Raw genomic sequence first — 55209 nt, 5'->3', positions numbered from 1 at the left:
GATCCGGGAATACGGCGCTAGCCTTGGCAGAGTCCGTCGGCGGATCACGCGATGCGCGGTCCATTGGCACATCCGAACGACGTGAGGAGAACCCATGCGGGGGAAGTTGGGACTCGTGATCGGCCTCGGTGCGGGCTACGTGCTCGGCACGCGCGCCGGCCGTCAGCGGTACGAGCAGATCAAGACCCAGGCGCTCAAGGTCTGGAACCTCGAGCCCGTGCAGGAGCAGGTCGGCAAGGCCAAGAAGCTCGCCACGTCCAGCGCCATGGCGCTGCCTCGCGCCGCGTGGAGCGGCGTGGTGGGCGTCGCCAAGGCCGCCGCCAAGCAGGGCACGCCCGGCACCAAGCTCGACGCCGCCCTCGACGCGACCAAGGACGCGGCCGAGGACGTGAAGAAGGCGGCTGACGACCGATGACCATGCGCTCGCCGCTGCGCGACCGGGCGGACGACGGGCTCTTCACGCTGATCGGCGACGTGCCGCAGCTGGTGAAGAACCTGGTCGTCGCCGAGTTCAACGCCGTCAAGGGCTGGGCCGTCAAGACCGCGACCGACGCGGGCATCGGCACGGGCTTCATGATCGTGGCGCTGTTCTTCATCGCCTGGGTCGTGCCGATGTTCCTGGTCTTCCTGACGGCGCTGCTCTCGCTGTGGCTGCCCGTGTGGGCGTCCGCGCTGATCGTGATGGGCATCGGGGTGGTGCTCGCGCTGGTGGCCGGCATCGTGGGACTCGTCTTCTACCGTCGCATCGGCCGCCGCGAGAGCCCCATCCAGGCCGCAAAGACCGACGTGCTGATCGTGAAGGACGCCGCCGATGAGTATTGACACGCTCCGCCACACCTCACTGACGCCCCGCACCGTGGTGCCGAGCGGGATCACCGACCCGGTCGAGCGCGCCCGCGCCGAGCTGAAGGCCGCGCTCGCCGCGATCGAGCACAAGGCGAACCTCCCGGCGCGCGCCGCCGAGAAGATCGAGGCCGGCGCGGTGAAGGCCCGCGCCTTCGCACGCCGGCAGCCCGCCGCCGCGGCGGCAGGCGCCGTGGGCGTCGCCCTGGCGCTCGGCGCCGCGATCTGGGGCCTCGCCCGCCTGATCTCCCGCTGAGCCGAGGGCGGGCTTCATCCGTTTCGACTCCGCTCGCTGGCGCTCGCTCCGCTCAACGACCGGGTAGGGGAGCCCGGGCGGGGGATCCGATAGCCAGTCGTGATCCTCTCGGTTTGTCCCCCTCACCACGCGAGGGGGAGGATGGGTCCATGGCTGAGCAGCACCCCGTGAACCCGGCCGGCGACACCCTCGAGGTCGTCGGCGACAACTACAGCCTCTGGGCCGTCTGGCGCCGCGATCCCGCCCGCGCCGTGCCCGAGGCGCACGACACCGAGCTCGAGGACATCGTCTCGTTCCTCGCCGACGGCGGCGTGACGGTCCGCGGCTTCTACGACGTGAGCGGCCTGCGCGCCGACGCCGACCTGATGGTGTGGATGCACGGTCCGGTGGCCGAGGACCTGCAGAAGGCGGTGCGCCGCCTGCGCCGCACCGAGCTCATCCGCACGCTGCTCCCCACCTGGAACGCCATGGCGGTGCACCGCGACGCCGAGTTCAACAAGAGCCACGTGCCCGGCTACCTGCGCGGCATCCCGCCCAAGCAGTGGCTGACGGTCTACCCGTTCGTGCGCAGCTACGAGTGGTACCTGCTGCCCGACGAGGAGCGCCGCCAGATGCTCGCCGACCACGGCCGCAAGGGCGCCGCGTTCCGCGGGGTCACCGCCAACACGATGGCGTCGTTCGCCCTCGGCGACTACGAGTGGATGCTGCCCATGGAGGCGGATCAGCTCACCGACCTCGTGGACATGATGCGCGAGCTGCGCTACACCGAGGCCCGCCGCCACGTGCGCGAGGAGGTGCCGTTCTTCACGGGCCGCCGGATCGAGATCCCCGAGATCGCCGAGATCCTGCAGTGACCGACGCCGTGGCGGTCCCGGACGCGCCGCCCATCCGCCTGGGCACGCGCCGCAGCGCGCTGGCGATGACCCAGTCGGGTCACGTCGCCCGGGCGCTGGAGGAGGTCTCGGGCCGTCGCGTCGAGCTCGTGCAGATCGTCTCCGAGGGCGACACGAACCGCGGCTCGCTGTCGCAGCTCGGCGGCACGGGCGTGTTCGCCACCGCGCTGCGCGAGGCCCTGCTGGCGGGGGAGTGCGACCTGCTCGTGCACTCGCTCAAGGACCTCCCGACCGCGCAGCCCGACGGCCTCGTGATCGCCGCGAACCCGTCGCGCGCCGACGCGCGTGACGTGATCCTGACGCGCGATGGCGTGCCGCTTGAGGAGCTGCCGGCCGGCTCGCTGATCGGCACCGGATCGCCGCGCCGCATCGCGCAGGTGCTGCGCGCGAACCCCGCGCTCGAGGTCCACGACCTGCGCGGCAACGTCGACTCCCGCATGCAGCGCGTGGTGGACGGCGAGCTCGCCGCGATCGTGCTCGCCGCCGCCGGCCTCGACCGCCTCGGCCCGGAGACCGACCTGCGCTTCGAGCAGCGCGATCTGGGCGCCTGGCCGACCGCGGCCGGCCAGGGCGCGTTGGCGGTCGAGACCCGCGCCGACGCGGACCCCGAGCTGCTCGAGGCCATCCGGCGCCTGGACGACCCGCGCACGCGACTCGCCGTCACGGTCGAGCGCGCCGTGCTGGCGGGCATCGAGGCCGGATGCCACGCACCGGTGGGCGTGCACGCGCGCTTCGAGGGCGACGATCTGCACGTCCGTGCGGCGGTGTACGGGCTGCGCGGCGAGCATGTGATCGAGGTCGAGACGGTGGAGGCCGTGTCCATCCCCGCACCGGTACAGGGGTATATTCGGGGTCAAGGCAGTGGCAACGGTGCGGATGCTGCCGATGGCGTGGATCAGATCGACCACGCGCGCGCTATCGGATCCGATATCGCACGTCGGCTGCTCGAACGTGGGGCGGCCGACCTCGTACCGCGAGAGTCCCCCTCATGAACACAGACCCGACACATCCGGACCGGCGTCCGGGCAAGCCCATGACCGGCTGGCGCGTCCTCGTGCCGCGCGGCGGCCCGTGGGGCGACAGCGTCGCGGCGACGCTGCGCTCGCAGGGCGCGGTGCCCGTGATCGCGCCGCTGATCAACTTCGCCCCGACGGACGACTCGGCCACGCTCGAGCGCGCGCTCGCCGACCTCGCCGCCGGCGAGTTCGACTGGGTGACCGTCACGAGCGCCACCACGGTCGACGTGCTCTACGCGTACGACGCGAAGATCCCCGAGGGGACCAAGGTCGCCGCCGTCGGCGAGACCACGGCCGCCGCCCTCACCGCGGTGGGCTATCGCGTCGACCTCGTCCCCGACAGCGACAACTCCGCGGCCGGTATGGCGCGGCAGATGAACGAGCTGGAGCCCCAGCCCCGCCGCATCCTGACGCTGCGCAGCGAGATCGCCAAGCCCGTGCTCACCAACATGCTGATGGAGGCGGGGCACGACGTCCGGAGCGTCGTCGCCTACCGCACGGTCGGCGTGCCGGCCAAGGACAACGTCGTGCGCGACGTCCTGTCGGGCCGCATCAACGCGATCCTCGTCACGAGCGGCTCCGTCGCCGAGCAGGTGCGCGAGCAGTTCCCCGACATCCCCGACGCCACGATCATCGCGGCGATCGGCCCCCGCACCGCGCACGACGCCGACCTCCTGGGCCTGCCGATCCACGTGATCGCCCCCGAGCAGACGATCGACTCGCTGATCCGCGCGCTGGCGGACATCCCGGTCCCGCCGCTGTCGCCCGAGGCCGCGGCGATCCCCGAGACGGGCCCCGTGGCGACCGGCGCGATCCGGATCGACCGCACGCCGACCGGGGTGATCCACACGGTCTCCGAGGACCGGGGGCGCAGCCGATGAGCTTCCCGACCCACCGCCCGCGTCGCCTGCGGCAGTCGCCCGCCGTGCGCCGGCTCGTGCGCGAGACGCACCTCGTGCCGTCGCAGCTCGTGCTGCCGATGTTCGTGCGCGAGGGGATCGACGCACCCGTCGAGATCTCGTCCATGCCGGGCGTGCGCCAGCACACGCTGGACTCGCTGCGCCGGACCGCGGTCGAGGCCGCCGAGGCGGGCGTCGGCGGCGTCATGCTGTTCGGCGTGCCCGCGACGCGCGACGCGGTCGGATCGGGCGCCGACGACCCGGCCGGCATCCTGAACGTCGCGACCGAGGCCCTCGCGGCCGAGGTGGGCGACGCGCTGGTCGTGCAGACCGACCTGTGCCTCGACGAGTTCACCGACCACGGCCACTGCGGCGTGCTGGCCGCCGACGGCTCGGTCGACAACGACGCCACGCTCGAGCGCTACGCCGCCATGGGCGTCGCGCAGGCGCGCGCCGGATCCGCGCTGCTCGGCCTGTCGGGCATGATGGACGGCCAGGTCGCCGCGGTGCGTCAGGCGCTCGACGCCGAGGGCTTCGCCGACACCCTGATCCTGGCCTACTCGGCGAAGTATGCCGGCGCCTTCTACGGCCCGTTCCGGGAGGCCGTCGACTCGCAGCTCAAGGGCGACCGACGCACGTACCAGATGGACCCCGGCAACGGCCGCGAGGGCGTCAAGGAGGCGCTGCTCGACGTCGAGGAGGGCGCCGACGTCGTCATGGTCAAGCCCGCGCTGCCGTACCTGGACGTACTCGCCGACGTGCGCGCCTCCGTGGACGTGCCGGTGTGGGCCTACCAGGTGTCGGGCGAGTTCTCGATGATCGAGGCCGCCGCCGCGAACGGATGGATCGACCGCCGCGGCGCCATCCTGGAGTCGCTCCTCGGCATCCGCCGCGCGGGCGCCGACGCGATCCTCACCTACTGGGCGGCCGAGGCCGCCGGCTGGCTGCGCGAGGAGCTGTGAGCCCCGCGGCTTTCCTCGCCGCGCTCGCGGAGCAGATCCCGCTGCCGGAGGAGGGGCGCAACCTCATCGTCGGCATCGACGGGGTCGATGGAGCAGGCAAGACCCGCCTCGCTGATGACCTCGCGTCTGTTCTCGGCGCGACTCGCGATGTCGTCCGCGTGAGCATCGACGGATTCCATCACCCGCGTGAGCGCCGGCATCGGCGGGGGCGCCAGTCGCCGGAGGGGTTCTGGCTCGATTCCTACGACTACGCGGCGTTCCGTCAGGAGGTCATCGAGCCCTTCCGATCCGGCTTGGGGGCGTATCTCCCCGCCGCGCACGACCTCGAGACCGACCGGATGCTGGATGGCCCTCGGTTCAGCACGCCGACGGGAGCGACGCTCCTGGTCGACGGCATCTTCCTCCACCGGGAGGAGCTCGCCGACTGCTGGGATCTGACCGTCTTCCTCGACGTCCCCTTCGGTGTCTCCGTGCCGCGGATTGCCGAACGCGACGGGCTGCCTGCCGACCCGGGGGCCGCGCAGAACTCCCGGTACGTCGGCGGCCAGCGCCTCTACCTGGAGCAGTGCCGTCCGGCGGAGCGCGCGGACATCCTGGTCGACTACGCGGATCTGGCTCGGCCGATCATCCTGCGCGGCGCGAGCTGATCCTGGATCACTGTCCCCGACCTGCCGCTTCGATGCGGCACTTTGGGGACACACTCGGGTCACTGTCCCCAAGTGTCGCTTCATTCCGCCAGGTCGGGGGCAGAACGCCGACGGATCCGTCCAGCCGCGACGCGAGACAATGGACCCATGAGCGATCGCAACGACGACCTGTTCGCCCACGCCCGCGAGGTCATCCCCGGCGGCGTGAACTCCCCGGTCCGGGCGTACGGGTCCGTCGGCGGGACGCCGCGGTTCGTGCAGTCCGCGCGCGGGCCGTACATCACCGACGCCGCCGGCCGCGAGTATGTGGACCTGGTCGCGTCGTGGGGCCCGGCCCTGCTGGGGCACGCGCACCCGGAGGTCGTCGAGGCGGTCCGCGAGGCGGCGACCCGCGGCCTGTCGTTCGGAGCCCCGACCGAGGGCGAGGTCGAGCTCGCGGACCTGGTCGCGCGCCGCGTCTCGGCGGGTGGGCTCAACCCGGTCGAGCAGGTGCGCCTGGTCTCGACGGGCACCGAGGCGACCATGACCGCCATCCGGCTGGCGCGCGGCGTCACCGGCCGCGACCTGCTCGTCAAGTTCGACGGCAACTACCACGGCCACTCCGACGGTCTGCTCGCGGCGGCCGGCTCCGGCCTCGCGACGCTCGCGCTGCCGGGCACGGCGGGCGTCCCGGCGCCGATCGCCGCGCAGACGCTCGTGGCGCCGTACGACGACCTCGACGCCGTGCGGGCGATCTTCGCCGAGCACGGCGACCGGATCGCGGCCATCATCGTCGAGGCCGCCCCCGCGAACATGGGCGTGGTCCGCCCGGCCGACGGCTACAACGCCGGGCTCGCGACCATCGCGCACGACCACGGCGCGCTGCTCATCCTGGACGAGGTGCTCACGGGCTTCCGGGTCGGTCCCGCGGGCTACTGGGGCCTGCAGGTCGAGGCGGGCGAGGCGTACGAGCCCGACATCATCACCTTCGGCAAGGTCATCGGCGGCGGCATGCCCCTCGCCGCGCTCGGCGGCAAGGCCTCGGTGATGGAGCAGCTCGCCCCGGTCGGCCCGGTGTACCAGGCCGGCACCCTGTCGGGGAACCCGCTGTCGGTCGCGGCGGGCATCAAGACGCTGCAGCTCGCGACCCCCGAGGTCTACGCGGCGGTCGACGCGGCGGCCGACCGCGTCGCGGCCGAGGTGTCGGCGGCGCTGTCGGCGGAGGGCGTCGAGCACGCGATCTCGCGCGCCGGCAGCCTGTTCAACCCGGTGTTCGCGGCCGAGGCGCCGCGCGACTATCCGGCCGCCAAGGCGCAGCAGGCGCACCGCTACGGCCCCTTCTTCCACGCCATGCTCGACGCGGGCGTCTCGCTGCCGCCGAGCGTGTTCGAGGCCTGGTTCCTCACGGCCGCTCACGACGAGGAGGCCCTCGGCCGCATCGTCGACGCGCTGCCCACGGCCGCCCGAGCGGCCGCCCGTTCTCTGTAGAAGCGTCTCGCACGGGGTCGGTCGCGCGGGGTCGAGCCGGCGGCGCGGCTTCGTGCGTTTCGACTCCGGCTCGTTCCTCGCCTCCCCTCAACGACCGGGGGATCGCTCGCACGGGGTCGATCCCTTGCGGGGCCGGGTTGCCAGAGCGCGTGGATAGACTGGCGGGACACCTTCCCGCCTGCCTGAGCCGCTGCTTACGCCCGACGAGCCCGAGGAGACGTCATGCTGCTTCTCCTCGTCGCGTTCGCCGCAGGGTCCCTGCTCCTGGCGGGGCTCGCGCGTCCGCTCGGCGCCCGGGTGTTCTACGTCGCGGCGGTCTTCCCGCTCGCGGCGTTCGTGCACGCCTGCCTGGCGTCCGCACGCGTGCTCCACGGGGACATCCCGTTCGCGGCATACGCCTGGATTCGGCCGCTCGGCATCGAGATCTCGATGCGGATGGACACGCTCGGCTGGGTGATGGCGCTGGTCGTCAGCGGTGTCGGCGCGCTCGTGATGATCTACTGCCGCTGGTACTTCCGCGGCCGCAGCGAGGGGCTCGGCCGGTTCTCCAGCGTGCTCCTGGCCTTCGCCGGAGCGATGTACGGCCTCGTGCTGACCGACGACATCGTCATGCTCGTGATGTTCTGGGAGATGACGAGCATCCTGTCGTACCTGCTGATCGGGCACTACCACCTGCGCGCGACCAGCCGCCGTGCCGCCCTGCAGGCGCTGCTGGTCACCACGCTCGGCGGGCTCGTGATGCTGATCGGCGTGGTGCTGCTCGCCGTCGAGGCCGACACGACGAGCCTCAGCACGATCCTCGCGGAGGCGCCCACCGGGCCGGTCGTGAACGTCGCGCTGGTGCTGCTGCTGGTCGGGGCGCTCAGCAAGTCGGCGATCTTCCCGTTCCACTTCTGGCTCCCTGGCGCGATGGCGGCGCCCACTCCCGTCAGCGCCTACCTGCACGCCGCGGCCATGGTGAAGGCCGGCATCTACCTGCTCGCGCGCCTCGCGCCCACGTTCGGCGACGCCGACCCGTGGCGGCCCGTGATCGTCACGCTCGGCGTGTTCACGATGCTGCTCGGCGCGTTCCAGGCGCTGCGCGAGAGCGACCTCAAGCGCATCCTCGCGTTCGGCACCGTGAGCCAGCTCGGCTTCATCTCCGTGGTGATCGGCTTCGGGACGCGCGACGCCGCCCTGGCCGGCCTCGCGCTCCTGCTCGGGCACGCGCTGTTCAAGTCCGCGCTGTTCCTCGTGGTCGGCGTGATCGACCGCCAGCTGTCGACGCGCGACATCGACGAGCTCTCGGGCGTGGGCCGCCAGGCCCCGGTGATGGCGGTGATCTCCTTCGTGGCCGTCGCGTCCATGGCGGGGCTGCCGCCCACGCTGGGGTTCGTCGCCAAGGAGGGCGCGCTCGTCGCGATGCTCGACGCCGCGGGACAGGGCGACGGATGGGGCGTGGTCGCACTGATCGGCATGGTCGCCGGCTCCATGCTCACGGTGGCATACGGCGGGCGCTTCCTGTGGGGAGCGTTCTGGACCAAGCACCGTCGCGACGGATCAACCCGGCCGGAGACCGCGTGGCCCGACCCCCCGATCGGCTTCCTCGGCGTGCCGCTCGTGCTCGCGACCCTCGGGCTCGCGGGCGGCCTGGTGGCGCCGCTGCTCGACGATGCGCTCGCGCCGTACGCCGACACCGCCGCGGCGATCGAGCCCGTCGCCGCGCATCCCGCTCACCTCGCGCTGTGGCACGGGCTCGGGCCGGCCCTCCTCCTGTCCGCGGTCACGCTGCTCGGCGGCGCGATCATCCTGTGGCTCGTCCGCGCCACGGGCTTCGACATCACGGGCCGCATCCTGCAGTTCACCGCGGCCGACGTGTACTACGCGATCACGCGCTCGGTCGACCGCGCCTCGGTCGCGGTCACGAGCCTCACCCAGCGCGGCTCGCTGCCGATCTACGTCGGCACGATCTTCCTCGTGCTGGTGGTCGGCGAGGCCGTCGCGCTGTTCGCCGCGCCGGAGTGGCGGATCGCGCTGGACGCGTGGCAGGACCCCGTGCAGCTCGCGGCCGCCCCGCTCATGATCGCCGCGGGCGTGATCGCCGTGCGCGCGCGCAAGCGCTACACCGGCGTCGTCCTGGTCGCGGTGACCGGGCTGGGCATGGTCTTGCTGTTCGCCACCCACGGGGCGCCGGACCTCGCCCTCACCCAGGTGCTCGTCGAGGCGGTCACGCTGGTCGCGTTCGCCCTCGTCCTTCGCCGCCTCCCCTCGCGGATGGGCGCGCACAACGGAACGTCCATGCCGGTGCTGCGCGCGATGCTGGCGGCGTCGGTCGGGCTCACGATGGCCGCGCTGGTCGTGATCGCGACGAGCGCGCGCATCCACGACCCCGTGTCGGTCGGCTGGGCGGACCTCGCCTACGAGATCGGTCACGGCAAGAACGTGGTCAACGTCGCGCTGGTCGACCTGCGCGGCTGGGACACCATGGGCGAGCTGTCGGTCCTGATCCTCGCCGCGACGGGCGTCGCGTCGCTGGTGTTCGTCACCGACCGCGCCGACTCGCTGCAGCGGCTCACGCGCCGGCTCCCACGCGCCACGCGCGGCGCGGCCCGGCGCCGTCCGCTGGTCGAGACGACCCAGGGCATCCAGGTGCAGAGCGCGGGCACGCGCGACCGGCCGCGGGCCTGGCTGATCGGCGGGCAGCGGATGAGCGCGGAGTCGCGCTCGATCGTGCTCGAGGTCGTCGTGCGCATCCTGTTCCACACGATCATCGTCGTGTCGATCTACCTGCTGTTCGCGGGGCACAACCTGCCGGGCGGCGGCTTCGCGGGCGGCCTGGTCGCGGGAATGGCGCTCGTGATGCGCTACGTCGCGGGCGGCCGCTACGAGCTCGGTGTCGCGGCGCCCACCGACGCGGGCCATCTGCTCGGCGCGGGCATGATCCTCGCCGTGGGCACGGCGGTCGCGCCGCTCGTCTTCGACCTCGACCCCCTCACCCGCGCCGTCTGGGAGGCCGAGCTCCCCGTGATCGGCCACCTCGAGTTCGTGACGTCCACGATCTTCGACGTCGGGGTGTACCTCGTCGTGATCGGCCTGGTGCTGGACGTGCTGCGCAGCCTCGGCGCCGAGGTCGACCGGCAGATGAAGGGCGCGGGTGTCGACGGGCGCCCGCACGAGCCGTCCCGCGCGGCCGCCCCCGAGGGAGGCGCGCGATGAACGTGTCCCTCACCCTCGTCGTCGTGATGGCCGTGCTCTACGCGGCGGGGGTGTACGCCATGCTCGAGCGGAGCCTCACGCGCGTGCTGATCGGGTTCCTGCTGCTCGGCAACGCCACCAACCTGCTGCTGATGATCGTGATGGGCTTCCCCGGCATCGCGCCGTTCGCGGGCGACGAGGGCCGGCAGAGCGATCCGCTCCCGCAGGCGCTCATGCTGACGGCGATCGTCATCACGTTCGCGGTGAGCGCGTTCCTGCTCGCCCTCATCTACCGCTCGTGGCAGCTCGGTCAGGCAGACACGGTCGAGGACGACGCCGAGGACATCGCGCTGCGCATGCGCGCCGCCGAGGCCGAGCAGGTGCTCGGGGCCGAGGGCGCGGGCGACGAGGCCACCACGGACTTCGTCGACGTCGTCGCGTCGCCGCTGCGGGCCATCGACGGCGCAGACGCGCTGGGCCTGCTTCCCGACGCGCCGGTGGACATTCCGACGTCGGCATACGGTGCATCCGGCGCCCAGAGCCCGGACGGCGCGGATGACGGCGACCGCCCGGAGACGGACGAGGAGGGCCGCTCGTGAGCCTCAGCCTCCTCGTCCCGCTGCTCGTCGCCCTGCCGCTCCTCGGCGCCGCGGTGACGCTCATCGGCGGGCGCCGCCGGCGCCTCCAGGTCGTGGTCTCGATCGCGACGCTGAGCATCACATTCGGGCTCGCGGTGTTCCTCTTCGCGGTGGTCGACGGCGGCAGCCCGCTCGCGGTGTCGGTGGGAGGCTGGCCGCTGCCGTTCGGCATCGTGCTCTATGTCGACCGTCTCGCAGCCCTGCTGGTGGCGGTCTCGAGCGTCGTGCTCCTCGCGGTCCTGCTCTTCTCGGTCGGACAGGGCGCCGCGGACGGCGACGACGACACCCCGGTGTCGATCTTCCACCCGTCGTACCTGATCCTGGCCGCCGGGATCTTCGACGCGTTCATCGCGGGCGACCTGTTCAACCTCTACGTCGGCTTCGAGATGCTGCTCGTCGCGTCGTACGTGCTCATCACGCTCGGCAGCACCGAGTCGCGCATCCGCACGGGCGTGGTGTACATCGTGGTGTCGCTCGTGTCGTCCGTGCTGTTCCTGTCCGCGATCGCGGTCATCTACGGCGCGCTCGGAACCGTGAACATGGCGCAGATCGCCGAGCGGATGGCCGAGCTGCCGGACGGAGTGCAGCTCGTGCTGCACCTGCTGCTGCTCGTCGCGTTCAGCGTCAAGGCGGCCGTCTTCCCGCTGTCGTTCTGGCTGCCGGACTCGTACCCGACCGCGCCCGCGCCGGTCACGGCGGTGTTCGCGGGCCTGCTGACCAAGGTCGGCGTCTACGCGCTGATCCGGACCGAGACCCAGCTGTTCCCCGACAGCGACGTCAACACGCTGCTGCTGATCGTGGCGCTCGCGACCATGATCGTCGGCGTGCTGGGCGCCGTCGCGCAGGCCGAGCTCAAGCGCATCCTGTCGTTCACGCTCGTGAGCCACGTCGGGTACATGGTCTTCGGATTGGCCATGGCGACGCCGGCCGCCATCGGCGCGACGATCTACTACATGGTCCACCACATCGTCGTGCAGACCACGCTGTTCCTCGCCGTGGGGCTGATCGAGCGCCGCGCGGGCAGCACGTCGATCCTGAAGGTCAAGGGGCTGCTGGCCGCGGCGCCCGTGATCGCCGCGGTGTACCTGATCCCGGCCCTCAATCTGGGCGGCCTGCCGCCGTTCTCGGGCTTCATCGGCAAGTTCGCGCTGCTCGACGCCGCCGCGCAGGTCGGCACGCCGCTCATGTACACGCTGATCGTGGCCGGCATCGTCACGTCGCTGCTCACGCTCTACGCGCTGATGCGCGCCTGGAACCTGTCGTTCTGGCGCGAGGAGGACGACTCGGCCGAGACCGAGGCGCGCATCCAGCACCTCGGCACCGCGCCGGCGGCCGAGGAGGTCAGCAAGCGCCGCGTGATCCCGCGGATCATGACGTCGGCGACCGTGGGCATGGTCGCGGTCTCGGTGGGGCTGACGGTGTTCGCCGGACCGCTCTACGACATCTGCGAGCGCATCGGATCGGCCCTGCTCGAGCCGATCTCGCTCGTCGACCTGGGAGAGGTGGAGGAGGAGTCATGAGCCCGGATGCGCGCTCGCGCGCCCGCCACTTCTGGCACCAGCTGCCGTTCTTCGCCTGGCTCGTGCTGCTCTGGATGATGCTGTGGGCCCAGTTCACGGTGCTGTCCGCCGTGACGGGCGTGATCGTCGCCGTCTTCGTCACGACCGTGTTCCGGCTGCCGACCGCCGAGCTCTCGGGGCGCGTGAACCTGTGGCACGGCGTGGTCTTCATCGTCGCGTTCCTCGGCGCCGTGGTGCGCGGCGCGGTCACGGTCGCGTGGCAGACGCTGCGTCCCGGCGAGACCACCGCCGCGATCATCGCGGTGCCGCTGCGGACCGACTCCGACCTGATGATGACCCACACGGCGGTCGCGACCTCGCTCATCCCGGGTTCACTCATCGTCGAGGCCGACCGCGAGGCGCGCGTGCTGTACCTGCACGTGCTCGGCATCCGCGATCGGGCCGGCGTCGAGGCGCAGAGGCGCAGCGTGCTGCGGTGGGAGGCGCGCATCGTGCGCGCGGTGGGCTCGAAGACCGACCTCGCCGCGCTGCGGGGCGTGCACGTGGACGTCACGAGGGGAGCCGGGCGATGAGCGTCGACGCGATCCAGACCGCGCTCATCGTGGCGGCGCACGTGCTGTTCGCGGTCGCGGCCGCCCTCACGATCGTGCGCATCGTGCGCGGTCCGTCCATCCTGGACCGCGCCGTGGCGAGCGACGTGCTGCTCACCGAGGTGCTCTGCCTGCTCGGCGCCGAGATGGTCATCCATCAGCACACCCGCACCCTGCCGGTCATGCTGATCGTCGCGGCCGTGGGCGTGTTCGGGTCGATCGCCGTCGCACGATTCGTCGCGAGGAGGGATCAGTGATGGACGCCGCGCTCGACATCGCCGCGCTCGTGCTCGTGCTGCTGGGTGCGTTCCTGTGCCTGACGGCCGCGATCGGCCTGCTGCGCTTCCGCGACGTGCCGTCGCGCCTGCACGCGGCGACCAAGCCGCAGGTTCTGGGTGTCATGCTGATCGCCGCGGCGATCGCGCTGTCGATGCGCTCCTGGACCGTCGTCGTCGCGCTCATCCCCGTCGTCCTGATCCAGCTGGCGACCGCGCCCCTGAACGCCCACATGGTCGGCCGGCAGGCCTACCGCAACGGCACGGTCGACGAGGCCACGCTCGTCGTCGACGAGCTCGCCGACCGCAGCTGAGCCCGCGGCCGGGGCCTGGCCGGCCCCGGATTCTCCTGCGTCGTGTCGTTCAGCCGGCCTCAGTGAGCGAGCGCGTAGCCGCGGAACGCCTCGGCGACGCCCTGGTTCACGATCTTTCCGCCGCGCACGTTGAGGCCCTTGGCGAGGGCCGGGTCGGCGGCGGCCGCGTCGTCCCAGCCGCGGTCGGCGATCGCGGCGATGTACGGCAGCGTCACGTTCGTGAGCGCGCGGGTCGAGGTCTCGGGGACCGCGCCCGGCATGTTCGCGACGCAGTAATACAGCGACCGGTGCACGGCGAAGGTGGGGTCGTCGTGCGTGGTGGGGTGCGAGCCCTCGAAGCATCCGCCCTGGTCGATCGCGATGTCGACGAGCACGGAGCCGGGCTTCATGTCGGCGACCATGTCGCGCGTCACGAGCTTGGGAGCCGCGGCGCCGGGGATGAGCACCGAGCCGATCACGAGGTCGGCGTCGGCGACCGCCTCCGCGATCGCGAACCGCGTGGACGCGCGCGTCTGCAGCGCGCCGCCGTAGCGGCGCTCGAGCTCGCGCAGGCGGGGGAGCGAGACGTCCAAGACCACGACCTCCGCGCCCAGCCCGAGCGCGTTCGCCGCCGCGTGCTCGCCCGCCACGCCGCCGCCGATCACGACGACCTTCGCGCGGGGGGTGCCGGCCACGCCGCCCATCAGGATGCCGCGCCCGCCCTGCGCCCGCATGAGCGAGTAGGCGCCGACCGTGATGGACAGGCGCCCGGCGACCTCGCTCATGGGCACGAGCAGCGGCAGCGACCGGTCGGGCAGCTGCACGGTCTCGTAGGCGACCGCGGTGGTGCCGGCGTCGACGAGGGCCTGCGTGAGCGGCGCATCGGCGGCCAGGTGCAGGTAGGCGAAGAGGGTGAGGTCGGGGCGCAGGTGCCCGTACTCCTCGGCGATCGGCTCCTTGACCTTCACCAGCAGCTCGGCGTCGCCCCACACGTCCGCGGCGTCGGGCACGATCCGCGCGCCCGCGGCGGCGAAGTCGGAGTCCGCGATGCGCGAGCCCGCTCCCGCCCCCGCCTGCACCAGGACGTCGTGGCCGCGGTGCACGAGGGCGTCCACGCCGGCCGGGGTGATGGCGACGCGGTTCTCGTTGTTCTTGATCTCGGTCGGGATGCCGATCCGCATGGCTCTCTCCTTCGAAGCGCGGTCGGGGGTCTTCCCCCAGGATGGCAATTCTTTCGTCGCTTCCCCATATCGTGCGAAGATCATTCGTGAAATTACCGCGACAGAGGGAGGATCCCGCATCATGAGCCCCGCACGGACCCCCGAGTCGAAGAATCTGCGACCTGCCGAGCTGGACGAGCTCGACGAGCGGATGATCGAGATCCTCGAGCGGGACGGCCGGATCACGAACGCCGACCTCGCGGCGGCGCTCGACATCGCGCCGTCCACCGCGCACGCCCGGATGCGCTCGCTGATCGACCGGGGCGTGATCCGGGGCTTCCACGCGAGCGTCGACCACAACCGCCTCGGCCGGGGACTGCAGGCGATCATCGGCGTGACGCTGCGGCCGGGCTCGCGGCACGACGCGATCGTGCAGTTCGCCGACGAGGTGCGCCGCCTGCCCGAGGTGCTGCAGCTGTTCTTCGTCGGCGGCGTCGACGACTTCCTCGTCCACATCGCGGTCGAGGGATCGAGCGACGTGCGGCGCTTCGTGGTCGATCACCTGTCGGCCCAGCAGTCCGTCGCGTCGACGCGCACCAGCATCATCTTCGAGTACCACCGCAACGCCGTGGCGGCGCCGTTCCGCTGATGCGGCCGCATCCGGCGATGGGACCCGCTCCGGAGGTCGGACACGAGGACTGAGCGGATTGCACCATCCCGCTGAGCAGATCGCGGCTCTGTTTCGTCATATTTCGTGAGATCTGACATCACGTGTGCGGCGACGTACCGTGGGTGAGCCCCCGTGATCCGGGGTGAACATCCACTGAAGGAGCAACATGTCCCACGATCGCCGTGCCCTCGCCCGCCCCGTTCGCGCGCTCGCACCCCTGGCGGCCCTGGGCATGATGGCCCTCGCGGGCTGCGCCGCGGGAGGCGCCGACGAGGCCGCCCTCGGCACCGAGGAGAACCCGGTCCAGCTCGGCGTGGTCGGTGCCAGCGAGCCCTACTGGTCGGTGTACGAGGAGGCCGTCGAGGCCGAGGGCATCGCCCTCGAGATCGTCGACTTCACCGAGTACACGCAGCCGAACCCGGCGCTCAGCGAGGGCGAGCTGGACATCAACCAGTTCCAGCACATCCAGTACCTCGCCGAGTACAACGAGTCCTCGGGCGACGACCTGCAGCCGATCGGCGCCACCGCGATCTACCCGCTGGGCCTGTACTCCGACAAGTACGACTCGGTCGAGGAGATCCCGGACGGCGAGACCGTGGTCGTGCCGAACGACACCACCAACCAGGCGCGCGGCCTGCTCGTGCTGCAGTCGGCCGGCCTGATCGCGCTCGAGGACGGCGGCAGCTCGCTGTCGACGGTCGACGACATCATCGAGGACGAGTCCCGCGTGCAGGTGGACGCGGTCGACGCGGCCATCACCGTGACGTCGCTGCCGGATGTCGCCGCCGCGATCGTCAACAACGACTTCCTCGGCAACGCGGGCCTGACGGCCGAGGACGCGATCGCGTCCGACGACCCGTCCGACCCGACCGCCCTGCCGTACGTCAACATCTTCGCCGTGCGCGCGGACGACATCGACGACGAGGTCCTGAATCAGCTCGTCGAGATCTACCAGTCGACGCAGGAGGTGCTCGACGGCGTGCAGGAGTCGGCCGGCGGCACCGCGGTCTTCGCGACCACGCCGAAGGATGAGCTGCAGGCCGCCCTCGCAGACGTGCAGGAGACCATCGCGGCGCAGTGACCGATGCGGGCGCGTGCGGGATCATGATCCTGCACGCGCCCCGTCGTGTCCGGCCGGATTCGCGAGGAACCATGCCCCACATCCGCATCACCGACGTCACCAAGACCTACCCCGCGCAGCGCCGCGGGGACCGCGCCGTGACGGCCGTCGACAGCGTCAGCCTGGACATCGAGCGCGGCGACGTGTTCGGCGTGATCGGCTACTCCGGCGCCGGCAAGTCGACGCTCGTCCGCCTCATCAACGGGCTCGAACCCGTGACCTCCGGCTCGATCGAGGTCGACGGCGTCGACGTGACGAAGCTGCCCGAGCGCCGGCTGCGCGAGGTGCGGCAGGGGATCGGCATGATCTTCCAGCGCTTCAACCTGCTGCGTTCGCGCACCATCCGCGACAACGTCGCGTACCCGCTCGAGGTGGCCGGATGGCCCCGCGCGAAGCGCGCCGCGCGCGTGGCCGAGCTGCTCGACTTCGTCGGCCTCTCGGACAAGGCGGGCGCCTACCCGGAGCAGCTGTCGGGCGGACAGCAGCAGCGCGTGGGCATCGCCCGAGCGCTCGCGGCGGAGCCGGGCATCCTGCTCGCCGACGAGGCGACCAGCGCGCTCGACCCCGAGACGACCGACGAGGTGCTCGACCTGCTCGCGCGAGTCAACCGCGAGCTCGGCGTCACGATCGTGGTGATCACGCACGAGATGGATGTGATCGCCCGCATCGCGAACAAGGTCGCCGTCATGGAGGGCGGCCGGGTCGTCGAGTCCGGGCCGACGTATGACGTCTTCACGGCGCCGACGTCCGACACCGCGCGCCGCTTCGTGCGCACGGTCGTCCGCGCCCTGCCCGACGGGGACGCGCTCGCCGCGCTGCGCGCGCAGCACGAGGGGCGCTTCTTCACGATCTCGTTCACCGACCAGGGCGCGTCCGACGCGCGGGTGTTCGGGGCGCTGGCCCGGGCCGGCATCGACTTCCAGCTCGTCCACGGCGGCGTCGACGACATCCAGGGCCGCGTCTACGGCCTGCTCACGATCGCGGTCCGCGGCGACGACGCGGCCCTGCGCGAGGCGCTGGCCGGCATCGGCCCCGGCGTGACGATCACCGAGGTGCCGGATGCCGGGCCCGCGGGGAACGGGGTGGCGGCGTGAACGATCTCCTCGACCGCCTGTCACAGGTCGGGCCCGACCTGTTCGAGCAGACCGGCATCACCCTCTGGCTCGTCGCGGCGGCGCTCGTGCTCGGCGGCCTGGGCGGTCTCGTGATCGGCACGGCCATCACGGTGACGCGGCGCGGCGCGATCCTCGAGCAGCCTGTCGTGTACTGGATCCTGAACGCGCTCGTGAACACGTTCCGGCCGATCCCGTTCATCATCTTCCTCGTCGCGCTGCAGCCGCTGGCCCGGATCGTGGTGGGCAAGGGCATCGGCAACGAGGCGATCATCTTCACCCTGTCGCTCGCGGCGACCTTCGGGATCGCCCGCATCGTCGAGCAGAACCTCGTGACGGTCGACCCCGGCGTGATCGAGGCGGCGCGCTCGGCCGGCGCGAGCCCGTGGCGGATCATCCGCACGGTCATCCTGCCCGAGGGGCTCGGCCCGATCGTGCTCGGCTACACCTTCGCGACCGTCGCGCTCATCGACATGTCCGCCGTCGCGGGCGTCGCGGGCGGCGAGGGCCTCGGCAACTACGCGCTCGCATACGGCTACCGACAGTTCGACGAGGTCGTGACGATCGCCGCGCTGGTGATCATCGTGATCATCACCCAGGTCGTCCAGGGCTTCGGCAACTGGCTGGCCCGCCGCATCCTGCGCCGCTGACGCGCGCCGGATGCGGCGGGAGCCGCCTCAGGCGGCGGGCTGCTGGCCGCTCGAGGCGTTGAGCATCCAGAACACCTCGAAGCGGTCCGTGAGCATGCCGAAGTGGTCGCCCCACGGCGCCTGCGCGTAGGGCTCGACCACGTTGCCGCCTTCGGCGAGCTTCTCGAACAGGCCCGCGAGCTCGTCGGGGTCGTCGCCGAACAGCGTCACGGTGACCCGCTGGCCGCCGTCGTACTCCATGCTCGACGGGGTGTCCGAGGCCATCAGCACGAAGCCGCTCTCGAGGTCGAGCTGGCCGTGCATGACCTTGGCGTGGTCCTCCTCGGCCAGGCCGGGGTGGGGCATGTCGCCCATCTTCATGATGTTCAGCGAGCCGCCGAGCACCGACTGGTATAACTCCAGCGCCGCCGCCGCGTTGTCGCGGAACGAGATATACGGAGCGACCTTGAAGCCCATCGGGGATCCTCTCTTCGCCGGGCCGGATGCCCGGATCCAGAACCGAGGATCCCACCCGCCGCCGACATCCGGCACCCCGGACGATCGGAGGTCGCGGCACCAGGAGAAAGCCGCGAGGCGAGGAGATCCGGATCCGGATCGTCCTCGCCTCGCGGAGAAGTCCTTGCGTCGCGACGCGGCCGAGCGGCTCAGTCGGTGCCGGAGTCGAACGCCGCGGACTCGCTGGACGCCTCGACGGCCTCCGCGAACTCCTCCTCGCCGAGGCCCGCGGGCGCGGCGGCCTGCGTGATCTCGCCGGCGGCGCCCGACTCGAGCGCGCCGACCAGCTCGGCGGTCGGTCCGCCGATCAGGCCCATGCCCGCGTACTGCTCGAGGCGCGTGCGCGAGTCGGCGATGTCGAGGTTGCGCATCGTGAGCTGACCGATCCGGTCCGTCGGGCCGAACGCGGCGTCGCCGACGCGCTCCATCGACAGCTTCTCGGGCGAGTACGACAGCGCCGGGCCGCTCGTGTCGAGGATCGTGTAGTCCTCGCCGCGGCGCAGGCGCAGCGTGACCGAGCCGGTGATGGCCGATCCGACCCACTTCTGGATCGACTCGCGCAGCATGAACGACTGCGGCTCGAGCCAGCGACCCTCGTACATCAGGCGGCCGAGGCGGCGTCCCTGCTCGTGGTAGGTCGCGAGCGTGTCCTCGTTCAGGATGCCGTTGACCAGGCGCTCGTAGGCGATGAACAGCAGCGCCATGCCAGGGGCCTCGTAGATGCCGCGCGACTTGGCCTCGATGATGCGGTTCTCGATCTGGTCGCTCATGCCCAGGCCGTGGCGGCCGCCGATCGCGTTGGCCTCCTTGACGAGCGCGACGGCATCCGCGAACTCGGTGCCGTTGATCGCGACCGGGCGGCCGGCCTCGAACGTGATCGTGACGTCCTCGGCGGCGATCTCGACCGACGGATCCCAGAACCGCACGCCCATGATCGGCTCGACGGTCTCGAGCGAGACGTTCAGCTCCTCGAGTGTCTTCGCCTCGTGCGTCGCGCCCCAGATGTTGGCGTCGGTCGAGTAGGCCTTCTCGGCGCTGTCGCGGTACGGGAAGCCGTGCGCGACGAGCCACTCGCTCATCTCCTTGCGGCCGCCGAGCTCGGTCACGAAGGTCGCGTCGAGCCACGGCTTGTAGATGCGCAGGCGCGGGTTCGCGAGCAGGCCGTAGCGGTAGAACCGCTCGATGTCGTTGCCCTTGTAGGTCGAACCGTCGCCCCAGATCTCGACGCCGTCCTCGCGCATCGCGCGCACCAGCAGCGTGCCGGTCACGGCTCGGCCGAGCGGCGTCGTGTTGAAGTACGTGCGGCCGCCCGAGCGGATGTGGAACGCGCCGCACGCGAGCGCGCCCAGACCCTCCTCGACCAGCATGGGCTTGCAGTCGATCAGACGCGAGGCCTCGGCGCCGTAGTTCAGCGCGCGGCCGGGGATCGACTCGATGTCGTCCTCGTCGTACTGGCCGAGGTCGCCCGTGTAGGTGAACGGGATCGCGCCCTTGTCGCGCATCCACGCGACGGCCACGGAGGTGTCGAGACCCCCGGAGAAGGCGATGCCGACGCGCTCGCCGACGGGCAGGGACTCGAGGACCTTCGACATGGCCTCAATCCTATGGCTTCGCCGGGATCTCCCCGCCGAGTCGGCCGTCGCGGGCGTTGTACGGCAAGCTGTGAGCATGGAGTTCGCGCTCGAGTTCACCCCGGATCTCGCCATCGTCTTCGTCACCCTGTTCGTCCTCGAGGTGGTGCTCGGCGTCGACAACGTGATCTTCATCTCGATCCTCGCGTCCAAGCTTCCGCCCGAGCAGCAGGCCAAGGCGCGCAACCTCGGCCTCACCCTCGCGATGCTCATGCGGGTGCTCCTGGTGCTGTTCGCCGGATGGATCATCACGCTCGAGGAGAACCTATTCCACATCGGCGAGATGGGCTTCTCGGGCCGCGAGCTCATCCTCCTCGCGGGTGGCCTCTTCCTCCTGTACAAGGCGGTCAAGGAGATCCACCACCGCCTCGAGGGCGACGACGACCACGGCTCGGCGGTCGGCGGCAGGGCCACCTTCGGCGCCGTGCTGGCCCAGATCCTCGCTCTCGACCTGGTGTTCTCGCTCGACTCGGTGATCACCGCGGTCGGAATGACCTCGAACATGCTCGTCATCATCACGGTCGTGGTGCTGTCGTTCGGCCTCATGCTGTTCGCCGCGAAGCACATCTTCACGTTCGTGAACAAGCACCCCACCGTGAAGATGCTCGCCCTGGCGTTCCTGATGCTGATCGGCGTCTTCCTCGTCGCCGAGGGCTTCGGCGTCCACATCGACAAGGCCCTGATCTACGGCCCGATGGCGTTCGCCATCCTGGTGGAGGGCCTCAACCTCATCGCGGCGGCCCGCAAGCGCAAGCGCACCGGTCAGGCCGCCGAGCCGGTGCACCTCCACTCGGGCTACACCCCCGATGAGGAGGCGCAGGCGACCTCCGACGCCAAGGGCTGAGCGGAGCCCGCCCCTCAGCGCCGGGCGCGCATCACCAGATGATGCCGCCGCCGGCCGAGATGCCGGCCCACGTGAGCGCCACGAAGATGCCGGCGAACACGACGGGCGCGATGCCCTTGCCCTGACGGCTGAGACCCTTCAGCAGGGCGATCACGGCGAGCACGGCGGCGACCAGGGAGAGCCCGCCGCCGAGGATCAGCCCGATGAACAGCGGGATGGGCATGAGCACCAGTCCCGCGAGGCCCACCCAGAAGGCGGCCCAGGCGGTGCGGTTCGAGGACGACGTGTTCACGGAGCACATGTGTCCATCATGCGGCTTGGCGCGCGCCGATGGGCGCGATCGCCGCGCGGCGGCGGCCGATCGCGACGACCGCCCAGGCCACCAGGGCGATCGCGGCGGCGATGCCGACCACGTACAGCGCGCCGCCGGCGGTGGGCGAGTGCGGGTCGAGGAACGGGTACGGGTACCACCACGCGTTGCCGGTCGCGGGCGCCACGACCGTGTTCGCCCGCAGCATCGTGTATCCGACCCAGGCGAGCGGGAAGACCAGGATGGTCGCGATCGCGCCCCAGCCGAGCGCGCGCCGGCGCGGGGCGATCAGCAGGTCGGCCAGCAGCGCGACGGGGCCGATCACGTGCAGGATCTCGTTCGACCACGGCACCGTCGCGCCCTGGGGCCGCTGCACGCCGCGCAGCAGCAGGTTGTAGACGATGCCCGTGACGATCATGTACGTCGTCACGCTCGCCAGCAGCATCGCCAGCCACTGCGGATCGCGGTCGGCGGTCGCGGCGCGCCAGGTCCAGACCGCCGCGACCAGCAGCACGACCGCCGAGGCCACGTTGGACTCGATCGTGAAGAAGCTGAAGAAGTTCGCCGCCACGGTCGGCAGATGGGAGCCGTGCGGCGTCTCCATCGCGGCGGCGTTGGCGAGCGTGCGCTGCAGCTGCGCGATCACCGCGACCAGGATCAGCGCCGCCACCGCGACGCGTGCGGCGGCCCACGCGCGATCGATCGGGGAGCGGGCGGGTTCGGCGACCGCGGGGGCGACGGCCTGCTGGGTCATGGCCACACCGTATCGCCCGCCGCGTCGGACGTCAGCCGCCGGGCAGCAGCTCGTACTCGGACATGCGGCGCTCGAACTCGTCCTCGTCGGCCTCGCTCAGGAGCCGCTCGGCGTAGAACATGATCTGCAGGCCCTCGAGCGGCTCTCCCGTGCGTGCGTGGTCGGCCTCGCGCGCGGTCCGCCACTCGCCGGTCGCGTCGTGGGAGAGGTCCGTCATGGTGGCGTAGACCGCGACCAGGCCGTCGGGGCTCTCGCTGTACCACTCCCAGGTGACCTGGGTGCGGGGGTCGGCGCTGCCGTAGAACTTCTCCAGGATGCTCGGGTCCAGGCCCTGATCCGGGTCGTTGAACGCGATCATGCCCCACCAGTCGTGGGAGGCGAGCACGTCGTCGATCGTCCGCATGACCGCCAGCTTCCGGTCGTGGCCGCGGATCGGCTCGTTCGTCGCCGACACCTCGGAGCCGAACCGGACGAGCATCGACTCGCCGCCGTACCCGTTGCGCTCGGGGCGCAGGTCCTCGGGCAGCGGATCGGCCCACGTGTACCCGTACTCGGCCGTGAGTCGATCCCGGATCTCGGCCGACAGGGCATCGGCGGTCGCCCGCACCTCCTCGAGGGACGGGCGGCCGAGGGTGTCCTCGAGGCGCTCGCCCTTCACGCCGGGGTGCTCCTCGAGGAACCGCTCCTCCTCGGTCCTCGTGCCCGCATAGCCGCCCTCCGCGGAGGTCCGCGTCGCGCTGAGCGCGCCGACCGTGCCCACGTTGATCAGCAGGACGAGCGCGAGCGACCATGCACCGAGCGTCCGCCCGCGCGCGGTCACCAGGGCGGCCACGACGAGCCCGACCACGAGGAGCTGGAACGCGAGGAACGTCGCGCCGTACAGCGCGTCCGTGGCGCCGAGCGCGAAGGCGAGGACCAGGGCGAGCGCGAACAGCCCGGCGGCGCCGAGCGCGATCCAGCCGAGGACGCCCGGCCGCGGGCGCGGCGGGCTCGGTGGCGGCGCGACCGCCGCGGCGCCGGGCACGGGCACCCGCCGTGCGCCGCGATACCCACCGGGCGGCGGCAGGGGAGGAGCGCCGTCCGACTTCACCACGTAGCGCGCCCCCGTGTGCGCGTCGGGCCGAGGCGCGGGGCGCGGCTGCTCGTTCACCATGGCCGGTCCGTCCCCGATCCGGACTCGTCGTCGTCGCCGCCGGAGTTCTCGCGCTCGTCCTGCCCCTGCGTCAGCCGGTCCTCGAGCTCCTCGAGCTGCTCCTCCGACGGCTGCTCGGGCTGCTCCTCCTGCGGCGGCTCCTCGCCCTCGCCGCCGGAGGGAGGCGGCGGCTGCTGCTTCTCGAGCAGCCGCTCCTCCAGCTCGTCGATGCTCTGGTCGGCGCTGCGCTCCTCATCCGGCGATGCGGCGTCGGCCTCGGGCGTGTGGCACTCGGCCGGGGTGTCGGCCACGACCTCCAGGCCCTCGGTGTAGAACCGGGACGCGGCGGCCTCGTCGCCCGCCTGGCGGGCCGCGTCGCCCTGCCACTCGATCGTGATGCCGAGGTCGATCCACACGGCGCACGCCTCGAGCCCGGGCGCGAGCGGCAGCGCCTGCTCGAACAGCGCCCGGGCCTCCTCGAGCCGGCCGGACGCCGCGAGGGGCACGCCCGCGTCGTACGGCGCCTTGTACGGCTCGAACCAGTTCGCGACGCCCAGCACGCCCGCGGCCGCGATCGCGCCCTGGTGGTCGCCCGCGACGTACCCCGTGATCGTGCGGTGCGCCAGCGCGTACATCGAGAGGATCTTGACCGGCAGCAGCAGCGCGATCGCCGCGAGCGGCACCGCGATCCACAGCAGGATGCGCCGCAGCCGTGCGCGGCGCCGGTTCGCCGCGACGAGGTCGTCCGGGGTGGTCACGGCGCACCCGCTTCCGCGCGCCGGCCCGCGATCCGCAGGATGCCCGGGATGGCGCCCGCGAGCAGCGCCGCGTCCACGGCGAGCAGGCCCACGACCATCAGCGCCACGATCCAGGACAGGTCGGTCACGTCGCCCGTCGAGCCGGAGGGCTGCGTGGTCGTGGAGGTGGGCGCCGCCGGCAGCGACGGCTCCGTGCCGGGTGTGCGGTGCTGGTATTCGACGCCGAGGTCCGCGGCGATCGTGCGCAGGGCGTCCTCGTCGATGCGCGAGAGCGCGGGCTCGTCTCCGTCCTGGATGTACTCGTCGGCGCCCTCGCCGAGCCCGCCCGTCTGCACCTTCATCCGGCCGCCCTCTGCCGTGCCGTAGCCGAAGACGGCGCCGCCGTCGACGAGCTCGCCGCCGCCGCGGAACGACTCGGGCTGCGACGCGGCGGTCTGCTCGCCGTCTCCGAGGTAGAAGACCATGCGTGAACGCTCGGACGACGCCGCAGCGTTCCGCAGGGTCTCCTCGAGCAGGTCGGCCGCGATCCCGATCGAGCTGCCGCGCGAGTTCTGCGTGGGCTCGGGGCGCAGCGCCTCCATGGCCGAGCGCAGCGCGGCCGTGTCGGTCGTGAGCGGCAGGCGCAGCTCGGCCGACGCGTCGAACGTGATCAGGGCGAACCGCGCGCCGGGGTACTCCGCGACCAGCGCCGCGACGTCCTCACGCACGCCGTCCAGGCGCGGGGCGCCGTCGGCCCAGTCCTCGGCCACGATGCTCGCGGTGCTGTCGACCAGGATCACGACGTCGGTGTCGGTCGCCAGGGTCTGCGACTGCCCGCCCGGGATGCCCGGGCGCAGCGCGAGCACGAGGCACGCCAGCACGGTCACGGTGCGCACGATCCAGGCGGTGCGCGTGCGGCCGTCCGGCGCGGTGACGACGCACCGGACGGTCACGAACAGGCCCGCGGCGGCGATCAGGATCAGCAGCAGCGGATGCAGGACGGGCTGGAGGACGAGGTTCACAGGCGCGCCCTCCACATCAGCGCGGCGCCGCCCAGCACGGCCGCGAGCAGCACGACGATCCACACGTCCGGCACGTCGCGCCACACGACCTGCGCCTCGCCGCGCAGCGCGGTCGCCGCCTCCTCCTGCACCTCGTCGATGATCTCGCCCACGGTCGTCGCGCCGCGCAGTGCGTACGCCTGCCCGCCCGTGGCCTCGGCCGCCGCGATCAGCTCCGCACTGGCCCGCGCGTCCTTGCCCTCGACCGGGTTGAGTGCGAACACGCGCACGCCCGCGGAGGCGGCGTAGGCCGCGGCCTCGTCGAGCGTGACCACGCCGGCGCCGAACACCTCGTTGTCGGTCGCGAGGATGATCGTCCGCGACCGCTCGTCGTCGCGGTGGTCGAACCGCAGAGCGCAGGCGGCGAGGCCATCGCCGATCAGCGAGGCGCCCGCGCCGTTGAGCGTGCCCACCCAGTGCTCGGGGATCTCGCTCCTGTGGTCGTCGAAGCTCGCCCTGATCGTGGCGAGGTGGGCGCGCACGAACGCGTAGTCGTCCGTGAGGGGGAAGACCTGCACGGGCGAGCTGTTGAAGATCGTGAGCCCGATGCGCTCGCCCTCGAAGCCGTCGACCAGCTCCTCGAACACCTCGATGACCTCGACGTCGACTTCGCTCATCGAGCCCGACACGTCGAGGCACAGCATGATGTCGCGGCTCGTGTCGACCGGCTGGATGGTCTGCGCCGCGAGAGGCCGGGCCGCGACCACCCCGGCCACGCCGGCGGCCGCGACGAGAAGCCCGAGCGCTCCCGCGACCGCGGCGGCGCGGCGCCGCGTGGCGCGCACGACGCTGGGGAGCTCACGCAGCCGCTCGGCGCGCGCGACCGGCAGGGCGTCGCCGCCCGACGCCCCGCCGCGTCGGGCGAGCAGCACGCCGAGCCCGATCGCGGCGCCCACGATGAGCACCGCGACGGCGATGAGCCACGGGGTCGCGAGGTGCATCGGGATCAGTGCCATTCGGCCACCACCCTGCGCGCCGCCGCGGCGCCCGCGAGCGGATCGATCGCGGGCCCGCGCCCGAAGATGCTCGGGTAGTAGTGGCGGCGCAGCGCGTCCACGAGGCTCGGCTGCACGCCGCGCGCGACCAGGTCGTCGAGCGCCAGCACGGGCGCCTCCAGGCCGCTGTATTCGTTCACGAAGCGGCGGGTCAGGCGGCTGAGCTCGAGGTTGGCCCGCCGCGCATCCAGCTCGTGGGCGCGGTACGCCCGCTCGATCTCGTCGATGTCCGCGAGGTACTCGTGGCGCAGCTGCGCGACCGCGTCGAGCACGCTGGGGGCCGGCTCCCCGGCCTCGCGCCTCGGCCGGCGCTGCCGCGTGAGGAACAGGATCAGCCAGAACGCCAGGATGACCAGGGCGATCACCCCGAACGCCAGCAGCATCCAGCCGGGCGCGTACTGCACGGGCGGGTACAGCTCGTCAGGCTCCGACATGCGCCCTCCGGCTGAGCATGCGCAGCAGCGCCGGCACGGCGTCGTCCTGCGACGCGAGCTCGGCGTGGCTGATCTCGAGGGCCGTCAGCACCTCGGCGCGCCGCGCGTCCGCCGCCGCGCGCTCGGCGGCGAGCTCGGTCGCGATCGCGGGGTCGCCGTGCAGGAAGTCGGGCACGCGCCAGCCGCTGTCCACGTCGCGGCGCCCGTCGCGGCCCGCGCGCGAGCGGATCGGATCCGCATCCCGCAGCGTGAGCCACACCAGGTCGTGCTGCGTGCGCAGCCGGCGCAGCAGCCGCTCCGTCTCGGCCGTGACCGGCGCCTCGTCCGTGACGACCACCACGATCATCCGGCGCGCGATCGTGCGCGCCACGAAGTCGAGCAGGCGCTCGCGCGCGCTCGCCGCATCCGCGTCGCGGATGGCGCCGTCGATCGCGCGCAGCGCGTGCTCGAGCGCGCCCTCGCTCCTCTTGGGAGGCAGGCGCCGCACCCGCGCGGCGTCGCCGAAGACGACCGAGAAGTCGTCGTCGTGCCGCAGCGTGAGCATGCCGAGCGCGCCGACGGCCAGCACCGCGAGCTCGCGCTTGGACCGCTCGTCGCCCGCCAGTGCGCCCATCGCCCGGCCCGTGTCGATCACGAACAGCACGGTGTGCGCGCGGATGGCGCGCGTGCGCTTGACGAGCAGCGTGCCCAGCCGCGCCGTGGCCCGCCAGTCGATGTCGCGCACCTCGTCGCCGTGCTCGTACTTGCGCAGGTCCTCGAAGTCGTTGCTGCGGCCGCGCAGCAGCGATGCGTACGCGCCGTCGAGCGCGTGCATCGACTTCTTCGTGGCGTGGATGAAGAGCTTGCTCTTCACGCGCGTGATGAGGGTGGTCATGGGGTCGCCGTGATCGGGGCGGGGCCTCAGGGCGTCGGGACGGCCGCGAAGATCTGGTCGATGATGTGCTCGCTGCGCACCCCGTCGGCCTCTGCCTCGAAGTTCAGCAGCACGCGGTGCCGCAGCACCAGGTGGCGCAGGCTCCGGATGTCCTCCGGCAGCACGTGCGGGCGGCCGTTCAGCAGCGCCAGCGCGCGCGAGGCCTGCAGGAACGCGATGGAGGCGCGAGGGCTCGCGCCGTACTTGATGTACCGCGCCTGCTCCTCGCCGATGTACGGCGCCGCGTTCCGCGTCACGTACGCGATGCCGACGATGTAGTTGCGGATCGCGGCGGAGACGTGGATGCGACTCGCGACGTCCTGCAGCAGATGCACGTCGTCGAGCGTGACCGATGTGTGGACGTGGCGCTCGGGATCCAGCACGCCCGAGTCGATCCGCGCGAGGATCTCGAACTCCTCCTGCGGGCTCGGGTACTCCACGATCTCCTTGAGCAGGAAGCGGTCCATCTGCGCCTCGGGCAGCTCGTACGTGCCCTCCTGCTCGATCGGGTTCTGCGTGGCGATCACGAGGAACGGCTTGGGCAGGCGGTGCACCTCGCCGCCGATCGTGGTCTGGTGCTCCTGCATCGCCTCGAGCATCGCGCTCTGGGTCTTGGCGCTCGAGCGGTTGATCTCGTCGAGCAGCACGAAGTTCGCGTGCACGGGGCCGAGCACCGTGCGGAACGAGCCCGTGCTCGCGTCGTACACCTGGTTGCCGGTGATGTCGCTCGGCAGCAGGTCGGGCGTGCACTGGATGCGCTTGAACTGCGCATCGACCGTGTCGGCGAGCGTGCTGGCCGCGGTCGTCTTGGCCAGGCCCGGCACGCTCTCGAGCAGGATGTGCCCGCCCGCGATCAGGCCGATCAGCAGGCTCGTGCGCAGCCGCTCCTGGCCGACCATCTTGGAGGAGTACGACTCGGAGATGACGCGCAGCACCTCGGTCGCGCGGCGCATCTCGTCGGAGGTCGGCCCCGCCCCCTGCGCGGCGCCCTGCTGAACTGCGGCCTGCGGATCCATGCGCTCCCCCTTCGCGAGCGGGAGGCGTCCGCTCGCGCGCGACCGTCCCCCGGCGGTCAGCCTAGTGCGCGGCGACCGCAGTGCACCGGCCGGTCTGCGGGTGCTTCTGCCCTCCCCGATAGACTGGGACCGGCCCAGAACGCAGCCCGAAAACCGGGAGAGAGGTCGTGGGCAAACCGAGCCGTGGGCTCGTGCACAGACAAGGGGAAACCCATGCCAGGCATCGTGATCGTCGGCGTCCAGTGGGGCGACGAGGGCAAGGGCAAGGCCACCGACCTCCTCGGGGACCGCACCGACTGGGTCGTCAAGTTCAACGGCGGCAACAACGCCGGCCACACCGTCGTGATCGGCGACGAGAAGTACGCGCTGCACCTGCTGCCGTCGGGCATCCTGTCGCCCGGCGTGACCCCCGTGATCGGCAACGGCGTGGTCATCGACCTCGAGGTGCTGTTCGCCGAGCTCGACGCGCTGTCGGCCCGCGGCATCGACGTCTCGAAGCTCAAGGTGAGCGCCAACGCGCACATCATCACGCACTACCACCGCACGCTCGACAAGGTCACGGAGCGCTTCCTCGGCAAGCGCCAGATCGGCACCACGGGCCGCGGCATCGGCCCGGCCTACGCCGACAAGATCAACCGCGTCGGCATCCGCGTGCAGGACCTGTTCGACGAGTCGATCCTGCGCCAGAAGATCGAGGGCGCGCTCGACCAGAAGAACCACCTGCTGGTGAAGGTGTTCAACCGCCGCGCGATCACGTGCGACGAGATCCTCGAGGATCTGCTGTCCTACGCCGACCGCATCAAGCCGATGGTCGCCGACACCGGCCTGCTGCTGAACGAGGCGCTCGACGCCGGCGACGTGGTGGTGTTCGAGGGCGGACAGGCCACGATGCTGGACGTCGACCACGGCACCTACCCGTTCGTCACGTCGTCGTCCGCGACGGCGGGTGGCGCCTCGACCGGATCGGGCGTCGGCCCGGGCCGTCTCGACCGCATCGTCGGCATCGTGAAGGCCTACACGACGCGCGTCGGCTCGGGCCCGTTCCCGACCGAGCTGTTCGACGAGCAGGGCGACTGGCTGCGCAAGCGCGGCTTCGAGTTCGGCACCACGACCGGCCGCCCGCGCCGCGTCGGCTGGTACGACGCCCCCATCACGCGCTACGCCACGCGCGTGAACGGCATCACCGACCTCGTGCTGACCAAGCTGGACATCCTGACCGGGCTCGACGAGATCCCCGTGTGCGTGGCGTACGACGTCGACGGCACCCGCTTCGACGAGCTGCCCGTGAACCAGACGGACTTCCACCACGCCAAGCCGATCCTGGAGATGTTCCCCGGATGGCAGGAGGACATCTCGACGGCCCGCACGTTCGAGGACCTGCCCCAGAACGCGCAGGACTACGTGCTCGCGCTCGAGAAGATGAGCGGCACGCGCATCTCGGTGATCGGAGTGGGCCCCGCCCGCGACGCCGTGATCGTGCGCCACGACCTCGTGGACTGAGTGTCTGCGGTCTCGGCCGTCCGATGCGGCATCGCGCCCCGCTGAGACCGCATCGCCGCGCTGAGACCGCAGCGGGCCACTGCCGTCTCAGCGCGGGATCGCAGTCTCACCACTGAGAGGATCGACGGCATGAGGTTCTGGATCGGGGCGCGCGGCGCCGACATGAGGTCCGAGGCGCGCGGCATCATGGCCGGCACGGCCGGCGAGCCGGACTCGCCGCTCGCGAGCGGGCCGCTGGCTCTCGTCGGCGACGCGGTCGAGGCGCTCTCGCCGACGTGGCTCGCCGCGCATCCCACGCTCGACGTGGTGTACGCCGCGCTCGAGGGGCAGGGCCGCGTGGCGGCGTACCGCCGCACGGGGGAGGCGACCCTCGCACCGCTGGGCGCGCCGGTCGAGGCGGGCGAGACCGTGTGCCACGTCAGCGTCGCGCCCGACGGGTCGCACCTGCTCGCGGCCGCGTGGGGGGACGGCACCGTCACCCACGTGGCGCTCGACGGGGCCGGCCGACTCGGCGCGCGCACCGAGGCGGAGCCCTCCGCCGACCCCTACGGCGACGGCGCGCCGCGCCCGGCCCCCGACGCGGCCGCGCTCGTCGCGGAGCAGGGCGGGGTCGCCGACCTCCGTTCCCTGGTCGAGCGGGGCGCCGACGCGTCGCAGCTCGCGGCCATGCTCGCCGGAGCCACCCCGACCCCGGCGATCGGCGCGGACGCCGGGCTCGACGAGATCCTCGCGCTGCTGGGGCAGTCCAAGAACCCGTTCGACGACCCGGCGGTGCGCGACATCCTGCGCGGCGCACCCCACGAGCAGGGGTCGCCCCTCGCTGGCGCCGTCGACTTCAGCGGCGCCGCGGAGACCCCGGATGAGCCGCGCACGCCGCGCGCGCACTGCTCCGTGTTCCTGCCGCGCGGGCTCGTCGCGACCACCGACCTCGGCTTCGACCTGGTGCGCTTCTGGCGCACGTCGCCGCGCGGCGTGACGCTCGATCACGAGGTGGCTCTGCCTCTCGGGACCGGGCCGCGGCACATGGTCCTGCACCCCAGCGGCCACCTCTACGTCGTGACCGAGTACACGTGCGAGGTGTTCGTGCTCTCGCCCGGGCAGGACGGCAAGTGGGCGCTGCGCTCGGGGCTCGCCGCCTCACCCGGGTCGCTCCCCGGCGACACCGCGGCCGAGCTGGCCCGCTCGCGCGACGGGGGGTTCCTGTACGCCGGCCTGCGCGGCAGCGACACGATCGCGGTGCTGCGCGTGCGCGGCGAGGGCGACCGCCTCGAGCAGGTCGCGCTCGCCGAGTCGGGCGTGCGCAAGCCGCGCCACCACGTCATCCTGCGCGACACCCTGCTGGTGGCCGGTCAGGGCTCGGACGAGATCGTGTCGCTGAGCGTCGACGAGCGCACCGGTGTGCCCGGTCGCGCCCGCCACCGCCTGGGCGTGCCGACGCCGCAGCACATCCTGCCCGTGCGGTAGCCGCGCGGTCTCCCGGCGTTCTCCGACACAACGCAGGATCTCTGACCGATCCCGCGCGTGTCAGCCGGGTCGGGGCGGCCCGACACGCGGACGTGGCGCGGGAAGTCCTGCGCTGTGTCGGGCGATCCCGGCCGCACGGGCGATTCTGCCGTCCTCCCGCGCCGGTAACCTCGACGTATGACCGACGCGCCGATCGAGAAGCCCGAGGAGACGCTGCAGCGCCTGCGCGCGAGCATCGACAACATCGACGCCGCGCTGGTGTATCTGCTCGCCGAGCGCTTCCGGGCCACGCAGCAGGTCGGTCAGCTCAAGGCGCGTCACGCCATGCCGGCGTCCGACCCCCGCCGCGAGGAGCAGCAGGTCGCCCGCCTCCGCTCGCTCGCTGAGGCCGCGCACCTGGACCCGGAGTTCGCGGAGAAGTGGTTCAACTTCGTCGTGGCCGAGGTCATCCGCCACCACGTCGAGGCCGGCGCCGAGGCGAACGAGCGGGTCTGACCTGCCGCGCGGGCCCCGTGGCACCGGGTGGCGTGGCGAGAGCGGGTACCGTGGCCGACATGAGCCGCCGTGTGACGCTGCGGGACGTGGCCAAGGCGGCCGGCGTCTCGCGCACGACCGCGTCCAACGTCGTGATGGGCACCGGGCGGATCTCGGACGAGACGCGCGATCGTGTGCGCTCTGCGATGACGGAGCTCGGGTACGTCTACCACCAGGCCGCCGGGGCGCTGCGGCGCAAGACGTCGCGCGCGATCGGCGTGGTGGTCACGAACATCCACCGCCCCCACTTCGGCGAGCTCCTTCTCGGGCTGGAGTCGACCTTCACCGAGGCGGGCTACACGTCGCTCGTCGTGTCGACGATGGATCTGCTGGAGCGCCAGCGGCAGGCGGTCAGCACCCTCAGGGAGCACGCGGTGGCCGGGCTCGCGATCATCCCGGCGACGGGCAGCGGCGACGACCTGCTGCGCACGCTGGACGACTGGGGTGTGCCGAGCGTGTTCGTCTCGCGATACATCGCGGGACAGGACGGATCCGCGGATGTCGCGCCCTACGTCGGTCCGGACGACGTCCTCGGCGGGCGGCTCGCCGCCGACCACCTGCTCGATCACGGCTGCCGCTCCATCGCCTATGTCGGCGGCTGGCCGGACATCGCCTCACGGATCGACCGGCTCGACGGCGTGCGCTCGGCCATCCGGGCGCGCGGCGCCGAGGTCACGCTCAGCGACTTCGAGGGGGAACCCAGCGGCGAGGGCGGCCTGGAGCTCGGGCGCCGGCTGATCGCGGACGGGTCGCTGCCGGACGGCGTCCTGTGCCACGGGGACGCGACGGCCATGGGGTTCGAGCGCGCCCTCTACGACGCGGGGCTGCTGGACGCCGTCCGGGTGATCGGATACGACGGAGTCGCGGCCGCCCGCTACTTCATCCCTTCCATCACGACGATCGAGACGAACGGCTTCGACATGGGGCGGCAGGCGGCCCGGGAGCTGGTCGCGGCGCTCGAGCTCGGCCGGGAGCCGACCTCGCACCTGCAGACGCCCCGCCTCATCGTGCGGGAGTCGTGCGGTCCCCACCCCTGAGATCCGGACACGTCGCGCACGTGATCGGATCGTGACGTGCGTCGCTTTGACACCGGCATCGCCCTCTGGCACTGTGGCAGTGACGTGGTGGATCGATCTACCACCTCCGTCCGCAGGACGGGCGCACACGACCTTGGGCCAAAGGGGGCACCTGGAATGAACCGCAGAATCCTCGCCGCGGGTGCGGCGATCACAGCACTCGGAGTCGCGCTGACGGGCTGCGGTCTCCAGCAGCCCGCCGGCTCGGGCGGCTCGGGCGGAGGCGGCGCGAGTGCACCCGAGGGCGGCGGCACGGTGACGATCTACTCGCCGCGGCCGTCCGCCATCACCGACGAGATCATTCCGATGTTCGAGGAGGCCAGCGGCTACGACGTCCAGCTGGTGACGCTCGGCGCCGCGGAGGTCGCCGACCGCATCCGGGCCGAGAAGGACAACGTGCAGGCAGACGTCTGGTGGGGCGGCACGCCCTCCCTCTTCACGCCCGCCGCCGAGGAGGACCTCGTCGAGCCCTGGGGCGACGCCGTGCTCGACCTCGTCGAGGACGAGTTCCAGTTCAGCGACGACAAGTGGGTGGCCGAGATGCGCCAGCTGCAGCTGATCGCCTACAACACCGACATGCTGTCCGAGGATGAGGCGCCGAAGGACTGGGACGACCTGATCGATCCCAAGTGGAAGGACCAGATCCTCATCCGCGACGTGGCCGCATCCGGCACCATGCGCGGCATCTACGCCGCCATGATCGCGCGCTTCTACGAGGAGGACGGCAACCCCGAGCGCGGCTACGAGTGGCTTCGCGCCCTCGACGCCAACACGAAGGACTACGCGGCCAACCCGGAGGACCTGTACCTGCGCCTCGAGCGTCAGGAGGCCCCGATCACACTGTGGAACCACCAGGACATCCTGGCCCAGGCGGAGCAGGGCGCGGCCTTCGGCATCATCGAGCCGGAGTCGGGATCGCCGATCAACATGGACGGCATCGCCAAGGTCGCGGGCGGCCCGAACCCGGAGGGCGCGGAGGCGTTCGCGGAGTTCATCTTCAGCCCCGAGACCCAGGACTGGCTGGTCAACAACGCCTTCCAGATCCCGACCGTCGAGATCGAGAACCCGCCCGCGTGGCTCGAGCCGCTGACCCTCAAGGAGCTCGAGTACGACAAGGAGCTGGTCGCGGAGCACGAGACGGAGTGGATCGACTACTGGCTCGAGAACATCAAGAACCAGGGCTGATCCCCGCCGGTCGGCCGGGTTTGCGCCCGGCCGACCGGCCCCATGCACGAAAGACGAGGATGCCGTGATCCCCATTCATCTGGACGGCCTCAGCAAGACCTACGGCGAGCAGCAGGGCGCCGCCCCGACCGTGACGGTCGACATCGATGTTCAGGCGGGGGAGTTCTTCACCCTCCTCGGGCCGTCCGGCTGCGGCAAGTCGACCCTCCTCCGGATGATCGCCGGCTTCGTGTCGCCGACCGCCGGCGCGATCCGGTTCGGCGACCGCGACGTCACGCGGATGCCCGCCCACAAGCGGGGCATCGGGATGGTGTTCCAGAACTACGCGCTGTTCCCGCACCTGAGCGTCGCCGACAACGTCGCCTACGGGCTCAAGCTCCGCAAGGTCGCGAAGTCCGAGCGCGACGCGAAGGTCGACAAGGCGCTCGAGCGCGTCGGCCTGAGCGGCTACGGCTCGCGGCGGATCGATCAGCTCTCCGGCGGGCAGCAGCAGCGGGTCGCCCTTGCCCGCGCGATCGTGATCGAGCCGGAGGTGCTGCTGCTCGACGAGCCGCTCTCCAACCTCGACGCGAAGCTGCGCGAGGAGACGCGCATGCAGATCCGCGAGGTCCAGAAGGCCGCCGCGACCACGGCGATCTACGTGACTCACGATCAAGCCGAGGCCATGGCGATGAGCGACAGGATCGCCGTGCTCGCCGACGGGCGCGCACATCAGGTGGACACGCCCCGGAGGATCTACAGCGAGCCTGCCACCGCGTTCGTCGCCCGGTTCATCGGGCGCAGCAACGTGGTGCCGGGCGTCGTGCGCGACGTGGCCGGCGACACCGCGACGGTGCGGGTCGGCGATGCGGACCTCGTGGTGCGCCGGCTTCCCGAGGCGCCCGTCACCGGAGGCCAGGAAGTCGAGGTCTCGCTCCGGCCCGAGGTGCTGCGCGTGGTCGGGGAGGCCGAGGCGGCCCTGCACGGCGTGGTCACGGCGAAGGAGTTCCTCGGGTCGACCGCCATGCTGGACGTGGACATCGCGGGCGCCTCGATCTCCGTGTCGACCCCCAACATCGATGTCGAGGAGGGCGCCCGCGTCGCGCTGGTCGTCGACCCGCGTGCGGGCTGGCTCATCCCCGAGTCGACCACCGGGCGGGCCTGATGTCGCAGGCCGTACACACCCGGACCGAGGTGCTCGCCACCGACGGCGACGCCCGCGGACGCCGGCGGCTGACGCCCGGCGAGCGCTTCGTCGTGTTCCTCGCCCTCCCGGTCTTCGCCGTCATCGTGTTCTTCGTCGTGCTGCCGATGCTGCAGACGGCGGGGCAGAGCACGGGCGGCAACGGCTTCTGGGCGAACTACTCGAACTTCCTCTCCGGGGGATCGCAGCGTGCCCTCATGCTGTCCGTCGGCACCTCGCTCGCCACCGTCGCGCTGTGCGCGGTCGTGGGGACCGCGCTGGCCGTGCTGCTCACTCGCTTCGACTTCCCGGGACGGCGGCTGCTGTCGGTCCTCGCGGTGCTGCCGCTGGCGCTGCCGTCGCTCATCGGCGCGATGGCGTTCACCCTCCTCTACAACGAGACGGGGATCTTCCCGCGCGCGGCCGAAGCGCTGATCGGGATCGACGCGGGCCTCGTCTCGGTCAGCGGCGTGAGCGGCGTGCTGCTGGTGCACGTCCTCACGATGTACCCGTACTTCTATCTCTCCGTGTCGGCCGGGCTCGCCGGCATGGACACCTCCCTCGAAGAGGCCGCCGCGGGACTGGGCGCGCCCAAGTGGAAGGTGTGGGCGACGGTCGTGCTGCCGATGCTGACGCCGGCTCTCGTCGCCGGCTCGCTTCTGACCTTCATGACGTCGATGGCGTCGTTCACGGCGCCGCAGCTCTACAACGTCCAGACGCTCACGATGCAGATCGTCTCCACGCGCGTGGGCGGCAACTACGAGCTGGCCGCCGCGCAGTCGACGGTCCTGGCGGTCGTCTCGATCGGGTTCCTCTTCCTGATGCGCTGGTACCAGGGGCGCCAGACGTACCGGAGCCTGTCGAAGGGCATCCAGCGCACGCGGACCCGCACGACGGGGTGGGCGTCGGCGCTGGCGGGCGCGGGGAGCCTGCTGCTCGCGCTCATCCTGATCGCGCCGGTCGCGGTGATCGTGCTGGTCTCGTTCTCGCGCAACCGCACGTGGACGACGCAGGTGCTCCCGCCCGAGTACACGCTCGAGAACTACCTGTCGATCTTCACCGACCCCGAGTCGCTGTTCCCGATCAACGTCTCGCTGCAGATGGCGCTCTACGCGACCCTCGTCGCCGTGGTCATCGGCGCCTCGGCCGCCTGGATCATCTCCCGCTGGCCGCTCCGCAAGGGCAGAGGGCTGCTCGACGCCATGGTGATGCTGCCCTGGGCGCTCCCCGGCACGGTCATCGGCGTCAACGTGGTGACCGCCTTCGCGACCCCCACCTGGTCTAACCTCGGTCTCGTGCTCGTGGGCTCGCTGCTCATCCTCCCGGTGGCGTATTTCGTGCGGTACGTGCCGCTCGTCTTCCGCGAGACGAGCGCGTCCATCGACACGCTGGATCCGTCGGTCGACGAGGCGGCGCAGTCGCTCGGCGCCTCGCCGGTCCGCTCGATCATGACGGTCGTCATGCCGCTGGTGTGGAAGGGCGTGCTGGCGGGTGCACTGCTCGCCTTCATCGACGGCGTGGGAGAGTACGTCGCCTCGGCCGTCGTCTATCCGGTCGGCTACCCACCGATGTCGATCGAGATCTACAACCGGCTCTACTCGGCCGACCTCGGGTCGGCCGCCGCGTACGGCGCGCTGCAGATCGCGATCATCTTCGTGGTGCTGCTGCTCGTGAACTTCATCGAGCGGGGCCCGCGCGGCGACGCCGCGGCGGTGCCCGCCGCAGCGGCCGGCGTTCCCGCGGTCGCCCCCGCCGTGAAGGCGTGATCGTGGACGACACCGCCCCCATCCCGCTGTCCCGGCGGGTCGCCGAGCCGATCGACCTGACGATCGCGGAGGCCGCCGGCGACGCCGGCCGGTTCACGGACTACAGCGTCCCCGACGCGGGCATCCGCGCCCTGTACACGACCGACAGCATCTGGCAGTCCTGGCTGGACGTGGAGGTGGCGCTCGCGCGCGCGGAGGCGGAGGCGGGCATCGTGCCGGAGGAGGCCGCGCGCCGCATCGCGAAGGTCGGGCGACTGTCGGCGCTGGACCGCGACCGGGTCATCGAGGGCATGCGGGCGCAGGGGCATCCGCTCGTGCCGCTGATCGAGGAGCTCGCGCACGCGGCCGGGGACGGCGCCGGCGGCTGGGTGCACTGGGGCGCGACCAGCCAGAACATCATGCAGTCGGGGCACGCCATCCTGATCGGGCGCGCACACCAGATCGTGCGCAGCCTGCTGCTGGACTGCCTCGCCGCGCTCGGCGACCTGGCGGAGCGGTCGGCCACGATGATCATGCCGGGCCGCACGCACGGGCAGCACGCGGTGCCCATCACGTTCGGGCTCAAGGTCGCGACCTGGATCGACGACCTGATGCGCGGCCTCGACCGGATCGACCACGGCGTCCACCCGTGCCTGCGCGTCATGATGGCCGGGGCTGTGGGCAGCTTCGCGTCGCTCGGCGAGGTCGGCCCGAAGGTGCAGCGCCGCGTCGCCGACCTGCTCGGCCTCGAGCCGATGCCGGTGCCGTCCCGGGCCCTGCTCTCGCCGCAGTCGGGCTACATCTCCGACCTCGCGATCGTCGCGGCATCCTGCGCCCGCATCGCGATCGAGATCGAGACCATGATGCAGACCGAGTTCGGGGAGGTGTCGGAGCCCGTGCCGGAGGGGTCGGTGGGCAGCTCGACCATGCCGCACAAGCGCAACCCGAAGCTGGCGGCGGATGTGCTGGACCTCGCGGCGCAGGTGCGCGCGAAGGCGCCGGAGGCCGTCGCGGCCATCATCCATCCGCACGAGGCCGACGGCGGGGCGACGGCCAAGCTCGACGCCGCGATGCAGGACAGCCTGATCGCGATGGGCGATCTGCTCATGCGGCTGAAGGTCATCCTCGAGGGGCTCGAGCTGTTCCCCCGCCGGATGCGCCGCAACCTCGAGCTCAGCGGCAGCCTGATCGGCTCGGAGGCGGTGATGCTGGCTCTCGGCGAGGAGATCGGCCGGGACGAGGCGCACCGCATCGTCTACGAGGCCGCGATGCGCTGCGCCACCGAAGGCGAGGACTTCGAGCAGCTGCTGGTGTCGGATCCGCGGGTCACCCGTGCGCTGCCGCCCGTGCGCATCCGGCAGCTGCTGGATCCAGCCGGCCACGTCGGGCTCGCGCCGCAGATCGCGCGCGAGGCCGCGCGGCGGGCACGCGAGGCGGTCGCCGGGCGCTGAGCGCCGGCTCCGGGCGCCTTGTGGTCAAGACATGCCGCAGGCGCGGCGTCGGACGCGGCGTTTCCTGACCACAAGTGCGGCGTCGGGCCGGGGCTGCACGGGCCGCGCGGGCGGGAGTCGCGACGATCCTCAGCCGAACAGCAGCGCCAGCAGCGTCGCGCCGCCGCCCGTGACGAGCAGCGTGACGATCACGACCCAGGCCACCGCGCGCACGCGGCGGTTGCGGCGCTCCGACCAGTGGTCGGATGCCTCGCCGTCGGCCTCGAGCTCGGAGTGGTTGATCTGCATGCGGGTCAGGCGACCGGCTCGACGACCGTCGGGCCGAACGCGGCCGGCAGCGTGCCGGTCGACAGCGCGCGCAGCTCGGCCACGGGGATCGTGAACAGGTCCTGCACCTCGAGCGTCGGCTCGCTGTCGGTCACGCCGATGCGCATCACGGGGTAGCCGCGGCCCTCGCACAGCCCGCGGAACTTCACGTCCTCCTCGCGAGGCACGGTGACGATCACGCGGCCGGTCGACTCCGAGAACAGGGCCGTGGCGGCGTCCACGCCGTCGCGCTCCATGATCTCGGTGAGCCACACGCGGGCGCCGACGCCGAAGCGCAGCACGCCGTCGACGAGCGACTGGGCGAGGCCGCCCTCGGAGAGGTCGTGCGCGCTCGAGACGAGCATCTCGTCCTTCGCGGCCTGGATGATCCCGGCGAGGGTGCGCTCGCCGGCCAGGTCGACCTTCGGCGGGCGACCGCCCAGGTGACCGTGGATCGTGCCGGCCCACGCCGAGCCGTCGAGCTCGGTCGCGGTGGTGCCGAGCAGGTAGATGTTCTCGCCGGCGTCCTGCCATCCGCTCGGGATGCGGCGCGCGACGTCGTCGATGATGCCGAGCACGCCGACGACGGGGGTCGGGTGGATCGGCACGTCGCCGGTCTGGTTGTAGAACGACACGTTGCCGCCCGTGACCGGCACGCCGAGCTCGAGGCAGGCGTCCGACAGGCCGTCGACGGCCTGCGAGAACTGCCACATGACCTCGGGGTTCTCGGGGCTGCCGAAGTTGAGGCAGTCGGTCACGGCCGTGGGCTGGGCGCCCGTCACGGCGACGTTGCGGTACGCCTCGGCGAGCGCGAGCTGCGCGCCCGCGTACGGGTCGAGCTGGCAGTAGCGGCCGTTGGCGTCGGTGGCGATCGAGACGCCCAGGCCCGACTCCTCGTCGACGCGGATCATGCCGGCGTCGTCGGGGAACGCGAGCGCCGTGTTGCCGAGCACGTAGTAGTCGTACTGGTTGGTGATCCACGACGCGTCGGCCAGGTTCGGGCTGGCCACGAGCTTCTTCAGCTGCTCGGCCAGCTCGGCGCCGTCGGTCGGGCGCGGCAGCACGGCGGCCGTGTCGGCCTGCAGTGCGTCGAGCCACGCGGGGTAGGCGACGGGGCGCTCGTAGACCGGGCCGTCGACCGCGACGGTCGAGGGGTCGACGTCGACGATGGTCTCGCCGTTCCACGTGATGACGAGGCGGCCGTCGCCCGTCACCTCGCCGAGCACGCTGGTCTCGACATCCCACTTCTCCACGACCGCGAGGAACGCGTCGAGCTTCTCGGGCGCGACGATCGCCATCATGCGCTCCTGCGACTCGCTCATGAGGATCTCCTCGGCGGTCAGCGAGGGGTCACGCAGCAGCACGTTGGTGAGCTCGACGTTCATGCCCGAGCCGCCGTTGGCCGCGAGCTCGCTCGTGGCGCACGAGATGCCTGCGGCGCCGAGGTCCTGGATCGCCTCGACCAGGTCGTTCTTGTACAGCTCGAGGCAGCACTCGATGAGCACCTTCTCGGCGAACGGGTCGCCCACCTGCACCGCGGGGCGCTTGGTGGGGCCGCCGTCGGCGAACGTGTCGGACGCCAGGATGGACGCGCCGCCGATGCCGTCGCCGCCGGTGCGGGCGCCGAACAGCACGACCTTGTTGCCCGCGCCGGTCGCGTTGGCGAGGCGGATGTCCTCGTGCCGCATGACGCCGACCGCGAGCGCGTTGACGAGCGGGTTGGCCTGGTAGACCGAGTCGAACACGGTCTCGCCGCCGATGTTCGGCAGGCCGAGGCAGTTGCCGTAGCTCGAGATGCCCGAGACGACGCCGTGCACGACGCGCGCCGTGTCGGGGTGGTCGATCGCGCCGAAGCGCAGCTGGTCCATGACCGCGACGGGGCGGGCGCCCATCGAGATGATGTCGCGCACGATGCCGCCGACGCCGGTCGCGGCGCCCTGGAACGGCTCGATGTAGGACGGGTGGTTGTGCGACTCGACCTTGAAGGTGACGGCCCAGCCCTCGCCGACGTCGACCACGCCGGCGTTCTGGCCCATGCCGACCATCAGGCGCTTCTTCATCTCGTCGCTGACCTTCTGGCCGAAGCGGCGCAGGTAGATCTTGCTCGACTTGTAGGAGCAGTGCTCCGACCACATCACGGAGTACATCGCCAGCTCGCCCGAGGTGGGGCGGCGGCCGAGGATCTCGCGGATCTTCGCGTACTCGTCGGGCTTGAGCCCCAGAGCGTCGTACGGCTGCTCTCGCTCAGGCGTGGCGGCGGCGTTCGCGACGGTGTCGACGACGTGGGCAGTGGGGGCGTTGGTCACGCGGCGAGCTCCAGGATCGAGACGTCGCTCGGGCGGGCGGACGTCGAGGGGCCGGACGCGGTCCAGTCTATCCGCGCGCGGATACCCTCGAGGCATGAGCCGCCGCGACCTCGACCTCATCCGCACCGTCGATGAGGCCCTGCGCGGCGACGCGTTCGACCTGCTGGCCTACGCGAGCAGCGTGCTCGAGATGCTGCGCCGCCCGCTCGACGCCGACGGCAACGGGATCGAGGGCCTGCCGACGCTCGCCGAGATGGTGGACCGCACGCTGGATGACGCCGTGCGCCAGAGCGATGCGCTGCTGCTCGCGATGGCCGTGCTGCTGGATGCCGGCGGCCCGGCGGACGCCGAGCTCGCGGCCCGGATCCGTGCCGAGGCGGGCGGGCGGTGGCGCACGCTCCCTGGCTGGCTCGCGGCGCCCGCAGCTCCGGAGATCACCGGCGTCGCATCCATCGACCACGCGCTCGGGGCCGACGGGACGATCCTGGTCGGCACGACGCTGCCGGACGGCGCCCCGCTCACCGCCACGGTCTTCATCGACCGCGACGGCGGGAACACGGTCGATGACGCGTTCGTCGCGGCGGAGACCCTCGCCGACGCGCTCGCCGCGGGCACGAAGGGCGTCGACCCGGCCGAGTATCCGGTGGCGGAGGTGTCGCCCGCCGACGCGCGCGAGCGCATCCGCACCGCGATCGCGGCCGACCTCGCGCTGGAGCCGCAGCTCGTCACGGAGTCGTGGCCCGCGTGCCGCCCGCTGCTGGCGTGGATCCTGCACGCCCTGCCCGAGGGCGGATCCGGCTACCCGCGCGCCGCGGAGGACGCCGCCCTGGACGACGACCTTGTCGCGGCCGTCGAGGCGCGCGTGCCCGGATCGGCGGACGCCGCGCGCCTGCTGATCGCGCTGAACCGCGCCCACAGCGGCGGCGGCGATCCGCTGCGCTGGAGCGACACGTTCGCCGAGGACCTGCTGCTCGAGCTGCTCCCCGACGCGGTCGCCGACGACGGCGCGGACCCGGAGGCGCTGCTCGGGGCCCTGCCCGCGCTCGTCGAGGAGGCCCACGCCCGGTCCGCCGTGGACGAGCGGCTGACGGCGCTGACGCTCGAGGCGATCGACGACCTGGCCGGCGACTTCCTCGACCTGGTGGCGATGGACGCCGACGGGGAGCTGCCGCACGACGACCCCGGCGCCCGGGAGCTGTCGCTGCTCGCGCTGCGCGTGGGCGGCCGCCGGCAGCTGGATGCGCTCGACGCCGTCCCGATGACGCGCGTCGTCACCGATCTGAGGCACCTCGACGACCGGGCGCGCGCCGGGCTGGAGTCCGTCCGCGGCCTGATCGAACGGGCGGGGGGCGAGGTGTTCGACGACCCCGAGATCGTCGCCGCCGCCCTGCGGATCGCCGACCTGCTGGCCGAGACCGAGCCCCGGCTGTTCGCCAAGGGCAAGCCGGAGCTCGCGGCCGCCGCGATCGCCTGGATCGCCGGCGCCGTGAACGACGCCTTCGCGCCGACGGGCCCCGCCGCGCCCGCCGCGCTCATGACGGCCCTCGGCTTGCGCGGGTCGAGCCCCGTCGCGCGCGCCGGGAGCTACCTCGCGGCTCTCGGCGTCGACGACCCGGCCGCGTGGGCCGAGTTCCCGTACCTCCAGGACCCGTCGCTCCTCACCGCCCGCACGCGCCGCGAGATCATCCGCCGCCGCGACGCGGCCCGCGCGGCCAGCGCGTAGGGGATCGCGGGAAGAAACACGGCGTCGCACGGGTTAGGTCACACGGCCCCTGCCGTGCTGAGCTTGGTTCTCGGCTCGCGAGCCCGCCCGAACATCCCTCATCCGAAGGATCACCACCACATGCGCATCACCCGCACCGCCACCGTCCTCGCCGCCTCGGCCGCCCTGTTCGCCCTCGCGGGCTGCGCGGGTCAGCCCGCCGCCACCGGCTCGGACGCCCCCGCCGACGGCCCCGCGGCGCTCTCCGACGGCACGCTCGTCGTCGCGACCGAGGGCACCTACCCTCCCTTCAGCTACCACGAGGGCGGTTCGGGCGAGCTCACGGGCTACGACGTCGAGGTCGCGCGCGCGGTCGCCGAGAAGCTCGGCGTAGAGGTGCAGTTCGAGGAGACCCAGTGGGACGCGATCTTCGCGGGTCTCGACGCGGGCCGCTTCGAGACCATCGCGAACCAGGTCACGATCAACGACGAGCGCAAGGAGAAGTACGTCTTCTCGACGCCGTACACCGTGTCGCCCGGCGTGATCGTCGTGCCCGAGGACGACACCGACATCGCGTCGTTCGAGGACCTCGAGGGCAAGACCACGGCCCAGTCGCTCTCGAGCAACTGGGGCGCGCTGGCCGAGGAGTCGGGCGCGACCGTCGAGGCCGTCGAGGGCTGGGCGCAGGCCATCGCGCTGCTCGAGCAGGGCCGCATCGACGCGACCATCAACGACGAGCTGACCTTCCTCGACTACGTCAAGCAGAACCCCGACGCCCCGATCAAGATCGCGGCCGAGACCCCCGAGGCCGGTGAGATGGCGTTCGTGTTCACGAAGGAGAACGCCGACCTCGCCGAGGCCATCGACGGCGCTCTCGCCGAGCTGGCCGAGGAGGGCGTCCTCGCCGAGCTGGGCGAGCAGTTCTTCGGCGCCGACGTCTCGCAGTAACCTCGCGGCCAAGACCTTTCGTCTCCGCTTCTGCGTTTCGTCTCCGCTTCGCTCCGCTCAACGACCGGCGTCATCGGCCTGTCGATCCCCGGTCGTTGAGCGGAGTGAGCGCCAGCGAACGGAGACGAAACGGCTCGAATTCGCCCACGCCGGTACGCGACACCGCTTCTGTGAAAGGGGATAGATGGACTGGCAGCTGATCCTCGAGTCGTTCTGGCCGCTGGTGCTGGGCGGCCTGAAGGGGACGATCCCGCTCACGCTCGCGTCGTTCGCGCTCGGTCTGGTGATCGCGCTCGGCATCGCGCTGCTGCGGCTCTCGCCGAACCGCGTGCTGTCGTGGATCGGCCGGGCCTACGTGTCGATCATCCGGGGCACGCCGCTGCTGGTGCAGCTGTTCGTGATCTTCTACGGCCTGCCGTCGATCGGCGTGACGCTGGATCCGTGGCCCAGCGCCATCATCGCGTTCTCGATCAACGTGGGCGGATACGCGGCCGAGATCATCCGCGCGGCCATCCTGTCGGTGCCGAAGGGGCAGTGGGAGGCCGGCTACACGATCGGCATGTCGAACGCCACGACGCTGCGCCGGATCATCCTGCCGCAGGCCGCCCGCGTCAGCGTGCCGCCGCTGTCGAACACCTTCATCTCGCTCGTCAAGGACACGTCGCTGGCGTCGATGATCCTGGTCACGGAGATGTTCCGCGAGGCGCAGCGCATCGCGACGTTCACGAGCGAGTTCATGACGATCTACATCGAGGCCGCGCTCATCTACTGGATGTTCTGCACCGTGCTGTCGGCCGCTCAGGACCGGCTCGAGAGGAGGCTCGACCGCTATGTCGCCCACTGAGTCCGGATCGACGGGCCACGTGCTCGGCGAGACCCTGCTGACCGTCCGCGGCCTGCGCAAGAGCTTCGGCGAGCACGAGGTGCTGAAGGGCATCGACCTGGAGGTCCGGCGCGGCGAGGTCGTCGCCCTCATCGGCGCGAGCGGCTCGGGCAAGACCACGGTGCTGCGCTCGCTGAACGGCCTCGAGACGCCGGATGCCGGCGCGCTCGCGTTCGCGGGCGGGCCCGAGGTCGACTTCGCCGGCGGGCTCTCCAAGGCGCAGCGGTTCGCCATCCGGGACCGCAGCGCGATGGTGTTCCAGCACCACAACCTGTTCCCGCACCGCACGGTGCTGGAGAACGTGATCGAAGGGCCCGTGACGGTGCAGCGCGAGCCGCGCGATCAGGCGGTCGCGCGCGCCGAGGCGCTGCTCGACCGCGTGGGTCTGCTCGCCAAGCGCGACGCGTATCCGCACGAGCTCTCGGGCGGGCAGCAGCAGCGCGTCGGCATCGTCCGGGCGCTCGCGCTGCGACCGGACCTGCTGCTGTTCGACGAGCCCACCAGTGCGCTCGACCCCGAGCTCGTGGGCGAGGTGCTCGTGGTCATGAAGGAGCTCGCGGACGAGGGCTGGACCATGGTCGTCGTGACGCACGAGCTGCAGTTCGCGCGCGAGGTGGCCGACGAGGTGCTCTTCCTCGACGGGGGAGTGGTCGCCGAGCGCGGCGCGCCCGAGCAGATCTTCCGGGCGCCGCGCAACGAGCGCACCCGGCGGTTCCTCGACCGCATCCTGCGGCCGTTCGACTCCTAGGCGGTCCGGGCGGGACCGCGACCGCGGGTCAGCGGGCGACCAGGAACCCCAGGATCATGTGGCCGAAGTTCTGCACCAGGAAGAACACCAGGGCCACGACGATCACGACGAGGGTGGCCCACGAAAAGCCCCGCTTCAGGCGGCGTCCCTCCTCGGCGACGCCCTTGGGCGGGCGGACGAACGCCGGGTTCCCGAACGGCAGAGGCGACGCGGCGGGTGCCACGGGCTGAGCCGCGGCGAACTGCGCCGGCGTCGTGCCGGGAGCCGGGGCGAGGGCCGGGGCGCCCAGCCGCTCGTCGCGCCACCGGCCCCACTGGGCGAGCTTGTCTGGCTCTTCGGACATTCGGTGGGGGTCATGGGGTGAGGGCATGTACCTGATGCCCGAGCCGACAGCCAACCGGACAGCTGTGTTGGTCTAACGCGGTGCCGTGCGATCGGTTCAATGCGAGTGCCCGCGCCTCCACAACAGTGGGCGGCGGCTTCAACTCAGAAGCGCGACCCCGAGCCCAGTCGCAGGCCCGCGCCATTGCGATGGGTGCGGCTCGTCAGTTGGCGCCGGGGAGTCCTCGGGCTAGCGGGGACTGCAGCGGTGTGAGATGCGGGATCGGGATCGGCTTCGAACGCGTCGAGGCGACCTTCCCGCTCCGCTGCGCCATGGCAGTCAGTCGAACGTCTTCGCGCGTCGCGTGATGGCTGGCTCGCAGACCCGGCCGCATCCAGATCGCCTCGTACCCGCCGCTCGCCGCGCGCTCCACGTAGGCGATCAAGCGCTCGGCGCTTGCTTCGTCGATGCCGGCGTCGCACAGCCGCCAGGCGCCCTGGCCGAGCGGCTCGAACACCAGCCTTTGTTGATCTGCGGTGATCATCAGTACCTCCAGATCAACAATGCGCTGACAGCCGTCGTCTGCATCCCCCCTTGACAACGACCCTGGCTAACGCACGTCCGGGCGCGCGACGAGGGAAGCCTGCACGTCGAATACGACGACGACGGTGCTCCGGAGCACGAGTACGCCGTACATGAGGTGACGCTAGTCCCGGTCCTTCTGCAGTGCTCCGTATATGAGTTGGTTCTCGACGGCGCATCCGATGAGCTCGCCGGACTCCCGAACGTTGAAGAGCGGGTCGGCGATTCGATCTACACCGACGCAGAGGACTACTACGTGACGGGACTGTGGGGCGACGATTGACTCGTGCGAGCGCGCGGTAGAAGCTTGGTCGGTCGTACGCGGCGCCAGCTTCGGCCAGCCATGGGAAGTCAACGAGTAGGGGCACGCTTGACGACGCCCGGAAGATCGCCCGCGACCTCCCGCTTGCGTTCGTCGCCCGCAAGGGGATCGGTGCAAGACGTCGCTGCTTTGGGTGGCTTGGTCAGTTCAGCCGTAGGGACGGTGCCTCACTTGAGTCCTGATCGCACGAAGGCGTCGACGACGTATCGCTGGAGGAACACGTAGATGAGCAGCACGGGCACGCAGGCGAGCCCGGCGGCGGCCATCGTCGCGCCCCAGTTGTTTCCCTCGGCGCTCAAGAAGCTGCGCACGCCGACCTGGATGAGTGCATCGCCCTGGCGCATGATGAGCGTCGGCCAGAGGTATTCGTTCCACGCCGAGATGAACGCCATGATCCCGAGCGCGGCGAGCGCCGGCTTCATGTTGGGCACGACGACGGTCCAGAGCGTGGCCCAGCTCGAGCGCCCGTCGAGGTGTGCGGCTTCGATCAGCTCGCGGGGGAAGGCGCGCATGTGCTGCACCATGAGCAGCACGGCGAAGGCTCCGGCGAGCTGGGGGATCACGACGCCCCCGACGGTGCCGAGCAGGCCCATCTGCGACACGAGCACATAGTTGGGGATCATCGTGACCTGGAACGGCACGAGCCACGACCCGATGAAGAGGAACATGAGCAGCTTGCGCCCGCGGAAGTCCCACATGGCGAACCCGTAGGCGGCGAGCACGGCGATGAGCAGCTGCGCCACGGCGAGCATGATCGACATCGCGAAGGTGTTCCACAGCATGTTGCCGATGGGGATGGTGTTCCACACGTAGGCGAAGTTCTCGAGGCTGAGCGGCCAGGGCAGCAGCGTCTGGTCGAGCGCGTTCTCGGGGGCGCGGAAGGCGGTGGCGAACATCCAGTACACGGGGAAGACACTGAACAGCGCGAGCATGATCAGCACGACGTGGCCGGCGATGGTGCCGAGGCGGGTGCGGGATGCCACGGCGACATCTTCCGCCGAAGCGGAAGCCGCCCGCACGCGAGCGCCCTTGTGCAGCACGGTGTCGGCGGCGAGCGCCGGCCCGGTGACGGTGACGAATGACATGGGTGGTCCTAGTTGTCGTAGAAGCTGAGCCGCTCCTGCAGCTCGAGGAAGATGAGTGCGATCACGCCGAACCCGACGAAGAAGATCACCCCGGCCGCCGACGAGATGCCCACGTCGAAGTTCTGGAACCCGAACTGGTACAGCAGGTAGTAGATGTTCGTGGTTGAGTTGGTGGGCCCGCCCTGGGTGAGCAGGTCGATGATCGGGTAGGTCCACTGCGCGGCGAGGAGGATCGTCATGAGCGACAGGAAGACCAGGGTCGGTGAGAGCAGCGGCAAGGTGATGCGTCCGAAGATGCGGCCGGCGCCGGCACCGTCGAGTGCGGCGGCTTGACCGTATTCGGGGCTGATGCCGGCGAAGCCGGCGGCGATCACGAGCACGCCGAAGCCCAGCATCTGCCACCCGACGATGACGATGACGGCCCAGATGGCGAGGTCGGGGTCGCGGAAGACGTTCGGCATGTCGACGCCGAAGTGCGCGAGCACGGTGGCGAATGCCCCCTGCTCGGCGAACAGCCACCGCCACACGGCGCTGGTGGCGACGGGGGTGATGAGGAACGGCACGAAGATCAGCGCCTGATAGAAGGTGCGCATTCGCCCCCGCACCTGCCGTGACATGACGGCGATCGCGATCGGCAGCACGAGCGAGAAGACGAAGAACGCGGCGATGTAGACGACGGTGTTCAGCAGCGCGGTGTGCAGCTCGGGCAGCGCCAGCACCTCGGCGTAGTTCGACCCGCCGACGAACGTCTTGGGGCTTGTGGGCAGCAGGTTCCAGTCGTAGAACGACAGGCCGAACGTCTGGGCGAGGGGACTGTAGGTCCAGAGGATGAGGAACGCGGTGCCCGGCAGCACATACAGGTAGGGCAGCAGGCTCTGGGGCCGAAAGCGCGAGCGGCGCACGACGGGCGCGGATGCCTCGGCCGGAGCCGCGCCCGCTCCCTCGGCCGGCGCAGCGGCGGCCGAGGGAGCGGAGACGGTGACGAACATGGGCTGACTACTCTCCCGCCGACGCGTTGACGGCGGCCGCGTTGACGGCGGCGAGCTGCTCGTCGGGGGTCATGTTCATGAACGCCTCGAGCATCTCGGGAGTCATCTCGTAGACGGTCGGGAACTGCCCGATCGGCACGACGGAGTGCAGCACCCGGTCGCCGTAGACGTGCACGAGGTTGTAGGACTGGCCGCCGTCCTGGCCGCGGGCACCGGGGTAGGCGACGGCGAGGTCCAGCGTGTAGCAGGTCGCCGACGCGACCGACACGGGCACGCCCGCGAACGTGCTGGTGGTCGAGTAGTGCAGGTGACCGCCCAGGATGCCGCGCACGTCGGTGCCCCGGATGACCTCGGCGAGGCGCTCCTGGTCGCGCAGCTCGACCAGGGCGGCGAGCCCGATCGGGCTCGGCACGGGCGGGTGGTGCAGCGCGATGAGGGTGCCGTCGGGCGCGGGGACTTCGAGCTCGCGGCGCAGCCACGCCAACTGCTCGTCGCTGATCTCGCCGTGGTGCTGCCCGGGCACCGTCGAGTCGAGCGCGATGATGCGCAGACCGTTGACGTCGTAGACGCGGTCGACGGGCTCGGACTGGTCGGCCTCCTCGTCGAGCAGGCCGCGGCGGAACGCGACGCGCTCGTCGTGATTGCCCATCACCCAGATCACCTGGGCACCGAGCTTCTCGGCGGCGGGCTCGACGATGGCCCGCAGGCGCTCGTAGGCGTCGGGGCGGCCGGTGTCGGCGAGGTCGCCGGTGAACACGATCGCTTCGGGGCGGGCGTTGGCCTTGGTGAAGCCGTCGAACAGCTCTGCGAGGTTCTTGTCACTGTCGATGCGCTCGTGCAGCAGGTCGCCGTCGCCCACGAAGTGGGTGTCAGAGACATGCAGGATGAAGTGCTCGGGAGCGGGATGCTGGCTCGCGATGTGCGACATGGTGTGTGTTCCTTCCGATCAGACCGCGGTGGCGGCGGGGTCGATGATCACGGCGGTGAGACGCTCGAGCTCGGTGGGGGTGAGTCCGTGGGCGAGGAGGTAGGCGCTGATCGACCCGTGCTCGCGGTCGATGCGCTCGAGCAGCGCCTCGAGCACCTCGGCGGGGCTCTCGGTGATGAGTTCGACCATTCCCGCGGTCAGTTCGATGCCGCGCTGTTCGAAGACGGCGGTCATCGCGTCTGACCACTCGCCGCGCAGGTTCTCGGCGGTGGCGGCGTAGTCGGCCACGACGTCGTCGCGGTCGACCCCGGCGGCGGCGAGCGCGAAGGCCACGACGAGACCGGTGCGGTCTTTGCCGGCGGTGCAGTGCACGAGCACCGCGTCGTCGTCGTCAGCCGCGATGATCACCCGGATCGCGTCGACCAGCTGCGCCCCGCGCTCGTCGACGATGTGGTCGTAGACGGGCACGAGTCCGACGTGCGTGGTGGCCTGCGCGGCCGGGTCGGCGTCGTCGAACACGGGCAGGTGGTGCACGGTGACCTCGAGCCCGTCGACCGCGCTCGGCGCTGTGGCGCGCTCGTCGCCGCCGCGCAGGTCGATGATGTGGGCGACGCCGATCTCGGCCAGCCGGTCGCGACCGGTCGCGTCGATGCGGTGCAGAGCATCTGACCGCAGCAGCTTGCCCCACCGGCTGGTGCCGCCGGCTGCACGGTAGCCGCCGGTGTCGCGCAGGTTGTAGAGGCCGGCCACGGCGTGGCGACGCTCACGAGGCGCCGCGGTCGCGGCATCCGGCGACGAAGCGGCCGCGGCATCCGTCGCCGAAGGCGTCAGGTCGAGGTCGATGGTCATTCGATCAGCCCCTGCGCGCGCTCGGCGGCCTCGGTCATAGTGGCGGCCGGGTCGGCGCCGTTGAAGACCGCGTCTTCGATGGCGGTGGCGAGCACCTGGTCGACCTGGGCGTAGCTGTCGCCGGGGTACGACACCCACGGCTCGAGCGCGTCGAGCTGCTCGAGGTTGGGCTTCACGAGCGGGTTGGCTTCGACCCAGTCATAGAGCGGTCCGCCCTCGTCGGCCATGCTGCTGCGCAGCGGTAGGTACCCGATCTGGGTCGAGATGATCTCGTAGGCGCGGGGGCTGGTCATGAACTGCATGAGCTCCCACGCGGCGGCCTGCTTGGCGGGGTCGGTGGCGAACATCGCGAGGAACGAGCCCGAGTTGGTGGGCACGACCGCCTGGTCTCCGAACGCGGGCAGGGTGTGAGCGTCGAGGGTCCAGCCACCGGCCTCGGCGCCCATCATGAACGCGCCCTGCACGCCCGAGCTGTTGACGTGGATCGCGGTCTTCCCCTGCGCGAACGCCTCGTACTGGCTGGTGAAGTCCTCGTTGGTGAGCACGCCGTCCTCGTACATCTCGGTGAAGGTCGCGACCGTATCGATCGCGGCGTCCGAGCCGAACTCGATCGTCGTGCGGTCATCGCTCAGCACCTGGGCGCCGTTCGAGAGGAAGAGGCCCTGCATGCACCAGCTGCCGCCGGTGATCACGCACGACACGCTCATCGAGGGGGCACCGGTGGACTCGGTGATCTGCGCGGCGGCGTCGGCGACAGCATCCCACGTCGACAGATCGACGGTCTCGGGGTCGAGGCCTGCGGCGGTGAACTGGTCTTCGTTGATCCACAGGATGGGAGTCGAGAAGACGTAGGGCAGGCCGTAGGTGGCGTCGTCCCAGTCGGCGAGCACGGCGGCGCGCTCGTGGTAGGGGTAGTCGCCCCCGAACTGATCGGCGAGGCCCTCGTCGCCCACGAGGGTGCTGAGGTTCTGCGCGCCGAGGGTGGTGGCGGCGAAGTCGAGCTCGTTGAAGGTCAGCTGCGCGATGTCGGGCGCTTGCCCGGCGAGCAGCTGCTGCTGCACGCTCGCGGCGGTGCTGGTCAACGGGCTGGGCTGGCCGACGACGGTAATGTTCGGGTTCTCGTCCATGAACTCGTCCAGCAGCTGGTTGATGGCATCCGAAAAGGTGCCGACGTTCGCGAGGTTGTACGACTCGAAGACGATCTCGACCTGCTGGTCGTCGGTCAGCTCGGTGAGCGAGCCGGATGCCGCGGGCGCGCTGCCTGCGACAGAGCCGGCGCATCCGGCGAGGGCGGCGGCGCCGACGATCGCCGCGGTGGCGAAGACGGCGCGACGGGCACGGGTGTTCATGATTTCTCCTGGGTAGGGGTGAGGGGCAGAACGAAGGGAGGGAAGGCGGCTCAGGCGGTGACGAGCTCGTGCGCGGCCGGGTCGGCCACGGGTGCATCGGCGACCCACTCGAGCCGGCGGCCCGAGGCCCGGTCGAACAGGTGCACGTTCTCGGGCGCGGCGGTGAGCACGATGTCGTCGCCGGGGGTGGCGATGACCTCGCGCGAGGTGCGCACGTAGACCTCGCGCCCGGCGACGAGGCACGTGACGATCTGCTCACCGCCGAGGTTCTCGACCAGGTCGATGCGGCCGGCGATGCGCACGCCCCGGGTGTCGGATGCCGCGTGCGCAGACGCGATCGTGAGCTTCTCGGGCCGCACGCCGAGCACGACATCGAGGTCGGGCACGTCTCCCGGCCACAGGCCGCCGGCGATGCCGTCGGCGGTGACGGCGATGCTGCCGTCGATCGTGACGATGCGGGCGTCGACGAGGTTCATGGCCGGGCTGCCGAGGAAGCCGGCGACGAACACCGACTCGGGCCGGTCGTACACCTGCTCGGGGGTGCCGTACTGCTCGATGCGGCCGGCGTTGAGCACCACGATTTTCGTCGCCATGGTCATGGCTTCGACCTGGTCGTGGGTGACGTAGACGAACGTGGCGCCGAGGCGCCGGTGCAGGGCGGTGAGCTCGTGGCGGGTCTGGGTGCGCAGCTTCGCGTCGAGGTTCGACAGCGGCTCGTCCATCAGGAACGCCTTGGGGTTGCGCACGAGGGCGCGGCCGACGGCGACGCGCTGGCGCTGCCCGCCCGAGAGCTCTTTGGGCTTGCGGTCGAGCAGGTGGCCGATCTCGAGGCTGTCGGCGACCTCCTGCACGCGGGTCGCGATCTCGGCGGCGCCGAGGCGCTGCGTCTTGAGCGGGAACGCGAGGTTCTTGCGCACGCTCAGGTGCGGGTAGAGCGCGTAGCTCTGGAAGACCATCGCGAGGTCGCGCTTCTTCGACGGGAGGTCGGTGATGTCGTCGCCGTCGAGGTGGATGCGGCCGGCCGTGGGCTCGAGCAGGCCGGCGATCATGCGCAGCAGGGTGGTCTTGCCGCAGCCCGAGGGGCCGAGCAAGACGACGAACCCGCCGTCTTCGATGATCAGGTCGATATCACTGACGGCGGCGGTGCTCTTGAAGGAGCGACCGACACCAGAGAGCTGGATCGTTCCCATGAGTCGCCTTCTGCAAGCGACCTGACGAACCGGGCCTTCCCGCGAAATCCGCTTGCAGAGCTATTGCAATCGAGGAAAGTGAATTTCCTGCAAACGGAGTGTTAACGCCCATCGCCGTGGTCGATAACGTCTGGCACGTCGGATGCCTCGGCGTCGGAGCCGTCGTCGGCGACGATGTCGAGCACCTCTTCGCGCACCGCGAGGCGCGCGCGGTCGGCGGCGTCGCTCATGCGGTCGGCGACGGCGATCTGCAGGGCGTTGAGCACGAGCAGCTGTACGAGCCCGCTGCCGAGAATGCCTTGATCCCACGCCTGGAAGCGCGCACCGGCGACGAGCAGGTGGTCGGCGCGGGTGGTGAGCGGGGTACGGGCGAAGCTCGTGACCCCGATCACGGTGGCGCCGGCGTCGACGGCGGCGTCCGCAACCGCGAGGGTCACCGAGTTGGCGCCACTCGAGCTGACGATGAGGCACACATCACCGGGGGCGAGCACGCGGGCGGTGAGGTGGGCGACCACGCCGTCAGCGGGCGCTTCGCAGGGCCGGCCGTTGACGGCGAACGCGACGGCCGACGCCTGGGCGGCGGCGTGCGAGGCGCCGGTGCCCGAGATCAGCAGGCGCGGCGCGCGGGCGATGGCGTCGGCAGCGGCGTCGAACGCGACCGGGTCGATCGAGGCGAGCGCGGTCTGCAGCATCCCACCCGCCCCTCGGCCAGCCACCGCAGAAAGCCCTCGGTGCCGGCGGGTGCGTCGGGCGCGGCGGTGGCGTCGGCGGCGAGGTCACGCACGAGCAGCATGCGCAGGTGCTGAAAGCTGCGCAGCCCCAGCGCCTGGGCGGTGCGGCTGACGGTGGCCGGCGACGTGTTGGCGGCTTCGGCGAGGTCGGCGCCCGACATGTCGACCACGTCGTGGGGTCGCTCGGCGCAGATGCGGGCGACGCGCTGCGCGCTCGGTACGAGCGACGGCAGGATCGAGAGGATGTGGTCGATGGTTCCGCCGAGCGGCGGCTCGTTGAGGGGCGAGTTCATGTAGCCGGTGATCACCTTTCGGGTTCGCCGCACATCGTATGGGCGCAATGCGACCACGACCCCAACCATAGGTGAACGCAGCGTTCATCGCCTCCGCTATCCGCGAAAGGCAATTTCATGACCTCCCTGCGTCCGCTCGAGCTCCCGAACAGTGCCATGCCCGCAAGGAAGTCGGCCAAGGGTGACTCGACCGAAGACGCCCACCTCGAGCGCCGCGATGGCGCCTACGATGACCGTCCGTGCGAGCCAGAGCCACGTGATCTGTCGATCCCGGCGGTCAAGCGCTCGAACGTTCCGCACGTCGATGTTCCGCTGGCGGGGGCGCCGGGGCAGCAGACACCGGTAACCAACGACGCGAAGAAGCCTGCCACGACGATGACGCCCGCAGCGCGGAACCAGAGGGCGGGGGCGACGCGCGAAACTGATCCTGCTCATGGCCCGATCAGACCGATGGCCACTCAGACGTGAAAGGGGAGACATCGCGCCCGGGCCGAACCGTCGCACGCTGACGTCCCCTCACCGCGCAGTGCCCGCAAGGGGATGGTAGATGGGCGAGCAGTTCTGGGACTCTGGTCGACGATTCTTCAGCTCGCCTGTGGAAGTCCCTGGGACAACGCCTGTCGGATTCTCCAAACAGGAAAACCGCTGAGCTGCGCAATCAAGTCCACATCGAACTCGTGCTCGAAGTAGGCCACCCGCACCGCCCGGATGCGCGACGGATTGTCACCGAAAGCCAGTGTGAACTCGGTGGCGTAGCGCTCCCAGACGCTGAACTCATACCCCGGTGCCGTCACGATGCATTCACCTCATCCCGGGTGCAACTCTCAGGAGTGGTCGCGGTGCTAATGCGATGCTACGACACCCGTGTTAACGCCAGGACACAAGGAGATTCCGGGAAAGCTCGCTACGCACGGTGTGCACCGATACGGGGATGGCCCGCCCGGGGTGCATGGTTCACACCGGGGTGACCAAGGGAATTGGGGGCTCTTCGGACATGCGGTGGGGGTGAGGCTCGCCGGGTGATGGTCGGCGGGTAGGGGTCGAGGTCCCCG

General features: G+C 71.3%; 58 protein-coding genes. 33 read left to right on the top strand and 25 right to left on the bottom strand.

Going from position 1 to position 55209, the window contains the following annotated elements; genetic code table 11:
* The first annotated feature begins 94 nt into the window (after window positions 1-94).
* The 15 genes from ACYVGN_RS07830 (at window position 95) to mnhG (ending at window position 13494) form a co-directional block, all read left to right on the top strand.
* The gene (locus ACYVGN_RS07830) at window positions 95-415 is read left to right on the top strand and encodes a hypothetical protein (RefSeq protein ID WP_134746363.1); all 321 of its coding nucleotides are present in this window, start codon (window positions 95-97) and stop codon (window positions 413-415) included.
* Window positions 412-822 (top strand): phage holin family protein, encoded by a 411-nt coding sequence (locus ACYVGN_RS07825; RefSeq protein WP_055987674.1) that lies wholly within the window; start codon window positions 412-414, stop codon window positions 820-822. Before ACYVGN_RS07830 ends, ACYVGN_RS07825 begins: the two co-directional genes overlap by 4 nt.
* Entirely contained in the window at window positions 812-1099 is a 288-nt protein-coding gene (locus ACYVGN_RS07820; RefSeq protein WP_055987676.1) for a hypothetical protein, read from the top strand. Before ACYVGN_RS07825 ends, ACYVGN_RS07820 begins: the two co-directional genes overlap by 11 nt.
* 149 nt (window positions 1100-1248) lie before the next feature.
* A complete protein-coding gene (hemQ, locus tag ACYVGN_RS07815) occupies window positions 1249-1953 on the top strand; it encodes a hydrogen peroxide-dependent heme synthase (protein WP_460789937.1) in 705 nt (234 codons plus the stop codon).
* Window positions 1950-2984 (top strand): hydroxymethylbilane synthase, encoded by a 1035-nt coding sequence (gene hemC / locus ACYVGN_RS07810; protein WP_460789935.1) that lies wholly within the window; start codon window positions 1950-1952, stop codon window positions 2982-2984. Before hemQ ends, hemC begins: the two co-directional genes overlap by 4 nt.
* Entirely contained in the window at window positions 2981-3889 is a 909-nt protein-coding gene (locus ACYVGN_RS07805; RefSeq protein ID WP_460789933.1) for a uroporphyrinogen-III synthase, read from the top strand. The genes hemC and ACYVGN_RS07805 overlap by 4 nt, the downstream gene beginning before the upstream one ends.
* A complete protein-coding gene (gene hemB / locus ACYVGN_RS07800) occupies window positions 3886-4869 on the top strand; it encodes a porphobilinogen synthase (protein WP_460789932.1) in 984 nt (327 codons plus the stop codon). Before ACYVGN_RS07805 ends, hemB begins: the two co-directional genes overlap by 4 nt.
* A complete protein-coding gene (locus ACYVGN_RS07795; protein ID WP_460789930.1) occupies window positions 4866-5516 on the top strand; it encodes a nucleoside/nucleotide kinase family protein in 651 nt (216 codons plus the stop codon). The genes hemB and ACYVGN_RS07795 overlap by 4 nt, the downstream gene beginning before the upstream one ends.
* Window positions 5517-5663: 147 nt before the next feature.
* Entirely contained in the window at window positions 5664-6983 is a 1320-nt protein-coding gene (gene hemL / locus ACYVGN_RS07790; RefSeq protein WP_460789928.1) for a glutamate-1-semialdehyde 2,1-aminomutase, read from the top strand.
* A 222-nt stretch (window positions 6984-7205) separates the two neighbouring features.
* Window positions 7206-10178 (top strand): Na+/H+ antiporter subunit A, encoded by a 2973-nt coding sequence (locus tag ACYVGN_RS07785; RefSeq protein ID WP_460789926.1) that lies wholly within the window; start codon window positions 7206-7208, stop codon window positions 10176-10178.
* A complete protein-coding gene (locus tag ACYVGN_RS07780; protein WP_460789924.1) occupies window positions 10175-10756 on the top strand; it encodes a Na(+)/H(+) antiporter subunit C in 582 nt (193 codons plus the stop codon). Before ACYVGN_RS07785 ends, ACYVGN_RS07780 begins: the two co-directional genes overlap by 4 nt.
* Entirely contained in the window at window positions 10753-12315 is a 1563-nt protein-coding gene (locus tag ACYVGN_RS07775; RefSeq protein WP_134746351.1) for a Na+/H+ antiporter subunit D, read from the top strand. Before ACYVGN_RS07780 ends, ACYVGN_RS07775 begins: the two co-directional genes overlap by 4 nt.
* On the top strand, window positions 12312-12887 hold the full coding sequence (locus ACYVGN_RS07770; RefSeq protein WP_460789922.1) for a Na+/H+ antiporter subunit E: 576 nt from the start codon (window positions 12312-12314) through the stop codon (window positions 12885-12887). The genes ACYVGN_RS07775 and ACYVGN_RS07770 overlap by 4 nt, the downstream gene beginning before the upstream one ends.
* Complete coding sequence (locus ACYVGN_RS07765) at window positions 12884-13162, top strand: monovalent cation/H+ antiporter complex subunit F (RefSeq protein ID WP_055987691.1); 279 nt, start codon at window positions 12884-12886, stop codon at window positions 13160-13162. The genes ACYVGN_RS07770 and ACYVGN_RS07765 overlap by 4 nt, the downstream gene beginning before the upstream one ends.
* The gene (mnhG, locus tag ACYVGN_RS07760) at window positions 13162-13494 is read left to right on the top strand and encodes a monovalent cation/H(+) antiporter subunit G (RefSeq protein WP_460789993.1); all 333 of its coding nucleotides are present in this window, start codon (window positions 13162-13164) and stop codon (window positions 13492-13494) included. The genes ACYVGN_RS07765 and mnhG overlap by 1 nt, the downstream gene beginning before the upstream one ends.
* Window positions 13495-13553: 59 nt before the next feature.
* Here the strand turns inward: mnhG and ald are convergent, their stop codons facing one another.
* Complete coding sequence (gene ald, locus ACYVGN_RS07755; RefSeq protein ID WP_460789920.1) at window positions 13554-14654, bottom strand: alanine dehydrogenase; 1101 nt, start codon at window positions 14652-14654, stop codon at window positions 13554-13556.
* 121 nt (window positions 14655-14775) lie between these two features.
* Here ald and ACYVGN_RS07750 point away from each other — a divergent pair, with 121 nt between their 5' ends.
* The 4 genes from ACYVGN_RS07750 (at window position 14776) to ACYVGN_RS07735 (ending at window position 18185) form a co-directional block, all read left to right on the top strand.
* A complete protein-coding gene (locus ACYVGN_RS07750; protein WP_055987696.1) occupies window positions 14776-15282 on the top strand; it encodes an Lrp/AsnC family transcriptional regulator in 507 nt (168 codons plus the stop codon).
* 187 nt (window positions 15283-15469) lie between these two features.
* A complete protein-coding gene (locus ACYVGN_RS07745; protein ID WP_460789919.1) occupies window positions 15470-16384 on the top strand; it encodes a MetQ/NlpA family ABC transporter substrate-binding protein in 915 nt (304 codons plus the stop codon).
* A 71-nt stretch (window positions 16385-16455) separates the two neighbouring features.
* The gene (locus ACYVGN_RS07740; RefSeq protein ID WP_055987699.1) at window positions 16456-17517 is read left to right on the top strand and encodes a methionine ABC transporter ATP-binding protein; all 1062 of its coding nucleotides are present in this window, start codon (window positions 16456-16458) and stop codon (window positions 17515-17517) included.
* Window positions 17514-18185, top strand: coding sequence for a methionine ABC transporter permease (locus ACYVGN_RS07735; RefSeq protein ID WP_082542868.1), 672 nt, complete (start codon window positions 17514-17516; stop codon window positions 18183-18185). Before ACYVGN_RS07740 ends, ACYVGN_RS07735 begins: the two co-directional genes overlap by 4 nt.
* 27 nt (window positions 18186-18212) lie before the next feature.
* Here the strand turns inward: ACYVGN_RS07735 and ACYVGN_RS07730 are convergent, their stop codons facing one another.
* Window positions 18213-18641: a VOC family protein gene (locus ACYVGN_RS07730; protein ID WP_460789916.1), complete on the bottom strand. Its 429-nt coding sequence runs from the start codon at window positions 18639-18641 to the stop codon at window positions 18213-18215.
* Between the two features lie 188 nt (window positions 18642-18829).
* Window positions 18830-20272, bottom strand: a complete 1443-nt coding sequence (argG, locus tag ACYVGN_RS07725; RefSeq protein WP_055987703.1) for an argininosuccinate synthase — start codon at window positions 20270-20272, stop codon at window positions 18830-18832.
* A 76-nt stretch (window positions 20273-20348) separates the two neighbouring features.
* Between argG and ACYVGN_RS07720 the strand changes: the two genes are divergently transcribed.
* Complete coding sequence (locus ACYVGN_RS07720) at window positions 20349-21155, top strand: TerC family protein (RefSeq protein ID WP_460789914.1); 807 nt, start codon at window positions 20349-20351, stop codon at window positions 21153-21155.
* 31 nt (window positions 21156-21186) lie between these two features.
* On the opposite strand, the gene ACYVGN_RS07715 is transcribed toward ACYVGN_RS07720, so the two are convergent.
* The 9 genes from ACYVGN_RS07715 to ACYVGN_RS07675 are packed head-to-tail and all read right to left on the bottom strand — an operon-like array spanning window position 21187 to window position 28507.
* Window positions 21187-21456 (bottom strand): hypothetical protein, encoded by a 270-nt coding sequence (locus ACYVGN_RS07715; RefSeq protein WP_055987707.1) that lies wholly within the window; start codon window positions 21454-21456, stop codon window positions 21187-21189.
* Between the two features lie 7 nt (window positions 21457-21463).
* Window positions 21464-22219, bottom strand: coding sequence for a Pr6Pr family membrane protein (locus ACYVGN_RS07710; protein WP_460789912.1), 756 nt, complete (start codon window positions 22217-22219; stop codon window positions 21464-21466).
* Window positions 22220-22250: 31 nt separating this feature from the next.
* A complete protein-coding gene (locus ACYVGN_RS07705; protein WP_460789910.1) occupies window positions 22251-23372 on the bottom strand; it encodes a hypothetical protein in 1122 nt (373 codons plus the stop codon).
* Complete coding sequence (locus ACYVGN_RS07700; protein ID WP_460789908.1) at window positions 23366-24109, bottom strand: hypothetical protein; 744 nt, start codon at window positions 24107-24109, stop codon at window positions 23366-23368. Before ACYVGN_RS07700 ends, ACYVGN_RS07705 begins: the two co-directional genes overlap by 7 nt.
* Window positions 24106-25110 carry a vWA domain-containing protein gene (locus ACYVGN_RS07695; RefSeq protein ID WP_460789906.1) on the bottom strand — a complete coding sequence of 335 codons (1005 nt, stop codon included), beginning with the start codon at window positions 25108-25110 and terminating at the stop codon, window positions 24106-24108. The genes ACYVGN_RS07700 and ACYVGN_RS07695 overlap by 4 nt, the downstream gene beginning before the upstream one ends.
* On the bottom strand, window positions 25107-26105 hold the full coding sequence (locus tag ACYVGN_RS07690) for a VWA domain-containing protein (RefSeq protein WP_230668216.1): 999 nt from the start codon (window positions 26103-26105) through the stop codon (window positions 25107-25109). The genes ACYVGN_RS07695 and ACYVGN_RS07690 overlap by 4 nt, the downstream gene beginning before the upstream one ends.
* A complete protein-coding gene (locus ACYVGN_RS07685; protein WP_055987716.1) occupies window positions 26096-26578 on the bottom strand; it encodes a hypothetical protein in 483 nt (160 codons plus the stop codon). Before ACYVGN_RS07685 ends, ACYVGN_RS07690 begins: the two co-directional genes overlap by 10 nt.
* Entirely contained in the window at window positions 26565-27452 is an 888-nt protein-coding gene (locus tag ACYVGN_RS07680; RefSeq protein ID WP_460789903.1) for a DUF58 domain-containing protein, read from the bottom strand. Before ACYVGN_RS07680 ends, ACYVGN_RS07685 begins: the two co-directional genes overlap by 14 nt.
* 26 nt (window positions 27453-27478) lie before the next feature.
* Complete coding sequence (locus ACYVGN_RS07675) at window positions 27479-28507, bottom strand: AAA family ATPase (protein WP_460789901.1); 1029 nt, start codon at window positions 28505-28507, stop codon at window positions 27479-27481.
* A 213-nt stretch (window positions 28508-28720) separates the two neighbouring features.
* On the opposite strand from ACYVGN_RS07675, the gene ACYVGN_RS07670 reads away from it, so the two are divergent.
* The 8 genes from ACYVGN_RS07670 (at window position 28721) to ACYVGN_RS07635 (ending at window position 38624) form a co-directional block, all read left to right on the top strand.
* Window positions 28721-30007: an adenylosuccinate synthase gene (locus ACYVGN_RS07670; RefSeq protein ID WP_460789900.1), complete on the top strand. Its 1287-nt coding sequence runs from the start codon at window positions 28721-28723 to the stop codon at window positions 30005-30007.
* A gap of 129 nt (window positions 30008-30136) precedes the next feature.
* Complete coding sequence (locus ACYVGN_RS07665; RefSeq protein WP_460789898.1) at window positions 30137-31471, top strand: lactonase family protein; 1335 nt, start codon at window positions 30137-30139, stop codon at window positions 31469-31471.
* 177 nt (window positions 31472-31648) lie between these two features.
* Entirely contained in the window at window positions 31649-31966 is a 318-nt protein-coding gene (locus ACYVGN_RS07660; protein WP_460789896.1) for a chorismate mutase, read from the top strand.
* Between the two features lie 59 nt (window positions 31967-32025).
* The gene (locus tag ACYVGN_RS07655; RefSeq protein WP_460789895.1) at window positions 32026-33042 is read left to right on the top strand and encodes a LacI family DNA-binding transcriptional regulator; all 1017 of its coding nucleotides are present in this window, start codon (window positions 32026-32028) and stop codon (window positions 33040-33042) included.
* 156 nt (window positions 33043-33198) lie between these two features.
* Entirely contained in the window at window positions 33199-34266 is a 1068-nt protein-coding gene (locus tag ACYVGN_RS07650) for an extracellular solute-binding protein (RefSeq protein WP_460789893.1), read from the top strand.
* Between the two features lie 64 nt (window positions 34267-34330).
* A complete protein-coding gene (locus tag ACYVGN_RS07645) occupies window positions 34331-35410 on the top strand; it encodes an ABC transporter ATP-binding protein (protein WP_460789891.1) in 1080 nt (359 codons plus the stop codon).
* A complete protein-coding gene (locus ACYVGN_RS07640) occupies window positions 35410-37194 on the top strand; it encodes an ABC transporter permease (protein WP_460789889.1) in 1785 nt (594 codons plus the stop codon). Before ACYVGN_RS07645 ends, ACYVGN_RS07640 begins: the two co-directional genes overlap by 1 nt.
* A 2-nt stretch (window positions 37195-37196) precedes the next feature.
* Window positions 37197-38624, top strand: coding sequence for a lyase family protein (locus tag ACYVGN_RS07635; RefSeq protein ID WP_460789887.1), 1428 nt, complete (start codon window positions 37197-37199; stop codon window positions 38622-38624).
* 129 nt (window positions 38625-38753) lie between these two features.
* Here ACYVGN_RS07635 and ACYVGN_RS07630 read toward each other — a convergent pair whose 3' ends face one another.
* Both ACYVGN_RS07630 and purL read right to left on the bottom strand, forming a co-directional pair.
* Window positions 38754-38912, bottom strand: coding sequence for a hypothetical protein (locus tag ACYVGN_RS07630; RefSeq protein ID WP_156377052.1), 159 nt, complete (start codon window positions 38910-38912; stop codon window positions 38754-38756).
* A gap of 5 nt (window positions 38913-38917) precedes the next feature.
* The gene (gene purL, locus ACYVGN_RS07625) at window positions 38918-41236 is read right to left on the bottom strand and encodes a phosphoribosylformylglycinamidine synthase subunit PurL (RefSeq protein WP_460789886.1); all 2319 of its coding nucleotides are present in this window, start codon (window positions 41234-41236) and stop codon (window positions 38918-38920) included.
* A 94-nt stretch (window positions 41237-41330) separates the two neighbouring features.
* On the opposite strand from purL, the gene ACYVGN_RS07620 reads away from it, so the two are divergent.
* The 4 genes from ACYVGN_RS07620 to ACYVGN_RS07605 all read left to right on the top strand — a co-directional run bounded on the left by ACYVGN_RS07620 (window position 41331) and on the right by ACYVGN_RS07605 (window position 45517).
* Entirely contained in the window at window positions 41331-42959 is a 1629-nt protein-coding gene (locus ACYVGN_RS07620) for a hypothetical protein (protein ID WP_460789884.1), read from the top strand.
* A gap of 120 nt (window positions 42960-43079) precedes the next feature.
* Window positions 43080-43886 (top strand): amino acid ABC transporter substrate-binding protein, encoded by an 807-nt coding sequence (locus tag ACYVGN_RS07615; RefSeq protein ID WP_460789882.1) that lies wholly within the window; start codon window positions 43080-43082, stop codon window positions 43884-43886.
* 184 nt (window positions 43887-44070) lie between these two features.
* A complete protein-coding gene (locus ACYVGN_RS07610; RefSeq protein ID WP_460789881.1) occupies window positions 44071-44730 on the top strand; it encodes an amino acid ABC transporter permease in 660 nt (219 codons plus the stop codon).
* The gene (locus tag ACYVGN_RS07605) at window positions 44717-45517 is read left to right on the top strand and encodes an amino acid ABC transporter ATP-binding protein (protein ID WP_460789879.1); all 801 of its coding nucleotides are present in this window, start codon (window positions 44717-44719) and stop codon (window positions 45515-45517) included. Before ACYVGN_RS07610 ends, ACYVGN_RS07605 begins: the two co-directional genes overlap by 14 nt.
* A gap of 28 nt (window positions 45518-45545) precedes the next feature.
* On the opposite strand, the gene ACYVGN_RS07600 is transcribed toward ACYVGN_RS07605, so the two are convergent.
* The 10 genes from ACYVGN_RS07600 to ACYVGN_RS07555 form a co-directional block, all read right to left on the bottom strand.
* A complete protein-coding gene (locus ACYVGN_RS07600) occupies window positions 45546-45860 on the bottom strand; it encodes a hypothetical protein (RefSeq protein ID WP_460789877.1) in 315 nt (104 codons plus the stop codon).
* Window positions 45861-46062: 202 nt separating this feature from the next.
* A complete protein-coding gene (locus tag ACYVGN_RS07595; RefSeq protein WP_090586853.1) occupies window positions 46063-46383 on the bottom strand; it encodes a hypothetical protein in 321 nt (106 codons plus the stop codon).
* Window positions 46384-46910: 527 nt separating this feature from the next.
* On the bottom strand, window positions 46911-47828 hold the full coding sequence (locus ACYVGN_RS07590; protein ID WP_090586852.1) for a carbohydrate ABC transporter permease: 918 nt from the start codon (window positions 47826-47828) through the stop codon (window positions 46911-46913).
* Between the two features lie 8 nt (window positions 47829-47836).
* Window positions 47837-48817 (bottom strand): carbohydrate ABC transporter permease, encoded by a 981-nt coding sequence (locus ACYVGN_RS07585; RefSeq protein ID WP_062637302.1) that lies wholly within the window; start codon window positions 48815-48817, stop codon window positions 47837-47839.
* 7 nt (window positions 48818-48824) lie between these two features.
* Window positions 48825-49745 (bottom strand): phosphodiesterase, encoded by a 921-nt coding sequence (locus tag ACYVGN_RS07580; RefSeq protein ID WP_460789874.1) that lies wholly within the window; start codon window positions 49743-49745, stop codon window positions 48825-48827.
* An 18-nt stretch (window positions 49746-49763) separates the two neighbouring features.
* Complete coding sequence (locus ACYVGN_RS07575) at window positions 49764-50594, bottom strand: tyrosine-protein phosphatase (RefSeq protein WP_005052798.1); 831 nt, start codon at window positions 50592-50594, stop codon at window positions 49764-49766.
* Entirely contained in the window at window positions 50591-51943 is a 1353-nt protein-coding gene (locus ACYVGN_RS07570) for an extracellular solute-binding protein (RefSeq protein ID WP_090586847.1), read from the bottom strand. Before ACYVGN_RS07570 ends, ACYVGN_RS07575 begins: the two co-directional genes overlap by 4 nt.
* A gap of 50 nt (window positions 51944-51993) precedes the next feature.
* Window positions 51994-53133: an ABC transporter ATP-binding protein gene (locus ACYVGN_RS07565; protein WP_062637296.1), complete on the bottom strand. Its 1140-nt coding sequence runs from the start codon at window positions 53131-53133 to the stop codon at window positions 51994-51996.
* 101 nt (window positions 53134-53234) lie between these two features.
* Entirely contained in the window at window positions 53235-53825 is a 591-nt protein-coding gene (locus tag ACYVGN_RS07560; RefSeq protein ID WP_005052796.1) for an SIS domain-containing protein, read from the bottom strand.
* Window positions 53741-54214 carry a MurR/RpiR family transcriptional regulator gene (locus ACYVGN_RS07555; protein WP_164743636.1) on the bottom strand — a complete coding sequence of 158 codons (474 nt, stop codon included), beginning with the start codon at window positions 54212-54214 and terminating at the stop codon, window positions 53741-53743. The genes ACYVGN_RS07560 and ACYVGN_RS07555 overlap by 85 nt, the downstream gene beginning before the upstream one ends.
* Before the next feature lie 60 nt (window positions 54215-54274).
* Here ACYVGN_RS07555 and ACYVGN_RS07550 point away from each other — a divergent pair, with 60 nt between their 5' ends.
* Window positions 54275-54625, top strand: coding sequence for a hypothetical protein (locus ACYVGN_RS07550; RefSeq protein WP_005052795.1), 351 nt, complete (start codon window positions 54275-54277; stop codon window positions 54623-54625).
* Between the two features lie 116 nt (window positions 54626-54741).
* On the opposite strand, the gene ACYVGN_RS07545 is transcribed toward ACYVGN_RS07550, so the two are convergent.
* Window positions 54742-54951, bottom strand: a complete 210-nt coding sequence (locus ACYVGN_RS07545; protein WP_045245741.1) for a hypothetical protein — start codon at window positions 54949-54951, stop codon at window positions 54742-54744.
* Between the last annotated feature and the right edge of the window lie 258 nt (window positions 54952-55209).

The sequence above is a fragment of the Microbacterium lacusdiani genome (assembly GCF_054779895.1).
The sequence above is the reverse complement of the archived record's forward strand: the minus strand, read 5'-3'. Positions and strand labels throughout refer to the sequence as shown.

What these genes read in the sequence shown, in the direction of transcription:
- ACYVGN_RS07615 (WP_460789882.1), top strand. Translation starts at nt 43,080, where the DNA reads ATGCGCATCACCCGCACCGCCACCGTCCTCGCCGCCTCGGCCGCCCTG.
- ACYVGN_RS07560 (WP_005052796.1), bottom strand. Translation starts at nt 53,825, where the DNA reads ATGCTGCAGACCGCGCTCGCCTCGATCGACCCGGTCGCGTTCGACGCC.
- ACYVGN_RS07740 (WP_055987699.1), top strand. Translation starts at nt 16,456, where the DNA reads ATGCCCCACATCCGCATCACCGACGTCACCAAGACCTACCCCGCGCAG.
- ACYVGN_RS07570 (WP_090586847.1), bottom strand. Translation starts at nt 51,943, where the DNA reads ATGAACACCCGTGCCCGTCGCGCCGTCTTCGCCACCGCGGCGATCGTC.
- ACYVGN_RS07770 (WP_460789922.1), top strand. Translation starts at nt 12,312, where the DNA reads ATGAGCCCGGATGCGCGCTCGCGCGCCCGCCACTTCTGGCACCAGCTG.
- ACYVGN_RS07805 (WP_460789933.1), top strand. Translation starts at nt 2,981, where the DNA reads ATGAACACAGACCCGACACATCCGGACCGGCGTCCGGGCAAGCCCATG.
- ACYVGN_RS07630 (WP_156377052.1), bottom strand. Translation starts at nt 38,912, where the DNA reads ATGCAGATCAACCACTCCGAGCTCGAGGCCGACGGCGAGGCATCCGAC.
- ACYVGN_RS07690 (WP_230668216.1), bottom strand. Translation starts at nt 26,105, where the DNA reads ATGGCACTGATCCCGATGCACCTCGCGACCCCGTGGCTCATCGCCGTC.
- ACYVGN_RS07825 (WP_055987674.1), top strand. Translation starts at nt 412, where the DNA reads ATGACCATGCGCTCGCCGCTGCGCGACCGGGCGGACGACGGGCTCTTC.
- ACYVGN_RS07685 (WP_055987716.1), bottom strand. Translation starts at nt 26,578, where the DNA reads ATGTCGGAGCCTGACGAGCTGTACCCGCCCGTGCAGTACGCGCCCGGC.
- ACYVGN_RS07575 (WP_005052798.1), bottom strand. Translation starts at nt 50,594, where the DNA reads ATGACCATCGACCTCGACCTGACGCCTTCGGCGACGGATGCCGCGGCC.
- ACYVGN_RS07680 (WP_460789903.1), bottom strand. Translation starts at nt 27,452, where the DNA reads ATGACCACCCTCATCACGCGCGTGAAGAGCAAGCTCTTCATCCACGCC.
- hemL (WP_460789928.1), top strand. Translation starts at nt 5,664, where the DNA reads ATGAGCGATCGCAACGACGACCTGTTCGCCCACGCCCGCGAGGTCATC.
- ACYVGN_RS07595 (WP_090586853.1), bottom strand. Translation starts at nt 46,383, where the DNA reads ATGATCACCGCAGATCAACAAAGGCTGGTGTTCGAGCCGCTCGGCCAG.
- argG (WP_055987703.1), bottom strand. Translation starts at nt 20,272, where the DNA reads ATGTCGAAGGTCCTCGAGTCCCTGCCCGTCGGCGAGCGCGTCGGCATC.
- ACYVGN_RS07620 (WP_460789884.1), top strand. Translation starts at nt 41,331, where the DNA reads ATGAGCCGCCGCGACCTCGACCTCATCCGCACCGTCGATGAGGCCCTG.
- ACYVGN_RS07600 (WP_460789877.1), bottom strand. Translation starts at nt 45,860, where the DNA reads ATGTCCGAAGAGCCAGACAAGCTCGCCCAGTGGGGCCGGTGGCGCGAC.
- hemQ (WP_460789937.1), top strand. Translation starts at nt 1,249, where the DNA reads ATGGCTGAGCAGCACCCCGTGAACCCGGCCGGCGACACCCTCGAGGTC.
- ACYVGN_RS07780 (WP_460789924.1), top strand. Translation starts at nt 10,175, where the DNA reads ATGAACGTGTCCCTCACCCTCGTCGTCGTGATGGCCGTGCTCTACGCG.
- ACYVGN_RS07765 (WP_055987691.1), top strand. Translation starts at nt 12,884, where the DNA reads ATGAGCGTCGACGCGATCCAGACCGCGCTCATCGTGGCGGCGCACGTG.
- ACYVGN_RS07710 (WP_460789912.1), bottom strand. Translation starts at nt 22,219, where the DNA reads ATGACCCAGCAGGCCGTCGCCCCCGCGGTCGCCGAACCCGCCCGCTCC.
- ald (WP_460789920.1), bottom strand. Translation starts at nt 14,654, where the DNA reads ATGCGGATCGGCATCCCGACCGAGATCAAGAACAACGAGAACCGCGTC.
- hemB (WP_460789932.1), top strand. Translation starts at nt 3,886, where the DNA reads ATGAGCTTCCCGACCCACCGCCCGCGTCGCCTGCGGCAGTCGCCCGCC.
- ACYVGN_RS07745 (WP_460789919.1), top strand. Translation starts at nt 15,470, where the DNA reads ATGTCCCACGATCGCCGTGCCCTCGCCCGCCCCGTTCGCGCGCTCGCA.
- ACYVGN_RS07705 (WP_460789910.1), bottom strand. Translation starts at nt 23,372, where the DNA reads ATGGTGAACGAGCAGCCGCGCCCCGCGCCTCGGCCCGACGCGCACACG.
- ACYVGN_RS07580 (WP_460789874.1), bottom strand. Translation starts at nt 49,745, where the DNA reads ATGTCGCACATCGCGAGCCAGCATCCCGCTCCCGAGCACTTCATCCTG.
- ACYVGN_RS07820 (WP_055987676.1), top strand. Translation starts at nt 812, where the DNA reads ATGAGTATTGACACGCTCCGCCACACCTCACTGACGCCCCGCACCGTG.
- ACYVGN_RS07720 (WP_460789914.1), top strand. Translation starts at nt 20,349, where the DNA reads ATGGAGTTCGCGCTCGAGTTCACCCCGGATCTCGCCATCGTCTTCGTC.
- ACYVGN_RS07585 (WP_062637302.1), bottom strand. Translation starts at nt 48,817, where the DNA reads ATGTTCGTCACCGTCTCCGCTCCCTCGGCCGCCGCTGCGCCGGCCGAG.
- ACYVGN_RS07730 (WP_460789916.1), bottom strand. Translation starts at nt 18,641, where the DNA reads ATGGGCTTCAAGGTCGCTCCGTATATCTCGTTCCGCGACAACGCGGCG.
- ACYVGN_RS07565 (WP_062637296.1), bottom strand. Translation starts at nt 53,133, where the DNA reads ATGGGAACGATCCAGCTCTCTGGTGTCGGTCGCTCCTTCAAGAGCACC.
- ACYVGN_RS07830 (WP_134746363.1), top strand. Translation starts at nt 95, where the DNA reads ATGCGGGGGAAGTTGGGACTCGTGATCGGCCTCGGTGCGGGCTACGTG.
- ACYVGN_RS07660 (WP_460789896.1), top strand. Translation starts at nt 31,649, where the DNA reads ATGACCGACGCGCCGATCGAGAAGCCCGAGGAGACGCTGCAGCGCCTG.
- ACYVGN_RS07655 (WP_460789895.1), top strand. Translation starts at nt 32,026, where the DNA reads ATGAGCCGCCGTGTGACGCTGCGGGACGTGGCCAAGGCGGCCGGCGTC.
- ACYVGN_RS07715 (WP_055987707.1), bottom strand. Translation starts at nt 21,456, where the DNA reads ATGTGCTCCGTGAACACGTCGTCCTCGAACCGCACCGCCTGGGCCGCC.
- ACYVGN_RS07750 (WP_055987696.1), top strand. Translation starts at nt 14,776, where the DNA reads ATGAGCCCCGCACGGACCCCCGAGTCGAAGAATCTGCGACCTGCCGAG.
- ACYVGN_RS07640 (WP_460789889.1), top strand. Translation starts at nt 35,410, where the DNA reads ATGTCGCAGGCCGTACACACCCGGACCGAGGTGCTCGCCACCGACGGC.
- ACYVGN_RS07650 (WP_460789893.1), top strand. Translation starts at nt 33,199, where the DNA reads ATGAACCGCAGAATCCTCGCCGCGGGTGCGGCGATCACAGCACTCGGA.
- ACYVGN_RS07665 (WP_460789898.1), top strand. Translation starts at nt 30,137, where the DNA reads ATGAGGTTCTGGATCGGGGCGCGCGGCGCCGACATGAGGTCCGAGGCG.
- ACYVGN_RS07605 (WP_460789879.1), top strand. Translation starts at nt 44,717, where the DNA reads ATGTCGCCCACTGAGTCCGGATCGACGGGCCACGTGCTCGGCGAGACC.
- ACYVGN_RS07670 (WP_460789900.1), top strand. Translation starts at nt 28,721, where the DNA reads ATGCCAGGCATCGTGATCGTCGGCGTCCAGTGGGGCGACGAGGGCAAG.
- mnhG (WP_460789993.1), top strand. Translation starts at nt 13,162, where the DNA reads ATGGACGCCGCGCTCGACATCGCCGCGCTCGTGCTCGTGCTGCTGGGT.
- ACYVGN_RS07785 (WP_460789926.1), top strand. Translation starts at nt 7,206, where the DNA reads ATGCTGCTTCTCCTCGTCGCGTTCGCCGCAGGGTCCCTGCTCCTGGCG.
- ACYVGN_RS07550 (WP_005052795.1), top strand. Translation starts at nt 54,275, where the DNA reads ATGACCTCCCTGCGTCCGCTCGAGCTCCCGAACAGTGCCATGCCCGCA.
- ACYVGN_RS07610 (WP_460789881.1), top strand. Translation starts at nt 44,071, where the DNA reads ATGGACTGGCAGCTGATCCTCGAGTCGTTCTGGCCGCTGGTGCTGGGC.
- ACYVGN_RS07590 (WP_090586852.1), bottom strand. Translation starts at nt 47,828, where the DNA reads ATGTCATTCGTCACCGTCACCGGGCCGGCGCTCGCCGCCGACACCGTG.
- ACYVGN_RS07675 (WP_460789901.1), bottom strand. Translation starts at nt 28,507, where the DNA reads ATGGATCCGCAGGCCGCAGTTCAGCAGGGCGCCGCGCAGGGGGCGGGG.